Source organism: Streptomyces sp. NPDC002088 (assembly GCF_040296605.1).
In the GTDB taxonomy this organism is placed as follows: domain Bacteria; phylum Actinomycetota; class Actinomycetes; order Streptomycetales; family Streptomycetaceae; genus Streptomyces.
Genome location: NZ_JBEOXO010000004.1, coordinates 115,344 through 173,014, shown reverse-complemented (window position 1 = coordinate 173,014; position 57,671 = coordinate 115,344). Strand labels below are relative to the sequence as shown.

48 protein-coding genes and 3 pseudogenes (2 of these 51 cut by a window edge) are annotated in these 57,671 nt (G+C 70.0%); 39 read left to right on the top strand and 12 right to left on the bottom strand.

Annotated elements, in window-relative coordinates; all coding sequences use genetic code 11:
- From ABT114_RS10655 to ABT114_RS10635, 5 genes are all read left to right on the top strand, one after another.
- On the top strand, positions 1 to 1,698 hold the 3' portion of the coding sequence (locus ABT114_RS10655) for an MMPL family transporter (RefSeq protein WP_351140835.1). Its footprint begins 516 nt before the window's first position; 1,698 of the gene's 2,214 nt are visible here — the last part of the coding sequence; its start codon lies off the left edge, out of view; its stop codon occupies positions 1,696 to 1,698.
- 94 nt (positions 1,699 to 1,792) lie between these two features.
- Positions 1,793 to 2,974: a sensor histidine kinase gene (locus ABT114_RS10650; RefSeq protein ID WP_351140833.1), complete on the top strand. Its 1,182-nt coding sequence runs from the start codon at positions 1,793 to 1,795 to the stop codon at positions 2,972 to 2,974.
- Positions 2,975 to 3,014: 40 nt separating this feature from the next.
- Positions 3,015 to 3,728, top strand: coding sequence for a LuxR C-terminal-related transcriptional regulator (locus ABT114_RS10645; RefSeq protein ID WP_351140831.1), 714 nt, complete (start codon positions 3,015 to 3,017; stop codon positions 3,726 to 3,728).
- Positions 3,729 to 3,790: 62 nt separating this feature from the next.
- The gene (locus ABT114_RS10640) at positions 3,791 to 4,474 is read left to right on the top strand and encodes a response regulator (RefSeq protein ID WP_351140829.1); all 684 of its coding nucleotides are present in this window, start codon (positions 3,791 to 3,793) and stop codon (positions 4,472 to 4,474) included.
- Positions 4,475 to 4,750: 276 nt separating this feature from the next.
- On the top strand, positions 4,751 to 5,986 hold the full coding sequence (locus tag ABT114_RS10635) for a sensor histidine kinase (protein WP_351140827.1): 1,236 nt from the start codon (positions 4,751 to 4,753) through the stop codon (positions 5,984 to 5,986).
- On the opposite strand, the gene ABT114_RS10630 is transcribed toward ABT114_RS10635, so the two are convergent.
- The 3 genes from ABT114_RS10630 to ABT114_RS10620 form a co-directional block, all read right to left on the bottom strand.
- Positions 5,902 to 6,552, bottom strand: a complete 651-nt coding sequence (locus tag ABT114_RS10630; protein ID WP_351140824.1) for an acyl-CoA dehydrogenase family protein — start codon at positions 6,550 to 6,552, stop codon at positions 5,902 to 5,904. The two genes, ABT114_RS10635 and ABT114_RS10630, sit on opposite strands and share 85 nt — an antisense overlap.
- 404 nt (positions 6,553 to 6,956) lie before the next feature.
- Positions 6,957 to 8,369 (bottom strand): amidohydrolase family protein, encoded by a 1,413-nt coding sequence (locus tag ABT114_RS10625; RefSeq protein WP_351140822.1) that lies wholly within the window; start codon positions 8,367 to 8,369, stop codon positions 6,957 to 6,959.
- Positions 8,370 to 8,550: 181 nt separating this feature from the next.
- Positions 8,551 to 9,102 (bottom strand): CoA transferase, encoded by a 552-nt coding sequence (locus ABT114_RS10620; RefSeq protein ID WP_351140820.1) that lies wholly within the window; start codon positions 9,100 to 9,102, stop codon positions 8,551 to 8,553.
- 225 nt (positions 9,103 to 9,327) lie between these two features.
- Here ABT114_RS10620 and ABT114_RS10615 point away from each other — a divergent pair, with 225 nt between their 5' ends.
- The 8 genes and pseudogenes from ABT114_RS10615 (at position 9,328) to ABT114_RS10580 (ending at position 18,696) form a co-directional block, all read left to right on the top strand.
- The gene (locus ABT114_RS10615; protein ID WP_351140818.1) at positions 9,328 to 10,416 is read left to right on the top strand and encodes an enoyl-CoA hydratase/isomerase family protein; all 1,089 of its coding nucleotides are present in this window, start codon (positions 9,328 to 9,330) and stop codon (positions 10,414 to 10,416) included.
- A gap of 190 nt (positions 10,417 to 10,606) precedes the next feature.
- A complete protein-coding gene (locus ABT114_RS10610; protein ID WP_351140816.1) occupies positions 10,607 to 11,080 on the top strand; it encodes a MarR family winged helix-turn-helix transcriptional regulator in 474 nt (157 codons plus the stop codon).
- Between the two features lie 102 nt (positions 11,081 to 11,182).
- The gene (locus ABT114_RS10605; RefSeq protein ID WP_351140814.1) at positions 11,183 to 12,772 is read left to right on the top strand and encodes an MFS transporter; all 1,590 of its coding nucleotides are present in this window, start codon (positions 11,183 to 11,185) and stop codon (positions 12,770 to 12,772) included.
- 478 nt (positions 12,773 to 13,250) lie between these two features.
- On the top strand, positions 13,251 to 13,415 hold the full coding sequence (locus ABT114_RS10600; protein ID WP_351140812.1) for a lysine biosynthesis protein LysW: 165 nt from the start codon (positions 13,251 to 13,253) through the stop codon (positions 13,413 to 13,415).
- Positions 13,408 to 14,253, top strand: a complete 846-nt coding sequence (locus ABT114_RS10595; RefSeq protein WP_351140810.1) for a transketolase — start codon at positions 13,408 to 13,410, stop codon at positions 14,251 to 14,253. Before ABT114_RS10600 ends, ABT114_RS10595 begins: the two co-directional genes overlap by 8 nt.
- Positions 14,250 to 15,086 (top strand): annotated as a pseudogene (locus ABT114_RS10590) (transketolase family protein); the annotation flags it as partial. The gene ABT114_RS10595 and the pseudogene ABT114_RS10590, both read left to right, overlap by 4 nt.
- Before the next feature lie 194 nt (positions 15,087 to 15,280).
- Positions 15,281 to 16,789 carry a pyridoxal phosphate-dependent decarboxylase family protein gene (locus tag ABT114_RS10585; RefSeq protein ID WP_351140808.1) on the top strand — a complete coding sequence of 503 codons (1,509 nt, stop codon included), beginning with the start codon at positions 15,281 to 15,283 and terminating at the stop codon, positions 16,787 to 16,789.
- The gene (locus ABT114_RS10580; protein ID WP_351140806.1) at positions 16,786 to 18,696 is read left to right on the top strand and encodes a beta-galactosidase; all 1,911 of its coding nucleotides are present in this window, start codon (positions 16,786 to 16,788) and stop codon (positions 18,694 to 18,696) included. Before ABT114_RS10585 ends, ABT114_RS10580 begins: the two co-directional genes overlap by 4 nt.
- Before the next feature lie 82 nt (positions 18,697 to 18,778).
- Here the strand turns inward: ABT114_RS10580 and ABT114_RS10575 are convergent, their stop codons facing one another.
- A complete protein-coding gene (locus tag ABT114_RS10575) occupies positions 18,779 to 19,543 on the bottom strand; it encodes a sulfotransferase-like domain-containing protein (protein WP_351140804.1) in 765 nt (254 codons plus the stop codon).
- Positions 19,544 to 19,729: 186 nt separating this feature from the next.
- Between ABT114_RS10575 and ABT114_RS10570 the strand changes: the two genes are divergently transcribed.
- From ABT114_RS10570 to ABT114_RS10530, 9 genes are all read left to right on the top strand, one after another.
- Positions 19,730 to 20,320 carry a beta-sandwich domain-containing protein gene (locus tag ABT114_RS10570; protein ID WP_351140802.1) on the top strand — a complete coding sequence of 197 codons (591 nt, stop codon included), beginning with the start codon at positions 19,730 to 19,732 and terminating at the stop codon, positions 20,318 to 20,320.
- Positions 20,317 to 21,357, top strand: coding sequence for a BtrH N-terminal domain-containing protein (locus ABT114_RS10565; RefSeq protein WP_351140800.1), 1,041 nt, complete (start codon positions 20,317 to 20,319; stop codon positions 21,355 to 21,357). Before ABT114_RS10570 ends, ABT114_RS10565 begins: the two co-directional genes overlap by 4 nt.
- Positions 21,354 to 22,661: a DegT/DnrJ/EryC1/StrS family aminotransferase gene (locus ABT114_RS10560; RefSeq protein WP_351140798.1), complete on the top strand. Its 1,308-nt coding sequence runs from the start codon at positions 21,354 to 21,356 to the stop codon at positions 22,659 to 22,661. The genes ABT114_RS10565 and ABT114_RS10560 overlap by 4 nt, the downstream gene beginning before the upstream one ends.
- Positions 22,658 to 23,512: a RimK family alpha-L-glutamate ligase gene (locus tag ABT114_RS10555; protein ID WP_351140796.1), complete on the top strand. Its 855-nt coding sequence runs from the start codon at positions 22,658 to 22,660 to the stop codon at positions 23,510 to 23,512. The genes ABT114_RS10560 and ABT114_RS10555 overlap by 4 nt, the downstream gene beginning before the upstream one ends.
- Positions 23,509 to 24,534: an N-acetyl-gamma-glutamyl-phosphate reductase gene (argC, locus tag ABT114_RS10550; protein ID WP_351140794.1), complete on the top strand. Its 1,026-nt coding sequence runs from the start codon at positions 23,509 to 23,511 to the stop codon at positions 24,532 to 24,534. The genes ABT114_RS10555 and argC overlap by 4 nt, the downstream gene beginning before the upstream one ends.
- A gap of 84 nt (positions 24,535 to 24,618) precedes the next feature.
- A complete protein-coding gene (locus ABT114_RS10545; RefSeq protein WP_351140792.1) occupies positions 24,619 to 25,482 on the top strand; it encodes a [LysW]-aminoadipate kinase in 864 nt (287 codons plus the stop codon).
- Positions 25,479 to 26,522 (top strand): [LysW]-lysine hydrolase, encoded by a 1,044-nt coding sequence (locus tag ABT114_RS10540; RefSeq protein ID WP_351140790.1) that lies wholly within the window; start codon positions 25,479 to 25,481, stop codon positions 26,520 to 26,522. The genes ABT114_RS10545 and ABT114_RS10540 overlap by 4 nt, the downstream gene beginning before the upstream one ends.
- Positions 26,519 to 27,781, top strand: coding sequence for an MFS transporter (locus ABT114_RS10535; RefSeq protein ID WP_351140788.1), 1,263 nt, complete (start codon positions 26,519 to 26,521; stop codon positions 27,779 to 27,781). The genes ABT114_RS10540 and ABT114_RS10535 overlap by 4 nt, the downstream gene beginning before the upstream one ends.
- A complete protein-coding gene (locus ABT114_RS10530; protein ID WP_351140786.1) occupies positions 27,771 to 29,078 on the top strand; it encodes a GNAT family N-acetyltransferase in 1,308 nt (435 codons plus the stop codon). Before ABT114_RS10535 ends, ABT114_RS10530 begins: the two co-directional genes overlap by 11 nt.
- A gap of 10 nt (positions 29,079 to 29,088) precedes the next feature.
- Here ABT114_RS10530 and ABT114_RS10525 read toward each other — a convergent pair whose 3' ends face one another.
- Positions 29,089 to 29,925, bottom strand: a complete 837-nt coding sequence (locus ABT114_RS10525) for a hypothetical protein (protein WP_351140784.1) — start codon at positions 29,923 to 29,925, stop codon at positions 29,089 to 29,091.
- A 398-nt stretch (positions 29,926 to 30,323) separates the two neighbouring features.
- Between ABT114_RS10525 and ABT114_RS10520 the strand changes: the two genes are divergently transcribed.
- The 9 genes from ABT114_RS10520 (at position 30,324) to ABT114_RS10480 (ending at position 40,894) form a co-directional block, all read left to right on the top strand.
- Positions 30,324 to 30,983 (top strand): LuxR C-terminal-related transcriptional regulator, encoded by a 660-nt coding sequence (locus tag ABT114_RS10520; protein WP_351140782.1) that lies wholly within the window; start codon positions 30,324 to 30,326, stop codon positions 30,981 to 30,983.
- Between the two features lie 263 nt (positions 30,984 to 31,246).
- Positions 31,247 to 32,113 carry an FkbM family methyltransferase gene (locus ABT114_RS10515; RefSeq protein ID WP_351140780.1) on the top strand — a complete coding sequence of 289 codons (867 nt, stop codon included), beginning with the start codon at positions 31,247 to 31,249 and terminating at the stop codon, positions 32,111 to 32,113.
- Complete coding sequence (locus ABT114_RS10510) at positions 32,094 to 33,887, top strand: ABC transporter transmembrane domain-containing protein (protein ID WP_351140778.1); 1,794 nt, start codon at positions 32,094 to 32,096, stop codon at positions 33,885 to 33,887. Before ABT114_RS10515 ends, ABT114_RS10510 begins: the two co-directional genes overlap by 20 nt.
- Positions 33,884 to 35,653 (top strand): ABC transporter ATP-binding protein, encoded by a 1,770-nt coding sequence (locus ABT114_RS10505; protein ID WP_351140776.1) that lies wholly within the window; start codon positions 33,884 to 33,886, stop codon positions 35,651 to 35,653. Before ABT114_RS10510 ends, ABT114_RS10505 begins: the two co-directional genes overlap by 4 nt.
- Positions 35,654 to 35,997: 344 nt before the next feature.
- Positions 35,998 to 36,630 carry a GTP cyclohydrolase II gene (gene ribA / locus ABT114_RS10500; RefSeq protein ID WP_502988298.1) on the top strand — a complete coding sequence of 211 codons (633 nt, stop codon included), beginning with the start codon at positions 35,998 to 36,000 and terminating at the stop codon, positions 36,628 to 36,630.
- A gap of 18 nt (positions 36,631 to 36,648) precedes the next feature.
- On the top strand, positions 36,649 to 37,860 hold the full coding sequence (locus ABT114_RS10495) for a glycosyltransferase family 2 protein (RefSeq protein WP_351140774.1): 1,212 nt from the start codon (positions 36,649 to 36,651) through the stop codon (positions 37,858 to 37,860).
- Positions 37,857 to 38,714: a hypothetical protein gene (locus tag ABT114_RS10490; RefSeq protein ID WP_351140772.1), complete on the top strand. Its 858-nt coding sequence runs from the start codon at positions 37,857 to 37,859 to the stop codon at positions 38,712 to 38,714. The genes ABT114_RS10495 and ABT114_RS10490 overlap by 4 nt, the downstream gene beginning before the upstream one ends.
- Before the next feature lie 49 nt (positions 38,715 to 38,763).
- The gene (locus ABT114_RS10485; RefSeq protein ID WP_351140769.1) at positions 38,764 to 40,446 is read left to right on the top strand and encodes a WD40 repeat domain-containing protein; all 1,683 of its coding nucleotides are present in this window, start codon (positions 38,764 to 38,766) and stop codon (positions 40,444 to 40,446) included.
- Positions 40,447 to 40,522: 76 nt separating this feature from the next.
- Entirely contained in the window at positions 40,523 to 40,894 is a 372-nt protein-coding gene (locus tag ABT114_RS10480; RefSeq protein WP_351140767.1) for a VOC family protein, read from the top strand.
- 11 nt (positions 40,895 to 40,905) lie between these two features.
- On the opposite strand, the gene ABT114_RS10475 is transcribed toward ABT114_RS10480, so the two are convergent.
- Both ABT114_RS10475 and ABT114_RS10470 read right to left on the bottom strand, forming a co-directional pair.
- Positions 40,906 to 41,790 (bottom strand): helix-turn-helix transcriptional regulator, encoded by an 885-nt coding sequence (locus ABT114_RS10475; protein WP_351140765.1) that lies wholly within the window; start codon positions 41,788 to 41,790, stop codon positions 40,906 to 40,908.
- 256 nt (positions 41,791 to 42,046) lie between these two features.
- Positions 42,047 to 43,078 (bottom strand): LacI family DNA-binding transcriptional regulator, encoded by a 1,032-nt coding sequence (locus ABT114_RS10470; protein WP_351140763.1) that lies wholly within the window; start codon positions 43,076 to 43,078, stop codon positions 42,047 to 42,049.
- Between the two features lie 794 nt (positions 43,079 to 43,872).
- Between ABT114_RS10470 and ABT114_RS10465 the strand changes: the two are divergent.
- Both ABT114_RS10465 and ABT114_RS10460 read left to right on the top strand, forming a co-directional pair.
- Positions 43,873 to 44,057: pseudogene (locus ABT114_RS10465) on the top strand (sugar phosphate isomerase/epimerase); the annotation flags it as partial.
- A gap of 21 nt (positions 44,058 to 44,078) precedes the next feature.
- Positions 44,079 to 44,597, top strand: coding sequence for a hypothetical protein (locus tag ABT114_RS10460; RefSeq protein WP_351140761.1), 519 nt, complete (start codon positions 44,079 to 44,081; stop codon positions 44,595 to 44,597).
- Positions 44,598 to 44,655: 58 nt separating this feature from the next.
- Here the strand turns inward: ABT114_RS10460 and ABT114_RS10455 are convergent, their stop codons facing one another.
- From ABT114_RS10455 to ABT114_RS10440, 4 genes are all read right to left on the bottom strand, one after another.
- The gene (locus ABT114_RS10455; protein ID WP_351140759.1) at positions 44,656 to 45,525 is read right to left on the bottom strand and encodes an alpha/beta fold hydrolase; all 870 of its coding nucleotides are present in this window, start codon (positions 45,523 to 45,525) and stop codon (positions 44,656 to 44,658) included.
- Positions 45,526 to 45,615: 90 nt separating this feature from the next.
- Positions 45,616 to 46,620, bottom strand: a complete 1,005-nt coding sequence (locus ABT114_RS10450; protein WP_351140757.1) for an NADP-dependent oxidoreductase — start codon at positions 46,618 to 46,620, stop codon at positions 45,616 to 45,618.
- Positions 46,621 to 46,793: 173 nt separating this feature from the next.
- A complete protein-coding gene (locus ABT114_RS10445; RefSeq protein ID WP_351140755.1) occupies positions 46,794 to 47,849 on the bottom strand; it encodes an aldo/keto reductase in 1,056 nt (351 codons plus the stop codon).
- Positions 47,850 to 47,908: 59 nt separating this feature from the next.
- On the bottom strand, positions 47,909 to 48,601 hold the full coding sequence (locus ABT114_RS10440) for an SDR family oxidoreductase (protein WP_351140753.1): 693 nt from the start codon (positions 48,599 to 48,601) through the stop codon (positions 47,909 to 47,911).
- Positions 48,602 to 48,716: 115 nt separating this feature from the next.
- On the opposite strand from ABT114_RS10440, the gene ABT114_RS10435 reads away from it, so the two are divergent.
- From ABT114_RS10435 to ABT114_RS10420, 4 genes and pseudogenes are all read left to right on the top strand, one after another.
- The gene (locus ABT114_RS10435) at positions 48,717 to 49,277 is read left to right on the top strand and encodes a TetR/AcrR family transcriptional regulator (protein ID WP_351140751.1); all 561 of its coding nucleotides are present in this window, start codon (positions 48,717 to 48,719) and stop codon (positions 49,275 to 49,277) included.
- Between the two features lie 205 nt (positions 49,278 to 49,482).
- Positions 49,483 to 49,938 carry an RpiB/LacA/LacB family sugar-phosphate isomerase gene (locus tag ABT114_RS10430; RefSeq protein WP_351140750.1) on the top strand — a complete coding sequence of 152 codons (456 nt, stop codon included), beginning with the start codon at positions 49,483 to 49,485 and terminating at the stop codon, positions 49,936 to 49,938.
- Between the two features lie 410 nt (positions 49,939 to 50,348).
- Entirely contained in the window at positions 50,349 to 51,353 is a 1,005-nt protein-coding gene (locus tag ABT114_RS10425; protein ID WP_351140748.1) for an ATP-grasp domain-containing protein, read from the top strand.
- Positions 51,354 to 51,648: 295 nt separating this feature from the next.
- A pseudogene (locus ABT114_RS10420) lies at positions 51,649 to 52,011 on the top strand (histidine kinase); the annotation flags it as partial.
- Positions 52,012 to 52,096: 85 nt separating this feature from the next.
- On the opposite strand, the gene ABT114_RS10415 reads toward ABT114_RS10420, so the two are convergent.
- Positions 52,097 to 54,052, bottom strand: a complete 1,956-nt coding sequence (locus ABT114_RS10415; protein ID WP_351140746.1) for a PAS domain S-box protein — start codon at positions 54,050 to 54,052, stop codon at positions 52,097 to 52,099.
- Positions 54,053 to 54,371: 319 nt separating this feature from the next.
- On the opposite strand from ABT114_RS10415, the gene ABT114_RS10410 reads away from it, so the two are divergent.
- Both ABT114_RS10410 and ABT114_RS10405 read left to right on the top strand, forming a co-directional pair.
- Complete coding sequence (locus ABT114_RS10410; RefSeq protein ID WP_351140744.1) at positions 54,372 to 55,247, top strand: universal stress protein; 876 nt, start codon at positions 54,372 to 54,374, stop codon at positions 55,245 to 55,247.
- Between the two features lie 152 nt (positions 55,248 to 55,399).
- Positions 55,400 to 57,671 carry the 5' portion of a glycoside hydrolase family 65 protein gene (locus ABT114_RS10405; RefSeq protein WP_351140742.1) on the top strand. Its footprint extends 122 nt past the window's final position, so 2,272 of the gene's 2,394 nt are visible here — the first part of the coding sequence; the start codon lies at positions 55,400 to 55,402; the stop codon falls past the right edge of the window.

Here is a 57,671-nt window from a genome sequence, read left to right as displayed (position 1 = left end):
GAGTCCGGCGGTCTCGGCGAGGGCGTGGGTGTCCTGGTAGCCGCGTTGGTGTTGCTGATCACATTCGGTTCGCTGGCCGCGGCAGGTCTGCCGTTGCTGACCGCGATCATCGGTGTGGGTGTGAGCATGCTCGGCATCAAGGCGCTGAGCAGCGCTCTGGGCCTCTCGTCGTCGACCGGCACGCTGGCGACCATGCTGGGCCTCGCGGTCGGTATCGACTACGCGATGTTCGTCATCGCCCGCTACCGGGAGGAGCGCGGCAAGGGGCAGGACCCGAAGGAAGCGGCCGGTCTCGCCGCCGGCACGGCCGGGTCCGCGGTCGTCTTCGCAGGACTCACCGTCATGATTGCGCTGGCCGGCCTTCTGGTGGTCGGTGTGCCGACGCTGACCAAGATGGGGCTCGCGGCCGCGGGCGCGGTGGGTGTTGGCGTGCTGATCGCGCTGACCTTGGTCCCGGCGTTCCTCGGATTCTGGCCGAACGCGGTGCTCGGGCGCCGGGCGCGCAAGGGCAAGAAGAAGCCGAAGCAGACGGGCCGGGTCGGCGCGGCCTGGGCACGCTTCGTGCTGCGTCGCCCGCTGTCGGTGCTGCTCCTGTCGGTGGTCGGCCTGGGCGTGGTCGCCGTACCGGCGATGGATCTGCAGTTGGGCATGCCGGGTGATGAATCGAAGGCGACGTCGACCACGGAGCGCCGGGCGTACGACGATTTGGCCGAGGCGTTCGGTCCTGGGTTCAACGGGCCGCTGACCGTGGTGATCGATGCGGACCAGGCCGATGACGCGAAGACCGCGGTGGCGAAGGTCTCGGACGACCTGAGCGGTACCGAGGGCGTGGTGTCCGTCTCCCCGGCCCAGTTCAACGAGGCGGGCGACACCGCGATCGTGTCCGTCACCCCGTCCACCTCGCCCACCAGCGAGGAGACCAAGGATCTGGTCAACACCATCCGAGGCGAGCGCTCCGGCATCGAGGCGGAGACCGGAGTCACGTACGAGGTCACCGGCACGACCGCTGCCAACATCGACATGGCTCAGAAGATGAGCGACGCGCTGATCCCGTACCTCATCGTGGTCGTGGGCCTGGCTGTTCTGCTGCTCATGGTGGTCTTCCGCTCGATTCTGGTGCCGCTCAAGGCGGCCGCGGGCTTCCTGCTCTCGGTGCTCGCCTCGCTCGGCGCGGTCGTGGCGGTGTTCCAGTGGGGCTGGGCCGCCGACCTGCTCGGGCTCGAGCAGACCGGCCCGATCATGAGCATGATGCCGATCTTCCTGGTGGGGATCGTGTTCGGCCTGGCGATGGACTACGAGGTCTTCCTCGTCTCGCGGATGCGTGAGTCGTACGTCCATGGAGAGCGTCCCGGTCAGGCGATCGTGTCCGGGTTCCGGGCGAGTTCGAGGATCGTGCTGGCGGCCGCTCTGATCATGACGTCGGTGTTCGCCGGGTTCGTCACCGCCGGAGAGTCCATGGTCAAGACGATCGGGTTCGGCCTGGCCATCGCCGTCCTCTTCGACGCGATCGTGGTCCGTATGGCCATTGTGCCTGCCGTGCTCGCCCTGCTCGGCGACCGCGCCTGGTGGCTGCCACGGTGGCTCGACCGGCTGCTGCCGAAGGTCGACATCGAGGGCGAAGCGCTCGCCCGGCGCTCGACTGGCGCGGTGAGTGCCGAAGTCCCCGAGACCGACGAACGCGTCCCCGAGCGCGTCTGACCCCCCGTGTCCGTGTCCGGCAGCGCACGCGTTGCCGGACACGGACACGTCCGTTCCTGCCACCGGGGCACTGCGGCCTCGACCGGAGACTTCGATGTTCTCTCGCCTTCGGCTTGACCTGCGCGACCATCCACGGTCCGCCGATGCGTCGGCCATCGCCGGTGCCTTCGCGCTGGCCGTCTATGCCAGCGTGCAGGGCACCTGGGGTACTTCGCCGGACCAACTCGCCTGGTGGCCGGGCGTGGTCCTGTCGGCACTCGCGTGCACCGTGCTGTGGTGGCGCCGCTCTTACCCCAGAGCCGTCATCCTGATCGCCGGGATGTGCTTCAGCCCGGCGGTCGCTTACGGCTACCTCGCCACACCGCTGCTGCTCGCGCCGGTCATGCTCGCGCTCTATTGGCTGGCGACCGAAGCCGACCGCTGGACCGCGCATCTCCACGGTCTGGTCATGGTCGTCCTGGTGGCAACGCCCTCCGCGTTCAGCGGCAACTTCGGCAATGCTCTTCTGGCCACTCTCAACCCGGTGTTCTTCCTGTTGTTTCCGGCGGCGTGGGGCTCGGCCCGTCAGTCACGTCGTGCGTACCTGGAGTCGCTGTACATGCGCGCCGAACTGGCCGAGCGCACCCGTGAGGAGGAAGCCCGTCGACGCGTGGGGGAGGAGCGGGTGCGGATCGCCCGGGAGTTGCACGACGTGGTCGCTCACCATCTGGCGCTGGCCAACGCCCAGGCGGGTACCGCGGCCCATCTGGTCCGGCGCAAGCCCGAGCAGGCCGAGCGTCTGATCACCGATCTGGCGGGCACGACCGCGTCGGCGTTGCGTGAACTCAAGGCGACCGTGGGCCTGTTGCGCCGTCCCGACGAGGAGGGCACCCCCACGGATCCGGCTCCAGGCCTGGGACGACTGCCGGAACTGATCGAGGAGCACGCGGCCATGGGTCTGGCCGTGACGGTGTCCACCGAAGGGGAGGAGCGTCCGTTGGCGCCGGGGGTGGACCTGACCGCGTATCGGATCATGCAGGAGGCCCTGACCAACGTGGGGAAGCACGCGGCGACGGGGACAGCGCGGGTGACGCTGTCGTACGCGGGCAATGTGCTGACCATCACGGTCTCCGACGACGGCGCAGGGCAGATCACCGCTCCGGACGGGGCAGCGCTCGGTGGCTACGGCTTGATCGGCATGCGCGAGCGCGCTCAGTCCGCAGGCGGTCACTTCACGGCGGGGCACCGGCCCGACGGCGGCTTCACCGTCACCGCCGAACTCCCGGTCAACTTCTAACACTTCACCTCTTGTGAATCCTTTGAAAGGCCACCACACCATGTCCCTTCGTGTCATCGTCGTCAGCGCCCAGGCACTGACACGGGAAGCCCTCCTCAGGGTGATCGAATCCAGCGGTGACATCACGGTGGTCGCTGCGGTCGGCGACCACAGCGCAGCGGCGGACCTTGTCCGGGCCCATCGGCCCGATGTCGTCATCGTGGACAGTCGCGGATGTGGAGGCGATGCAATAGCGGCTCTGCGGGGCAGACCTGGTGGGTCCGCCGCCCAAGTGCTCCTGCTGGACCACGATGCCAACGACAGGGATACCGCCCGAGCGCTGCGCTCCGGAGCGAGCGGCCTCCTCGGTGCGGATGTGTCAGCGGCAGGTCTGCTGTCCGCCGTTCGTGCCGTCGCCAACGGTGGGACTCCATTGTCCGCGGTTGCCACCCGGATGCTGGTTACCCACTTTCGGTCCGCACCCTCTCCTGGCCTTCAAGGAGTGCCGAGCGCGATGCTCGCGCTCACCCCAAGGGAGCAGGAAGTGACCGCTCTGGCAGCACAGGGAAGGAACAACGACGAAATCGCCGAGCATCTCAGTGTCAGCTTGTTCACCGTGCGTACTCATATACGTCACTCCCTGAGGAAACTGGGGGCCCGTAATCGGGCCCAACTGGTGGCCCTTGCATTCAAAACCGGCCTGGTCAGTACCAGATCTGCAGGTGGAGGGGGACAGCCCTACGTGTCGAGCCCGGCTGCCCGCGGTTCTGCCTGATGATCGACAGTATGTAACTGAGAATATCCCGTCTGACCTGCGCACCCGATGAAGGAACCTGAATGACCATCCGCGTTCTGCTCGCAGACGACCAGGCATTGCTGCGTACTACCTTCCGCATGCTGATCGATTCCACCGATGACATGGAGGTCGTCGCCGAGGCGTCCGACGGGGCTGAAGCGGTCCAGCTGGCGCGCACACATCGACCCGATCTCGTCCTCATGGATATCCGTATGCCCGGCACCGACGGCCTGGCTGCGACGGCCGCTATCTGTTCGGACGCGGATCTTTCCGGAACTCGCGTGCTGATCCTCACGACGTTCGAGATCGACGAGTACGTGGCACAGGCGCTGCGGGCAGGAGCGAGTGGCTTCCTGGGCAAGGACGTGGCGGCCGACGCGCTGCTCGAAGGTATCCGCACGGTGGCCGACGGGGAGTCGTTGCTGTCGCCGGCGGCCACCCGCGTTCTTGTCACTCGATTCCTTGCCACCCCCGAGCCCTCCACCGACAACGTGCTGCCTGAGCGGTTGACCGCGCTGACCGCCCGCGAACGGGAGGTCACAGTGCTGGTGGCCGAGGGCAAGTCCAATACCGAGATCGCCGAGGACCTCTTCCTCAGCCCGCTCACCGTCCGCACGCACATTCAGCGCGCCATGACCAAACTCGACGCCCGTGACCGCGCCCAACTCGTAGTCATCGCCTACCAGTCGGGGCTCGTCGAACCCGGCCCGACACCCTCATCGTGAACCCATGATCAGAAGGGCGATGTCGTCGTGTTGGTTCTGGCCGGAGAACTGGCGGGCGTCTTCGTAGAGCGACAGAGGCAGTTCATCCTGACGTTGTCAGTCTGTGTAATGGCAGAGAGATACCTGTGCGAGCGGGTGCGAGGCACTCGAACTCCTGAAGCGTGGTCAACTATTGCCCACACGATGCCATCGCTGTGGCCCGCGGCAGCCACGGCCCGCCGAGTGCCGGATTCGCGTCGTGGCGCGACGGCCCACGACACACCGGCGGTATGCCCGATGATGCGCAACGGCGTCATGGACCATGAGCATCCCCACCATCCGGAGACCGCGATGCCGAACCGTTTTCTGCGCCACCTGCACGATCACCCGAGATCTGTCGATGTCTTGACCATTGGGTGCGCGCTCGTGCTGTCTGTCTACGCCAGCTTTCAGGGCACCTGGGGGACGACGCCGAAGCAGCTCGCCTGGTGGCCCGGGGTGAGTCTTTCCGTGCTTGCTTGTGCCGCATTGTGGTGGCATCGCAGCAATCCGCAAGCCGTGGTTGTCGTCACTGGGATTTGCGCGACTGCGGCCTCCGCCTATGGGTACTTGACGACGCCGCTCTTGTTCGCGCCGGTCATGGTCGCTCTGTACTGGTTGGCCCTTGAAGGCGATCGCAAGAGCGCAAGTCTGTACGCCCTCGCGGTTGCGGTGCTGCTCATTCCGTCGGCCCTGCTGACCGGCACCTACAAGAACACGGTGCTAGTGGTCCTCAATCCTGCGTTCTTTTTGTTCTTGCCGGTGGCGTGGGGTTCGTCAGTGCAAGTGCGTCGTGCGTACGTGGAGTCGTTGTTCACGCGGGCCGAGCTGGCAGAGCGCACCCGCGAGGAGGAAGCGCGTCGGCGTGTGGGCGAGGAGAGGGTACGGATTGCACGTGAGTTGCATGACGTGGTCGCTCATCACTTGGCGCTGGCCAACGCCCAGGCGGGCACCGCCGCACATTTGGTGCGGCGCCAGCCGGAACAGGCGGAGCATTTGATCAGCGAATTGGCGGGGACAACGGCATCGGCGCTGAGGGAGTTGAAGGCGACGGTGGGGTTGCTGCGTCGCCCGGAAGAGACGGATGCGCCATTGGAGCCGGCTCCGGGATTGAGCCGGTTGCCAGAGTTGGTGGCAGCGCACACTGCTGCAGGGCTGACCGTCGAAGTGGTGATGGAGGGGACGGAGCGGCCTCTGGCGCCAGGGACGGATCTGACGGCGTATCGGATCTTGCAGGAGGCGTTGACGAATGTGAGCAAGCATGCGGCGGGGGCGGTGGTGCGGGTGACGCTGGTGTACGCGGCAGATGTATTGACGATCACTGTGTGTGATGACGGGGGCCAGGGTTCGACTGGCGTGACGGGTGATGAGGTGGGTGGGTACGGGCTGATCGGGATGCGGGAGCGTGCTCAATCCGTGGGTGGTCGATTCGCGGCAGGGGGCAATGCCGACGGCGGTTTCACGGTCACCGTCGAACTGCCGATGTACGCCTGATCCATTGCCTGGTTCATGGCGCCTGCGGCGCGCTCGTGCCCCAGGCTGGTGCGCACGAGGGGCCGGCCGCCGTTCTCCTCGCCGACCCGGTCGGCGACAGGTACGCGTACCTCGTCGAAGAAGACTTCGGCGAAGAGATGGCCGCCGGTCAGATCGCGCAACGGCCGCACCTCGATGCCCGGGGCGTGAGCGTCGACGATGAGGTGGCTGATGCCGTGCCGGCGGGATGCCGCGGTTCCGGTGCGGACGAGCGTGAAGAAGACGTCGGCTCGGGCAGCGTGACTCGTCCACACCTTCTGGCCGGTCACGATGTAGAAGTCGCCGTCCCGTCGGGCGCGTGTGCGCAGGGCCGGCAGATCGGAACCCGCGCCGGGCTCCGAGTAGCCCTGGGCCCATACCCGGTCCCCGCGCAGCATGGCGGCGAGCCATCGCTGCTCCTGTTCTTCGGTGCCGTATCGGATGATCGTCGGCGCTGCGATACCAAGGCCCGTCCCGATCGGGGCGGGGACCCGCGCCCGCGCCAACTCCTCTTGGTAGACGACCTGATGGGCGAAGGGTAGTTCCATCCCCCGTATTCCTTGGGCCAGGCCGGGCCCGCGTAGCCGTGGTCGAAGGGCGTGGCCTGCCAGGCGCGTGCCCAGGTGAACCGTTCGTCGAGACCGCGCGGGCGCGGCCCGAATGGCGAGGCATTGGCACGCCGTCTTCGTCTCGCCCGTCAGCAGCGTCGAGGTCGCCTCGGCGCTCGCCGTCCTCCGTGCGCACCCCTTCCCGTGACAAACAGGACGTGTTGATGAAGATCCGAGTACGAGTAATGCTGACGGCAGGAACCCTGGCAGCCGGCGGCATCCTGGCCGGCGTGGTCGGCAACTGGGCGAATCGCTATCTCCGCGAACGGACAGCGCAGCCGACAACACTCACGCGCCCGGGGTTTCCGTACGTACGCCCCGGCCGCCGGTCGGCTTGCTCGACGTCACTCGGCCCACACCACTTCGCCGGCGATCAAGGTCGCGGTGACGAGGTCAGCGGACGGTTGGGCCAGGGCCTCCGCTCGGGGCGCGCGCAGCAGCACCAGGTCGGCCGGCGCCCCCGGCGCGACCCGTCGCGGTGCTCCGCCCGGAGTGTCGGGAGAGCCGAGGTAGGCGTCGAGTGCCCGAGGTGCAGCGAGCCGTTCCGCTGTGCCGACGACGCGTCCGGCCCGGGTGCGTCGACGCACCGCCGCGTCGATCACCGCCCACGGGTCGACAGGCCCGTACGGTCCGTCACTTGACAGGGCGATCGCAACCGCGCCGTCGACCAGCGACTGTGCCCGGTAGAGGTCGGCCAGATCGGCGGCGGGGATGTCGCGCAGGTAGTCGTCGCCGCGGTGGGCGACGAAGCCGGGCTGGGTGACCACCGCCAGGCCGAGGGCGCGCAGCCGGGAGATCAACTCGGTGGGGATCAAGGCGGCGTGCTCGATCCGGTCGCCCGCGCGTGTGCCGGCCTGTTCCAGGGCGACCATCAGGAGGACCAGAGCCTCGCGGGTCACACAGTGCACGGCCACCGCCCGGCCCGTGTCGTGGACCGTGCGGATGCGGTCGACCAGGGCGTCGAACTCCGGGAGGCCGGAATCGGCCAGGACGATCTTGTACGGTCCGGCGGTCGGCGCGCGCGGACCGGCCGGCGGGGTCCAGTTCAGGGGTGCGCCCAGCAGGTGTACCCGCTGGGGGAGGGCGCCGGTGCGCATGGCCGCGCCGATCGCGCCGAGCGCCGTGGCGTCGAGATCCGGGGTCGCGTCGGTGACGTGCGTGATCCCCAGGCGGGCGAGGCGCGTACCGACCGCCCGCAGGTCGGGGGGCCGGGCTGCGAACGACCGGGTCCGGAGCCAGTCGTCGGCACGCCACAGCCGGCCGGTCGGATGCCCCTGGGCGTCCCGTTCGATGCCCGGATGGTCCGCACGGGCCAGATCCAGGGCCTTGGCCCCGGCGGTGTTGACGATCCACAGCGCACCGCTGCGGTGCTGGATACGCACGGGGCGGGCGGCGTACACACGGTCCAGTGTCCCGGCGTCCAGGAGACCGGCGACGTGTTCGCTGTATCCGAGTCCGCGGACCCAGCCGCGCTCGTCGGACGGGGCGTGCGCGAGCGCCGCGGCCAGCGACTGCGGGTCGTGCACCGTCGGCGGGCCGCATGCGACGGAGCGATCCGCCGCGGCCATGGCGTGCAGATGCAGATGGTGGTCACAGAGGCCGGGGAGCAGGGCGCCCCCTCGGGCGTCGAGCACGTCTTCGCCGCGCCGGGGCGTCAACTGTGCGCCGACCTCGACGACGGCGCCGTCCCTGATACGCAGGTCCGCCACCGTCCGGCCGTCGAGTTCCGCGTCGTGGAGAAGGACGCCCCTCGTCACGGCGGGGGAATCCGCAGTTTTGCGCGGCAGTGCCTGGGCCTGGTGCCTTCCACGCGCCCTCCGTGTCCCGGGCCCGGTGCCCGATTCCGGTCCCGCACCAGGCAGTTCGGGGATTCGATCGCCGCCACGCCGACGGTACATCGCCCGCCGTGCGTTCAGGAACTCCGCAGCGAGAAGCGGTTCATGGCACCGGTATGCCCAGCCGGCGAAGCACCGTCGCCGTGTCCGCGCCTGTCGTTGCCGCTGCGGCAGCAGGCCGGCGCCGGGTCGGCGGATCCACGGCCAGAGTCGTGGCACCGGTGTCCAGGAGCCAGCGGTCGCCCTCCCGCACGACCCGCCCTTCGACCGTCGGAGCGGAAAGAGTCGTGGCCACTACGTCCGCCATGGCCACGTCCCACACGGCTCCGCCCTTCCCGGGCGGTCGGGAGAGGGCGAGTGCGGCGGCGAGGAGGCCGGTGAGGGGGTCGGCGACGGCGTCGCCGGTGAAGACGGGCTGCCCTTGGGCGTCCACGGCGAGCAGCCCGCGGGCCGCGGCCACGTCGTCCCCGAAACCGACCCGCTGCGAGGAACGGCCGAAGGCGGTGATCGAGATCCAGGTGCAGCCGCGAGCGGCCTCGGCGTGTGCGTCCAGTCCGAACCCCGCCAGGGCTCGCGGCCGTGACGCCTCGATCACCACGTCCGCCCGCCCGACCAGGGAGTGCAGGGCGGCGCGACTCGACGGGTGGGCGGGCACGCTCCGCCGGCAACCGAGCACCGTCGATGCCGGTTCGTCCGGCCGCTGCGGTGACCAGGTCCCCCAGCCGGGCGGCGAAGGTGGCTGCCCCGCCCGGTGGCAGCAAGGGAGCCTCACCGGCGTGACCGGTGAGGGGCAGTACGCCACTGCGCGCCCAGTCCCGGGCGATCTCCGCGGCCTCGGCCCGCCGCCCAGTCGACCATGGGGGGATGGTAGACCGGACCCGTGACTTCGACCGCTGTGATCACCGTCGCCGATCTCGCGGCCGGTGCCGCCGACGCCGATCTGCTGGACGCCGACGCCTGCCCGCACCGGCCGCTGATTGTCCTCGACCTGGACGCGGGCTCCACTCCCAGCGCCGCCGAGTGCGAGGTCGCGGTGCGCCGGGCGCGGGAGAGCGACCGGCTGCTGGTCGGCCGGACCTCGCGATCGGCTCCCCACTGCCCCCCGCCGCTCCTGGACGCACTGGACCTCACCCTCGTACGGGCGGCGCGCGACCACCTCTGCACGGCAGACGCGGCGAGCACCCCGACCGTGCTCGCCGCCGAGGACCCCCTCGCCGAAGCCGAAACCCTGCGCGCTCACGCCGAGGACCAGCCACACGCGGCCCTGGTGCTCCGGCAGCTCCTGCGCCTGGCGTCGCGGCTGTCCGTGGAACAGGCTCTGGACGCCGAGTCGTTCGCCTACTCCACGCTCCTCGGTGGTCCGGGCTTCGCCCGCTGGCTCGGGGCGCGCGGCGAGCGTCCGCAGCCTCCGCAGGCAGGTGACGAGCCCGTTCTGGCGAGCCGCCAGGGCAGCACGCTCCGGATCACCCTGAACCGTCCCGAGCGCCGAAACGCGCACAGCGCCCGGATGCGCGACGCCCTGACCGCCGCCGTGAGCACCGCCATCTGGGACACCGGCATCACCGAGGTCGTACTCGACGGGAACGGACCGTCGTTCTGCTCGGGCGGCGACCTCGACGAGTTCGGCACCGCACCGGACCTCGCCACCGCTCACCTGATCCGCACCCGCGCGGGCGCCGCGCGCCAACTCCACGCGATCCGCGGACGGCTGACGTCCAGACTGCACGGTCACTGCGTCGGGGCCGGCATCGAACTGCCCGCGTTCGGCGCCCGTGTGGTGGCGGCTCCGGACACCCTGATCCGGCTGCCCGAACTGGGCATGGGCCTGATTCCCGGAGCGGGCGGAACCGTCAGCATTCCCCGCAGGATCGGCCGTTGGCGCACGCTGTACCTGGTCCTCGACGGCAGGGTCCTCCAGGCCGACCGAGCTCTGGCCTGGGGACTGGTGGACCAGGTCGAGCAGTCGTGACGAGCCGGTGGTAGGCCATGGTCAGTTCGAGCATCCGCCGGCCGATCCCGACCAGCAGCGGGGAGATTGCAGGGCCGCGCGGGAGCAGGGGGCGTCGAGACCGCGGAATACCCGTGCCGCCGCCGGGCGACGAATCCAGGCGAAGATAGGTATGTTGACATAGGTAAGAGCTCATGTTTACATTGCTTGTATGCCCGCATCCAGCGCGTCCGCCCAGGACCTCAGCCGTGTCGCCTCCGCGATCACGGCTGTCCTGCCCGCGCTGAACCGGGCGCTCGACCGGCGCGTCGCCCAGGACTTCCCGCACTCCAAGCCGTCCGAAGGCCAGTTGGCGCTGCTCCGGCTCGTCGGGGACCGGGACGGCCTCACCGTGCGTGAGGCTGCTGAGACGCTGCTGATGAAGCCGAACAACGTGAGCGCTCTGGTCTCCCAGCTGGTCGGCGAGGGGCAGCTCGAGCGCCGACAGGACTCGGCCGACAAGCGAGTCGCCCACCTGCATCTGACAGGCGAGGCGCGGCGGCGCGTCGACACGGTCGATGACCTCATTGCGGGCTACGTCGTCGAGGCGCTGCGCACCCTCACCGACGGGGACCTCGACGCCATCGGGTCGGCCCTGGGCGCCCTCGACGCACTGGCGCGCCGGATCCACCCCGCCGCCCACTGAACTCCGGCGCGGACGTCAGCCACCCGTCATCTGCTCGTGGCCGGCGTCTGAGCGCCGTCGCGTTCCGCTGACATCAACTCACCGAAGAAGCAAGGCACTTTCATGCCCTCCTCCACCACCGTGGACCACTCCGCCCTGCCCGCGCAGTCCCCGCCGACCGCCGTTCGCGGTCGCCGGGCCAACCCCTGGCTGACGCTCACAGCTGTCGCTTTCGGCCTCTTCATGGTCGGACTCGACGGCAGTGTCGTCTCGATCGCCAACCCGGAGATCGGCCGGGATCTGCACGCGTCCACCGCGGATCTGCAGTGGGTCACCAACGCCTACCTCCTCGCCCTGGCCGCCGCGCTGATCCTGGGCGGCAAGCTGGGCGACCGCCTCGGCAGGCGCACGTTCTACATGATCGGGGTGGCCGGGTTCACCGCCGCCTCCGTGGCCATCGGTTTGTCGGGCTCGATCGGAGGTGTCATCGCCTTCCGCGCCGTGCAGGGCTTCTTCGGCGCGCTGCTGATGCCCAACACGCTCGGAATGCTGCGCGCGGCCTTCCCCCCGAAGAAGTTCGGTATGGCGGTGGGTATCTGGGCGATGGTCTCCTCCGTGTCCACCGCGCTCGGTCCCATCGTCGGCGGCCTGCTCGTCGAGCACGTCAGCTGGGAGTCGGTCTTCTACATCAACGCGCCCGTCGGCGTCATCGCGCTCGTCGTCAGCGCGCTCGTCCTGCCGCAGAGCAAGAACTCCACCGGCCACCACCGCTTCGACGTCCCCGGCGTCGTGCTCCTGGCGCTCGGCATGCTGGTCGTCGTCTTCGGCGTCGTCAAGGGCGAGACGTGGGGCTGGAGTTCGGGTTCGACCCTGGGCACGCTCACCACGGGCATCGTGATCCTGGTCGTCTTCGGCTGGTACGAGACCCGGATCGAGCACCCCCTGCTGCCGATGCGGCTGTTCCGCAGCCCCGCGCTGACCATCGGCACCATCATCACGGCGGTCAACTTCTTCGCACTGCTCGGCGTGATCTTCTTCGTCATGCTGTACCTGCAGAACGTCCGCGGCTTCACGCCCGTGGAGGCCGGTGTGCGCACTCTGCCGCTGAGCCTGGCGTCCGTCATCGCCTCGCCGATCGGCGCGCAACTCACCGAGAAGTACGGTGCCCGGCTGTCCATGCCGCTCGGCATGCTCCTCCAGGCCGGCGCGGCCTTCGCGATGCTCGGCTGGGGCGTGCACTCGTCGTACTCCGCGCTGTGGCCGCCGTTCATCGCGCTCGGCCTCGGCGTCGGCATGGTGATGGCCGCCTCCTCCGACGCGATCGTCGGCAACGCCCCGGTCAAGGACGCCGGTGTCGCGGGTGGTCTGCAGGCCACCTCGCTCCAGATCGGCGGCGCACTGGGTACGTCCGTGCTGATCTCCCTGATCAGCAGCAAGGTCGGCTCGACGCTGACCGGCGAACTGACCGGTGCCGGGGTACCCGCCCGCATGGTGAAGGGGCTGGGAGAGGCCAAGGACGCGGTGGCCATGGGCGTCGCACCCATCTCCGGTGACATGCCCGGACAGCTCAGGGCCGCGGTCGTCGAGGGCAGCGGCCAGGCATTCATGAACGGTGTGCACACCGCCTCGCTCGTCACCGGGGTGCTGTGTCTCCTCGGTGCCGTCGTCGCCGTTGTCGGCGTACGGCGCAACCCCGAATCCGCCCGTCACTGAGGGCGGACGGGCGGTGAAGGCCCGGCCGGTGCGGCGAGCTCACGTCGGACGGTGAGCTCGGCTCCGGCCGGGCCGTTTCCGTTGTCGTGCCGGCTATGACATCCACCGCCTGCCAGGACGGGCGGCATCCCGGCTCGGGACCCGCCGGAGAGCTCCCACGCGTATAGGCTCCAGGACATGCGGATCTCCGTCTCCGAAGCTTTCCGCTCTGACCTGCGTCGACGTGCGGTTTGGGGCGCTTCGTAAGAGCATGCGGAACCAGTACAGCCCAGGCGCGCCCACCCTGGCAGCTGTCACAATTGATGCACAGTCCGTGAGACGGCACTCGGGATTCTCCGCTCAGCCGGACTCGCGGCGGTCAGCACAGTGCGTAGGTCTTCTCAACTTTCCTGGGACGTATCGCCGTCGGGCTCCGACTAGTTTCAGAGCCGCGCATCCTCTGCACCCCTTACCCCACTCATCCGAACCAGGAGCACCCATGCCTGTTTGCCTGGAATGCGAGGCGGAACTCACGCCTCCCGCACAGCCGCGCATCAGTGAGGTGTTCGAGTGCCCGGAATGTCTCTGTGGGCTGGAAATCGTCGCTCTCGAACCGTTGTTGATCGCGCTCGCCCCGGAGATCGAGGAAGACTGGGGTGAATAGTGCCGGGCGCGCGCTGAGCGTGCGCAGGCACATCGTCGAGATGGCTGCCACGGCGGCGGGCACCCATCTCGGAGGGTCGCTGTCGGCGGCGGACATCCTCGTCGCTCTCTACTTCGACGTCATGCGGGTGGACCCCCGGCGGCCCGACCGGCCGGACCGGGACCGTTTCATCCTGAGCAAGGGACACGCGGCCGCAGCTCTGTACGCCGTACTCGCCGAGCGCGGCTTCATCGAGGTGCGGGAGCTGGCCGAGTACGGCCGGGCCGGCAGCAGACTGGGCAGCCATCCGACCAAGGGCCTGCCGGGCGTCGAGTTCCCCACCGGCTCCCTCGGCCACGGCCTCGCCCTCGGCACCGGTCTGGCCCTCGCCGCTCGCCGGGACGGCCGGGACAGTCGCACCTTCGTCCTCCTCGGCGACGGCGAGCTGCAGGAGGGCAGCGTGTGGGAGGCGGCCTCGACCGCGGGCCGGCTCGGCCTCGACGGTCTGGTCGCGATCGTCGACCACAACCGGCTGCAGATCAACGGCAGTACGGAGGAGTACGGCACCCGCGAACAGCTCTCCGACCGCTGGCGAAGCTTCGGCTGGCAGGTCCGGCACGTGCCGGGACACGATGCGGCCGAACTGTGCCGCGTTCTGTCGGCCCGCCCCGACCCCGCCTCGCAGGCCCCGACGGTCGTCATCGCCGACACCGTCAAGGGACGCGGCATAGCCTTCATGGAGCATCACGTGAACAGTCACTACGCCGTGCTCTCGCCGCGGCTGCGGAAGCGCGCGCTCGCCTCGCTGGAGCGCTCCGCACGCCGGTCCGGCGGGTCCGAGGAAGTGACAGCGAAGTGAGCGAGGTTCTGCTCGACGGCGGCACGAGCGACGCATCCGCCGCCGGGCGACCGGTCTCCGGGCGTGAGGCGTTCCGCTCCGCGCTGGTTCGGCTGGCAGCGCTGGACCGGCGCGTGTGGTGCTGCGACTCGGACATGGGCGGGCTGCTCGGCTCCTTCGGTACCGAACTTCCCGAGCAGTACGTCGACGTGGGCATCGCGGAAGCGGCCCTGATGGGCGTCGCGGCCGGCCTGGCGGCGAGCGGGAAGATCCCCTTCGTGCACACGATGGCGTCCTTCGCGATGCTGCGCGCCGGCGAGCAGGTCAAGGTGGACATCGCCTACAACCGGCTGCCCGTCCACATCGCCGCGACGCACGGGGGCCTGTCCGGCGGGCTCTTCGGTCCGACCCACCAGGCGCTCGAGGACCTCGCCGTCGCCCGTGCCCTGCCGAACATCACCGTGGTGGTGCCCAGCGACAACGTCTCGGCCGCCGCGCTGGTGCCGCTCCTTGCCGAGCTGCCCGGTCCGAGCTACAGCCGGCTGGAGCGGCGCGGCGACGGTCAACCGGCCCCTGTCACGGACGAGCCCTTCGTGCTGGGAAGGGCGCGCCGGCTGAGGGCCGGCGGGGACGTCACGATCGTGGCCTGCGGCCCGTATCCCGTCCGAGCCGCCCTCGGCGCGGCCGGCCTCCTGCACGCGTCGGGCCTCGACGCCCGTGTTCTGGAGATGGCCACGCTCAAACCGCTCGACGAGAACGCCCTGCTCGACGCCGCGGTGGAGACGGGCCGGATCGTCACCGTCGAGGAGCACAACGTCATCGGGGGACTCGGCAGTGCGGTCGCCGAGGTCCTGAGCGAACAGGTGCCCGTTCCCGTCCGGCGGATCGGCGTCCGTGACTGCTTCACCACGTACGTGGGAGACCACGCGGAACTCCTGCGCCGTCACCGGATCACCGACACAGCCGTCGCCACGGCCGCCGCCGCCCTGTGCGGCGTCGCGATCGGTGACCAGCGAGCTGTCGGCCCAAGCACGAAGACAGAGGAGACATGGGAATCGAGTCCGTACAGCAGGAGCGGCAGGAGGCGGCCCCGCCCGCTCTGGACGCCGACGAGTTCCGGCGCATCGGCCGGCTGGCCGTGGACCTGGTCGCCGGCTACCTCGCGGACATCCGTGACCAGCCGGTCGTGCAGCCGATGTCCGAGAGCGGGCGTCGGACGGTGGCCCCGGCAAAGTTCCCGGAGCACGGTGCGGCGCCGGAGGAGCTGCTCGCCCATTTCGAGCGGCACGTCCTGCCGTTCCCGATGGGCAACGGCCATCCGCGGTTCTTCGGCTGGGTCAACTCACCGCCCTCGCACATGGGCATCATCGCCGAGTTCCTGGCGGCGGCCCAGAATCCCAGCTGTGACGTCGGGGATCTGGCGTCGATCCATCTGGAGACGGCCGTCACCCGCTGGCTCGCGGACCTGGTCGGCTTCCCTGCGGACACCGGCGGCATCCTCGTCAGCGGCGGTTCCGCCGCCACCCTCACCTGTCTGGCGGCGGCCCGGCAGCATGTCGCGGAACGGGTCGGCTGGGACCTGAGGCGCGACGGCCTGCAGGATCCGTCGCGGCCGCGCCTGAGGCTGTACGCGTCGGCCGAGGTCCACTCCTCGCTGCGCAAGTCCGTGGAGTTGCTGGGGCTCGGCCACTCGGCCGTCCGCACGGTCGCCGTGGACGCCGACCGCCGGCTGGACTCCGACGACCTCGACCGCGCGGTGCGCGAGGACCTGGCCCGGGGCGACCTGCCGTTCTGTGTCGTCGCCACCGCGGGCACGGTGAACACCGGCGCCGTGGACCGGCTCGACACCCTCGCGGACGTGTGCGCGCGCCACAGCCTGTGGCTGCACGTGGACGGCGCCTACGGGGCCGCCGCCGCCGTGCTGCCCGAGCTCGGCGAGGTGTACCGGGGGCTGGAGCGAGCCGACTCGGTCAGTCTCGACCCGCACAAGTGGCTCTCCGTGCCCATCGAGACCGGATGTGCCCTGGTGCGGGACGCCGCCCTGATGCGCCGCACCTTCAGCCACGTACCGCCGTACCTGATGACCGAGCAGGACGTGGGCATCGGCGGTGCGCTCGACTACGCCGAGTACGGCTTCCAGCAGACCCGCGGATTCCGGGCGCTGAAGACCTGGATGACCTTGCAGCACATGGGCCGTGACGGTCTGCGCACCCTGGTGCGCAGACATCTCGGACTCGCCCGGCGGCTGGAGGCGATGATCGACGCCGCGGACGACCTGTGGCGGATGTCGGCCTCGCCGCTGTCGGTGGTGTGTTTCCGGTACGCGCCCCCCGGCGGCCCGCATACGGCGGAGGACCTCGACCGGATCAACCGCCGGATCGTGGCCGATGTGCAGACGGACGGACGGGTCTTCCTGACCGGCACCGTCCTGGACGGTACGTACGTGCTGCGGGCTTGCGTACTGCACCACTCCACCGAGGAGGACGACGTGGCGGCCCTCGTCTCCGTCGTACGTGAGATCGGCCGCGAGATCGCGGGAAAGGCAGGACACGCGTGACATCCGTCGAGTGGAAGACCAACCGGGTGCTGTTCGGCGGCGACTACAACCCCGAGCAGTGGTCGAAGGACGTCTGGCGGGAGGACGTCCGGCTGATGGGGGAGACGGGTGTCAACCTCGTCATCGTCGGCATCTTCTCCTGGGCCTGGCTCGAACCGCGCCCGGGAGCACGGGAGTTCGGCTGGCTCGACGAGCTTCTCGACCTGCTGCACGAAGGCGGCGTCGGGGTCTCGCTCGCCACCCCGACCGCTTCACCGCCGCCGTGGATGGGCGACCGCTGGCCGCAGACCCTCCCCTGCTACGAGGACGGCGTCCGGCTCGGCAACACCTCCCGCAACCACTACTGCATGTCCTCGCCGGTCTACCGGGAGTTCGCCGCCGGGATCGTCACCGATCTCGCCGAGCGGTACGCCACGCATCCCGCGCTCCGGTTCTGGCACGTGAACAACGAGTACGGAACGACGTGCTTCTGCTCCGAGTGCGGCAACCGGTTCCGCATCTGGCTGCAGGACAGATACGGCTCGATCGAGGGCCTCAACGAGGCCTGGGGGACGGCGTTCTGGTCGCAGCGCTACGACGCCTGGACGGAGATCAACCCGCCCCGGCAGGCCGTCTACCACTCGAACCCGACCCAGCTGCTCGACTACAAGAGGTTCTGCTCGGACGCGCTGCTCGACTGCTTCCGCAAGGAACGGGACATCATCCGCCGCCACTCGGACCTCCCGGTGACCACCAACTTCCAGGACTGGGAGCGGCGGGTCGACGGCTGGCGCTGGGGCGCGGAGATGGACGTCGTCGGGATCGATCTGTACCCGGATCCCGGCGACCCCAATGGCCTGGTGGAAGCGGCCCTGTACGGCGCGATGGTGATGGACCTGACCCGCTCGGAGGGCTCGGGCAAGCCCTGGCTGCTGATGGAGCAGGCGCCCTCGGCACCGGGCTGGGCACCGGTAGCCTCGCCCAAGGCGCCGGGACTGTTCCGGCTCTGGTCCTACCAGGCGCTCGCCCGCGGCTCCGACTCACTGCTGCAGTTCCAGTGGCGCACCTCCCGGCAGGGCACCGAGAAGTTCCACATCGGCATGATCCCGCACGCCGGCACCGAGACCCGGGTGTACCGGGAGATGCGGGAGCTGGGCCATGAACTTCGGGACCTCGACGGGGTGGTGGGCACTCCCGTGCACACCGAGGTGGCCATCCTGCATTCGTGGGACAGCTGGTGGGCGGCGGAGTCCGACGAGGTGCCGTCCGAGCGGCTGAAGGTGATGGATCAGATCCACGCCTGGTACAGGCCGTTGTGGCAGCGCTCGGTAACCGTCGACTTCGCCCCGCCCGGCCGCGATCTGACCCGGTACAAGATGGTGCTCGCACCCAACCTGTATCTCGTCTCCGACGACGAGGCACGCCGGCTGGCCGAGTACGTGGCGGCCGGCGGCACCCTCGTGGTGGGGCCGTTCTCAGGTGTCGTCGACCCCGACGACCGGGTGCGGCCGGACGGTTATCCGGGGTGCTGGCGCGAACTGCTCGGGGTGCGGGGCGAGGAGTTCTGGCCACTGCGTGAGCACCAGAGCGTGGCGTGCGAGTCGAAGGCGTTCGGTAACTTCACCGGCCGGATCTGGGCGGAGTGGCTGACGGCCGACGGCGCGGAGGTGATGGCCTCGATCCACGGCGGGCCGCTGGACGGACGCCCTGCGGTGACCCGCAACCAGTACGGGGCGGGCATCGCCTGGTACGTGTCGACCTGTCCCGACCCGGACGCGCTGGCGCTGATCCTGCGGACCGCGTCGGACGAGGCGGGCGTCGAACCCGTCCTGCCGGACCTCCCGTTCGACGTGGAGGCAGTGCGCCGGGGCGACAAAATCTTCCTCCTCGACCACAGCAACCGGACGGTGACGATCCGCGAGGCCTGAGGGGTACGGCGTCCCTCTCGCCCCAGTGACCGGATCCTCGGCAGCCCTGCCGCGGACTGCCGAGGATCACCGGCTCAGGACCCTAGCCGTGGGCGGGCGCCGGGTCCTCGTCCGGCACGGCGAGGCGGGCGGCGTGCAACTCCTCGTAGAACGGCAGGTGGTGACGGAGATAGCCGGCGAGGACCGGGTGGTTGTGCACGGTCGCGGCGTACTCGCTGCGGGTGGAGACGAAACCGCCCGTCCGACTGGTGTTCTCGTGCCAGCGCCGGGTCGACGTCCAGTCCTCGCGCATGCCCGGCCGCCAGGCCAGCGCCTGCGTCAGGAACGGGATGCCCACGGCCGCGCAGTACGCCCGGACCGTCTGCTCCGGCCGTCGCACCAGGTCCTGTGCGTCGACGACGACCGGGCGGCGGCCGGTGGCCACGGTCACCGCCTGGTGGATCTCGTGGAGCCGCTCGATGCCGACCTCCTCGCACCGCAGGTCCGGGTTGAGGGCGAAGTGGGAGGCGATCACCTCGGCGGGGTCGCGGACGATGAACGTGTGGGTCGCCTCGGCGAGGAAGCGCCGGTCGGCCAGCAGTCCCGGGTAGGCGAAGTCCGTCGTGTCCTTGAAGAACACGGCACAGCCGCGAGCCATGGCGGTCAGCGCCTCGATGAGTTCGGCCTCGGTGCGCACCACCCGGCCGTCGATCTCCTTCTCCTGGAAGTCCGCGACGTGCGAGAACGGTTCGTGGACGACGGTGAAGTCGCCGCGCTCGGCCATCATGCGCAGGAACGCGGTGGACCGGGACCGCGGCGCACTCCACAGCCCGAGAAGGCCTGGGGACTGCTGCTCGGAAACGGTCATCGATTGCCTCCCAGGACGGTTCGGTGGGCCGAACTCTAAAAGCCGTCTCCCCTCATGTCCTCCGCGCACCGTGGAGCCCCGCCCCGTGCTCCTCGTCAGAATCCGTCACCGCCGGTCATACCTGGTGGGACGCGTGGGGTTCCTGCCGCGCCTAGTGTCCCCGGCGGAGAGGAAGGAGGCGGACACATGGACGCCAGCACACCGGCGGTCGCCCGGCACCGCCTGCTCGACCTCGCGGAGCACTGGAACAACCACGCGATGTCCACCGAGGACGACACCTCGGCAGGGGCGTTCAACGTGTGGGGCAACTCGTTCGCCCGGGAGTTCCTGCCGGCCCCTTCGGAGCGGGTGACCGTCGGAGGTGTCCCGTTCGTCTTCCCAGCTGGTGCGGAGCGGGGTGACAACATCCGCTGCGCCGGCCAGTACCTGGGTGTGCCGCACGGTGAGTACGACTGGATCCATCTGCTGGCGGCGGGCGAGCGCAGGGTGGAGGACGAGGTCGCCCTGCATTTCGCCGACGGGCAGGTGGACTTCGAGGCGGTGCGTGTGTCGGACTTCTGGGCGGCGCCCGCGGTGTTCGGGGAGCGGGAGGCCTTCCGGACCCCGGTCATGCACTACCCACACCATGTGCAGCAGGGAGTTCCCGCCCTGCTGTGGGCACAGCGGATCCCGGTGACCCGGCGCGCCCCGCTGACCGCGGTGCGGCTTCCCGACCACGTGGCCCTGCATGTGTTCGCCGTGACCCTGGAGCAGATCGGCAGAGGAGAGCCCCGATGACACCCGTGCGCACCGGTGAGCCGGTGTCCCTGTGGTACCGCGACCCGATCAGCTGTCTGCAGGCCACGCTGGGCTCGGTGGTCCTGGGCCGGGGCGGTGACCCCCTCGAAGTCCTCGGCGCCCACTGGGAGTTCCGTTATCGTCCGGGGGACGTACGGCCGGAGGAGTTCTACTTCCCGTGCGCCTTCGACGGCGATCCGGCACGCAGCATCGCCCCGTACCACGGACTGCGGTCAGGGTGGCACACCGCGGCCGACGGCGACCGTCCGCTGGCGTCCCTCGCTGCCGAGTTCGCCGAGGGCCGACTGGTGCTGGCCGGCGTGGACAACTACCACCTGCCGTTCCGCCCGGCCTACCACGATGTGCACGCCGCGCATCTCCTCGTCGTGTACGGCGTGGACGAGGAGGCGGGAACCGTCTGGGTGTCCGACGCCATGCCCCCGGCGTTCCAAGGTCCCCTTCCGGTGGAAGACTTCCTACGGGCGTGGACGTCGGCGAATCCCGACGACGAGCAGGACGCGTTCTTCAGCGACGCGCCCATCGCCACCCGGTATCTGACGGTGACCGTCGACGCCCCGCTGCCCGAGCTCGACGCGGCCACGCTGGCCCGCGTGATCGGGAACAGCGTGGAGGGCTTCACCGGCGGCGTGCATCCGGTCACGGGCGGGCTCGCGGGCTGGACCGGTCTCGCGGGACTGTCCCGCTGGCTGGAGTGGACCGCCGAAGGCGCCGGGCGCGGTGACGGCTCGGCCGTGCGCGACATCTATCCCCTCGGCTGGGCCATGCAGGCCCAGGCCGCCCTGCACGGCGAGTTCCTGCGCACCTGGGGGCAGCGGCATGGCCTGCCCGCCCTGCGCGAGGCGGGCCGGCGCGTCGAGCAGGTGGCGCACGCCTGGACCGGCCTGCGGATGAGCGCCGCGCACGGTCACGGCGACGCCCGGACGGCGATGCCCGCACTGCTCCGGCACGGACGACGGCTCGAACGCGCCTACGCGACCGCAGTGGAGACCCTCGACCATGCAAGGAAGGTGCTGTGACGTCGGCGAAGAGCAACACCCTGGCCGCGTTCGGCGGTCGGCCCACGGTGCCGAAGCAGCTGCGCAACCCGGACTGGCCGGTGATCACCGAGGAGGACCGGGCGGCCGTCCTGGACGTCCTCGGTACGGGACCGCTGGTCTCCAACGTGGACGGCAGGAGCGCGGTCCGCGACCTGGAGGACGCGTGGGCCGAGCGCTGCGGCGCCCGCTGGTGCGTGGCCACGTCGAACGGGACCACCGCGCTGACGGCGGCTCTGGCCGCCATGGACATCGGCCCCGGTGACGAGGTGATCGTTCCCGCGCTGAGCTTCATCGCGAGCGCGCTGGCGCCGGTGCACCAGATGGCGGTGCCCGTCTTCGCCGACGTGGACCCGGTGACGTTCACCCTGGACCCGGACGCGGTACGGAGCCTGATCGGACCGCGTACCGCGGCGATCCTTCCGGTCCATCTGCACGGTCACCCCGCGGACATGGACGCGCTCGGCGAACTGGCCGGCCAGCACCGGCTCGCCGTCCTCGAGGACGCCGCCCAGGCGCATGGTGCCGTCCAGCACGGCCGGAAGGTCGGCACCATCGGAACCGCGGGCGCGTTCAGCCTGCAGGTGACCAAGAACCTGCCGACCTGTGGCGAGGGCGGCTTGCTGCTCACCCAGGACGCCGACGTGGCGCGCAAGGCACGTATGGCACGCGAGTTCGGCGAGGTCATCGAGCCGGGCGCCGAACGCGACTACGTGTCGTACCTGCTGGGCTGGAACCACAAGATGAACCCGGTGCAGGCGGCGTTCACGCTGTCCCAGCTGCGCCGCTTCGACGCCTACGAGGAGGCGCGCCGACGGAACGTGACGCGTCTGCTGGAGCGGCTCGGTGCGCTGCCGGGGCTGGTCGTGCCGACGGTGGCGGCGGGCAGCAGGCACGCCTGGCACATCCTGCGGTTCCGTCTCGACCCGGTCCGGGCCGGTCTGGACGGTGTCGCCCCGGCCGCGTTCCGCAAAGCCGTGCATCGGCTGCTGCGTGCTGAAGGGGTGCCCGTCTCCCGCTACCAGGTGCTTCCCCTGCCGCTGCAGCCGGTGTTCGTGGATCGCACCGGCTTCGGGCGCGGCCACCCCTGGACGGCGGCTCCACGGCGCCCCGTCGCGCAGGCGGGCGACTTCCCGGTGACGGAGGCCGTCATCGAGGACTCGCTCACGCTGCAGAAGCGGCATCTCAACCCCGACGCCGGAGAAGCCCTGGAGCGGTTCGCCGACGGGTTCGAGAAGGTGTGGCAGCACCTGGACACGGTGGCCCGTATGGCGCGTGCCCGGTGAGCGCGGACATAGCGGTCGTGCACTCCCGGGTGCGCACCGAGGAGAAGGCGCTCTTCGAGGCTCTGGAACGGCGGAACCTGCCGTACACCGCCGTGGACACCCGGCGCCTGCACGGATTCGCGGACGCGGCACCTGTGAACTGGCGGGTGGGCCTGAACCGCGAGCTGTCGCTGTCGCGGGCGGTCTACGCTGCGCGCACCCTGGAGGCGTACGGCCTGCACATGGTCAACTCCGCGTGCGCCACCGAGGTGTGCGGTGACAAGTGGCGGACCACCCTCGCCCTGGTACGGGCCGGGGTGCCGACCCCGCGCAGCGCGCTCGCCCTCACACCGACTGCCGCCCTGCAGGTGTTGGACGAGCTGGACTACCCGGCGGTCTTCAAGCCGTTGACGGGTTCCTGGGGCCGGCGCGTGTCCCGGATCAACGACCGGGAGGCGGCCGTGGCCGTCCTGGAGCACATCGAGGCACTGCCCGCTCCGGGTGACCACCTCGTCTACGTCCAGGAGCTGATCCGCACGCCCGGCCGGGACATCCGCGTCGTCGTCGTGGACGGCACCCCGCTCGGTGCCGTCCACCGCACTTCACGGGAGTGGCGCACCAACGTGGCGCGGGGTGCCGAGGTGCGGCCCTGTCCGCTGACCGAGGAGCTGGCCCGGCTCGCGACCGCCGCCGCCGGTGCGGTGGGCGCCGATCTGGCCGGCGTCGACCTCGTCGAGACCGAGGACGGACGCCTGCTGGTCCTCGAGGTCAACGCCGGCCTCGAGTTCACCGGCTTCCAGCGGGCGATGGGCGGCGCCGTGAACGTGGCCGATCGCATCGTCGACGTACTGGAACGGAGGGCCGGGTCGTGATCCGAGCGGCAGTCGTCGGAGGGGCCGGCTACATCGGGGGCGAGCTGCTGCGCCTCCTGCTCTGCCATCCGCACGTCGATCTCGTCGCGGCCACCTCCCGCAGCCTGGCCGGCCGCCGGATCGACGGCGTCCACCCCAACCTTCGGGGACTGACCTCGCTCACCTTCACCCGGGTCGGGGAACTCCCGGAGTGCGACGTGGTGTTCACCGCACTCCCGCACCGGGAGGCCATGCACACCGTGCCCGGCCTCTGCGCACACGCCGAGGTCCTCATCGACCTCTCCGGCGACTTTCGGCTCACCGACCCGGAGGTGTACGCCGCCCACTACGGCGTCCCGCACGCCCGTCCGGAGCTGCTGTCCGGTTTCGTCACCGGGCTACCGGAGCTGTTCCGCGCGGAGCTGCGGACGGCGAACCGGATCAGCGTGCCCGGATGCATGGCCACCGCCGGCATTCTCGCCCTGCACGCTCCCGCCTCCGACGGGCTCCTGACGGACGACGTGGACGTCGACGCCCGCACGGGTTCCAGCGGTTCGGGCGTCATGGCCGGCCCGGAGAACACCCACGCGGAACGCAGCGGCGTCCTACGCCTGTTCGCCCCTACGGGACACCGGCACGAGGCCGAGCTCACCCAGGCCGTGGGCCTACCGGCCCGGATGACGGCCACGGCCGTCGAGGCGGTGCGCGGCGTGCAGGTGCTGTGCCGGGTGCGCCTGGCCGACGGCATCGACGAGGCGGCCCTGCGCTCCAGCCTGCGCCGCCACTATGCCGACGAGCCCTTCGTACGCCTGGTGGCGCAGCGGCGGGGCGGCTACCGCTACCCCGAGCCCAAGATCCTCTCCGGCTCCAACTACTGCGACGTCGGCTGGGCCGTGCGGCCCGGCACCGGATCGGCGCTTTTGGTCGCGGCGCTCGACAACCTGATGAAGGGCGGCAGCGGCAACGCGGTGCAGGCCATGAACGTGCGCTTCGGCCTGCCGGAGCGCACGGGTCTCGAGTTCCCCGGCCTGCACCCGGTCTGACGCGGTGGCAGCAGGCACCGGCGCCCCGGTCCGACGCCGCGGGCCTCACACCCGGCCCCGGACCACTCCCGATCTGAGGAAGGCATGAACCCGACACCCCTGGTGGTGAAGTGCGGCGGTCACGCGGCGGTCGACCACGAGGCCGTGTGCGCCGACGTGGCGGACCTGGTGCGCGCCGGACGGTCCGTCGTGCTCGTGCACGGCGGCTCCGCGGACATCGACCGGCTCGCCGACCGGCTCGGCGTGCCGCGCCGCCGGCTGACCGGTCCCGACGGCAGGACCGCGCGCTACACCGATCCCGCGATGCTGGACGTCGTCGTGACGGCACTCGCGGGCATCGTCAAACCCCGGTTGCTGGCCGGCCTGGCCAAGGCCGGCGTTCCGGCCGCGGGACTGACGGGACTGGACGCGGGCCTGCTGCGTGCCCGCCGTCCGGCGGCGATCCGAGCCGTCGTCGACGGGGAGGACGCCCAGCGGGTGGTGCGCGACGACCACAGCGGACGCATCGTCGAGGTCGACACACGGCTGGTCGTGCGCGTCCTCGAGATCGGTGCGGTACCGGTGATCTCCCCTCCCGCGCTCTCCCCGGAGGGCGAGTGCGTGAACGTGGACGCCGACCGTGCCGCCGCGGCCCTGGCCGGTGCGCTCGGCGCCGAGACGCTGCTTCTGCTCACCGGTGCCCCCGGGGTTCTGTCCCGTCCCGGGGACGAGGCCTCCCTTCTCCGCGAGTGCCGGCTGCCGGCCACCGGACTCCCGCCCTTCGCCGAGGGAGGGATGCGCAGCAAGCTGACGGCCGCCCGGGATGCCCTGCGCTCGGGTGTGGAGACCGTGCTGGTGGCGGACGGCCGCGGGACGGGACCGGTGCGCGCCGCGCTGGCCGGTGCCGCGACCCGCGTACTGCTTCAGCGGACCGCTCCACACGCGGCCGGACAGGGAGTACCGCGATGAACCGGGAAGAGGCGAACGCCCTGCTGCGGACGATGGTGGAGATTCCCTCGCCGTCCGGCGAGGAGGCTCGGCTCGCGACGTATCTGGCCGACGTCATGAGCCGGTGCGGCATGACCTCCCATGTCGACGAGGCGGGCAACGCGATCGGGGAGATCGACCGCGGCGACGGTCCGCTGGTGCTGCTGCTCGGCCACATGGACACCGTGCCCGGTGACCTGCCTGTCCGGCTCGAGGGTGGTCGCCTGTACGGGCGGGGCACCGTCGACGCCAAGGGCCCGCTGGCCGCCATGATCTGCGCGGCCACGCTGGCGACGGGGTTCCGTGGCCGAATCGTCGTCGCCGGGGCGGTGGAGGAGGAGACTCCGGGCTCGCGTGGCGCGATGGCGATCCGTGCCACCCGGCCGGAGCCGGACCTCGTGATCGTCGGGGAGCCCAGCGGCTGGGACTGTGTCGTCCTCGGATACAAGGGCCGCCTCGACCTGGACTACCGGGTCGAGCGCCCCCCGACCCATCCCAGCAACCCCGAGCCCAAGGCGTCCGAGCTCGTCGTCGCGGGCTGGACGGCGCTCGCCCGGGAGCTGGGCGCCGATGCCTCGCACGCGTCGTTCGACCGTCCCGGGGCGACGCTGACCTCGTTCGGCGGGGACATCGCCACCGCCGAGGCCCGCTTCACCATCCGCACGCCGCCCGGTTTCGACGACGCGGACCTGGTACGGCGGCTGCGGGCGCGGCTGTCCGAGGGCGACCTCACCGTCGTCAACTCCGTCCCCGCCTGCCGGGCCGACCGGAACAACCTCGCGGTGCGCGCCCTGACCCGGGCCATCCGCGCCGAGGGCGCACGCCCCCGGCTCAAGCTGAAGACGGGAACCTCCGACATGAACACCCTGTGCGAGACCTGGGCCGCGCCGATGGCGACGTACGGTCCCGGCGACAGCCGGCTCGACCACGCGACGGACGAACACATCGTCCTCGACGACTACCTCAGGGGCGTCTCGGTGCTCACCCACGCCCTGAACTCCCTGGCGGAGACGGGGCGATGAGAGACCTGCCCGCGAACACCAGACACACCCTGCGCCTGCTGCCCCTGTGGGCCGTCCCCGGCAACGCCGCCCTGTACTACCTGGCGCTGTACATGAAGGGCAACGGCCTGGGCACCCTGTCCATCGGCGTCGTGCTGTCGGCGAACCTGTATCTCGCGCTGGTCTTCCAGCTCGTGGCCGGCGGGGTCATCAACCGGCTCGGGCGGAAGCAGACGACCGTCGTCTTCTACTTCACCTCGTGGATCTTCCCGATGTTCATCTGGTCGGTGGCCCACGACTTCTGGCTGTTCCTCGTCGCGTATCTGCTCAACGCCTCGTCGAAGATCATCGACATCTCCTTCAGCCTGTTGGCCATCGACGACGCCACGGAGCAGCAACGCCCCAGGATCTACGCGGCGATGAAGCTCATCATCACGGCCGCCGGGCTGCTCACCCCGCTCGTGGGCGTGAGCATGGAGCACTTCGGCTCGGTGAGCGCGCTCCGCGTCGTCTACTTCGTCGGCGGGGTCAGCATGCTCGTCCACGTGCTGTGGTACCGCCGGGTCACCACGGAGACCGGGGCGGGACGTACGGCCATGGAGGCGCACGACGGCACGGGGGTGCTGCGCAGCATCGGACCCAACTTGCGGCTGTTCGCGCGGGCCTGCCGGTCGCCCCTGCTGCTCCCCCTGATCGGGCTGTACATCCTCACCAGCGTGGGCTGGCAGCTCAATGTGTTCCAGGCCGTGTACCTGTCCGAGACCCTGGACTTCAGCGACCGTGTCATCTCGCTGTTCCCGGCGTTCGGCGCCGCCGTGTCCCTGCTCTGTTACTTCCTCGTCATGCCGAGGCTGCGGAGCACGTCCTCGGAGCGGTACATGGTGGCCGCGCTGCTGCTCAACGTGCTGGGCTGGTCGGTCTTCCTGACCGTGTCCCGGGGGACGCTCACCCTGCTGCTGGTCAGCGCGGCGCTGACCGCCGCCGGACACTTCCTGACCGAGGCCTACCGGGACGCCATCCTGGTCGGCCGGGTGGCGGCCGAGGACCGGGCGGGCATGTTCTCGGTGGTGCAGGGATCCGCCGCGGTGGCGGCCATCCCCTGCGGTTACGTCGCGGCCGTGCTGTACGAGACGCGGCCGCTGCTCCTCTTCGTGGTCATTCTCGCCACGTACGTCGGGGGCTCCGTGTGCGCGCTGCTGCTGCTGCGCACGGGCCGTTCCGGTGCGGTCGCCGAAGCCGCGGCCACATGCGACCCCAAGGAGGCGGCCGGTGCCGAGTGACGGGGTGCGTGGCGGGGCGACGGCTGCGTCCGTCCGACGGCCGGGCGCGGAAGGTGCGCTGGGCGGCGACGCCGTCGTGCGGCGCGTGGACGAGGAGGAGTTCTCCGCGTGGTGGGACACCGCGCAGATCGGCTTTCTCACGCCTGAGCACCGCGGTGCCGGCCCTCGGTGGCGCCGGCATGTGGACCTCGCCCGCTGCTGGGGCGCGTTCGACGGGCCGCGACCGGTCGGCGTGCTGCGCAGCAAGCCGCTGGATCTCACCGTGCCCGGGGGCGGGACCGTGGCGGTCTCCGGCCTTTGTTCCGCCGCGGTCCTGCCCTCCCACCGGCGGCAGGGGCTGCTCAGGGCGCTGATGTCGGCAGAGTTGGCGGCGGCGGAGGAGCGGGGCGAGCCGGCCTGTGCGCTGATCGCCGCGGAGTGGCCGGTGTACGGCCGGTTCGGCTTCGGGGCGGCCGCGGAGGGAGCCAACGTCACCGTGGACGCGGGATCGGCCAGGCTGCGGTCGGACCTGACGGTGCCTGACACCGTGCGCCTGGTCGACCCAGGGGTGTTCCGAACCGAGGCGCCGGCCGTCCACGAACGCGTGCGGGCCCGTGTCGCGGGGGCGGTGTCGCGCACGGCAGAGGAGTGGCACCACTGCGCGCGCCTTGCCCTCGACCCGGCGGACTCCCCGCCCGCCGACGTGCTGTACGCCCTGGCGTACGACCCCGACGACCGGGTCACCGGGTACGCGGTGTACGCCCCCGCAAGCAGACCGTGGACATCGGAGCGCCCCGATCACCGCATCGATCTCCTGGAGTTGGCCGGCGAGGGGCCGAGGCCGGAGGCGGCGCTCTGGCGCTTCCTGTGGGAGCACGACTGGGTGACGAGGGTGGACGCCTGGAACCGTCCGGTGGACGAGCCGCTGCCCTGGATGCTGCGGGACGCCCGCTCGGTGCGCCAGATCATGCGGTCGGACACCCTGTGGCTGCGGATCCTGTCCGTCCCGGACCTGCTCTCGGCACGCCGCTACGAGGCCTCCGGGAGCCTGGTAATGCGGATCCGCGATCCCCGCGGGCCGGCGGAGGGAACGTATCTGCTGGAGGGCGGCCCGACGGATGCCGGGTGTGCCCGCAGCCCCCGCGAGGCCGATGTCACCCTTCCCGTGGCCACGCTCGCCTCGCTCTACCTGGGAGGTCTCTCCGCGGTCCGGGCCGCCCAGGCCGGGCTGTTGGTCGAGGAGCGTACCGGGGCGGTCGCGCTCCTCGACCGCATGTTCCGCACCGCCGTGGCGCCGTGGGCGGTCACCAAGTTCTGACCGGCGCGACTCAGTACACCTCGGGCAGGGGCGAGTTCTCGAAGAACTGCCGGATGTCGTCGGCGATGGCCTTGCTGTCCTCGCGCCAGTTCTCCGGCAGGGTGCCGAGGTGCGCGGGCCGGAACTTCAGGCGCGGGTCAGCGATGTCGACCCGTCCGCCGCGCTCCTCGATGTGGGCCAGCAGGGTTGCCGCCTCGGTCCGGATGGCCGGCGAGTTCTCCCGCCAGGCACCGCTGCCGTGCTCGCTGACGCGCCGGGCGAGGTCGGCCTGGATGCCGTCGCGCCACTTGAAGTGGTTGACCGGGACCAGGGGGTCGTTGACCGGGTCGTGGTCGGGACTTCGGTGGCTGCCCAGGGCGAGCCGGACCGAGGAGTGGGCCATGACGATCTTGCAGGGATTGGCGTCGAGCAGGGTGTACGTCAGGAAGCCGCCGAGTGGGAAGGAGGCGTCCAGTCCCTTCTGCGGGTGCCAGCCGGCGATGCTTCCGTCCGCCGCCACGCGGTCCAGCATCACCCCGCCGACCACGGGACTGCGCACGGCCTCGGCCGCGGCGATCAGTTCCTCGGGCGGTGCCGGATAGTCGTGGAACTCATCGATGTCGGCGATGATGTGCCAGCCCTCGCCCGCCCGTACCCGCAAGTGTTCCCGCAGCTCGCTGTGGACGGTCTCGTGCCAGGGGCCCTGGCTGATGAGCACCGGCGGACCCACCAACTCCTCGCACATGGACACCAGTTCCTCGCGGCGCTGCTTCGGCGCGTGCTCGGTGAAGTGGAAGGCGAAGAGGAACTCCCGCACGCCGTGCCCTCGGTAGTGCTGCACGAACGCGCGCAGCAGGTCGGGTTCCACTGGACCTATCACAGAGATCAGAGGGGGCATGGGACGCGACTCGTCCTTCCGGTCGGCGGGAACGCACAGAGCGAACCCCGGGGTTGGCTCGGTCGTGACGCTAGCCGCGGCGCCGGCCCGTGTCGTCAACATACGAATGGACTTGGCGCCCGCCGCCTCCCATGAGGACGTATGCGCCATCGTGAATCGCGTCTCTGTGAGCGCTCACAGGTGTCGACTAAGATCGCCTAGCGGACCGACCGTTCATTTTCCAGTCTGTGATGAGCGATGTGGAGTTGCCTACACTCCTGCACGGTGGGAACGCTCCCACCTTCGAGTCGCGATGAGGACGTGCAGTGGGTGCCACGGGGGTCTGTGTGTCCCGGCCGCCCCGCCGACACGAGCCAGACGAGGTGGTCATGCCCATCAATGTTGTCGTATGCGAAGAGACTCCCGTCGTCCGCGCAGGTCTGTGCGGACTGTTGGAGTCGGACGCTGAGACCCAGCTGGTCGACTCGACGGACAGCGGTGTCCACGCCATGATGCTCGTCCGCTCCCACAGACCGGATGTGCTGATCACCGGGCTCTCCCTGCGCGGGTTCTCGGGCTTGGACCTGATAGAGCGCCTGAACCGCGAGTCCACCGTCCCGCAGCCGCGCGTCATCGTGTTCGCCACCGACGGCAGCGACGAGACCGTGACCAAGGTGCTGGCCTCGGATGTGCACGGCATTCTCGTGTGGGAGACGACCAAGGAGGAGGTGTCGCTGGCCGTGCGGGCCGCCGCGGCCGGTCACACCTACATCACCCCCCGGGTCGCCGGCCGACTGGTGGACTGGGTACGCAACCGGTCGTCCTTGGCGTCGGAGATGGACCGGCTCCGGCTGGCCGGTCTGACCCCGCGCGAGATGGAGGTCCTGGTCCTGCTGGCCCGGGGGCTGTCCGCGGACGAGATGGCCGGCAAACTGTCCATCGGGACCACCACCGTCCGCACCCACCTCTACCGGCTGCAACGCAAGCTCGAACTCCGCGACCGTGCCCAGCTGGTGTCCTTCGCATTCCAGGCGGGCCTCATGGAATGACCCGCACGAGCCCCCGGGAACCGTGGCCCGGGGGCTGATCCCGTCCTTCGCGCGTAGCTCGTAGGGGAGACGGCGACCATGATCGCGGATCGAACCGCGGCTGAGGACCCACGGGGTGTCGTAGGCGACGGGCTGCCGGCGCTCGGCGAGAAGCGAAGATCCAGGTCTCCATCCTGCACGAGCCGCGCGGAACATCCCGCATGTTTGCGCATCACATGATCATGAGGGGTCTCAGGCCAATTTCCGGACTGCATCCTGAGGCCATGAACCTGGTCTTTGACATCGGCATGAAGGACGGCGAGGATTCGGCGCTCTACCTGGCCAAGGGATTTCACGTCGTCGCATTCGAAGCCGATCCCGTACTGATCCAGCAGGCTCACCGGCGATTCGAGAAAGAGATCAGAAGCGGGCGGCTGCATCTCGTCGAGGGTGCGATCGTGCCGGAATCATGGCCGGCCGCTCCGGACGGAAAGGTCCGGTTCTACCGGAATCCGGGAAATTCCGACTGGGGAACCGTCCTCGAGGAATGGACCCTCCGAAATCAGGTGCTCGGCTTCAGCCGGATCGAGGAGGTGGAGGTCGACGCGGTCGATCTGGCCGCACAGATCCGCAAGTTCGGGGTGCCGCACTACATGAAGATCGACATCGAGGGTGTCGACCTGGACTGTCTGAACACCCTGGCGCAGTTCGACCAGCGCCCCGAATATGTCTCGATCGAGTCGGAGAAACGGTCGTTCGCGGCGTTGGAGGAGGAGCTGGAAGCACTTTCCAAGCTCGGCTACCAGTCTTTCAAGGCAGTACAGCAGGGCAGTGTCCACCGGCAGCACGAGCCTCTTCCCGCACGCGAGGGCGAGTACAGCGGTTACACGATCCGGCTTGGGTCGTCCGGTCTCTTCGGAAGAGATCTGCCGGGTACCTGGAAGACCCGGGACGAGGTGCTCCGGCAATACCGCCGGATATTCTGGAGATACCGTCTGCTGGGCGACTATTCGTTCCTGGGAAGCCGCGACTCCGGGCGCTGGCTCCTGAGGAACGCGAGCGCGCTTCTCGAGCGCCTCGGCCTCGACGTCCCGAGGCCCGTCCCCGGCTGGTTCGACACCCACGCCCGGCATGTCGACGCAGCAGCCTAGGGCCTGCCCCGGCCGCGGTCCGCTCAGCGACCTCCCGTACGCCGACCCCGGCACCCCCGACACCCGGTCGGCCCTCCGCTTCCTGCTCTGGCTGCAGCGCAGTCAACGCCGAGGGCAACTCGTCGCCGCGGCCTGGGGGTTCGCCGCGATGTCGTCGAGCGGGGGACTCGCCGTGGCCTCCGGCCGTGCTGTGCAGGCGCTCGTCGACCGGTCCCGGGACGACCTCGCGACGGCGGTCACCTGGGTGGCGCTCCTCGGTGCGCTCACCGTGCTGAGCGACGTCATGTTCAGCCGTGCGGCCGTCACCAACTGGATCACCGCCGCCGGCCGTCTGCAGCAGCTGCTGTCCCGTAAGGTCGCCGAGTTGGGCTCCCGGCTGGAGCGGCAGCTGGCCTCGGGCGAAGTGGTCGCCATCGGAACCAGCGATGTCGAGAAGATCGGCTGGTTCGTCGAGGCCACGGCCCGGTTCGGGGCGGCTTGCGCGGCCTGTGCGGCGGTGGCGGCGTTGCTGTTCGCGACCGAACCCGTGCTGGGGCTGGTGGTGACGGCGGGGGTTCCGCTGCTCGCCGCCTCCTCGCTGCCGCTCCTGCCGGCCGCCACCCGGCGGGCCGTCGAGCAGCGGGTCAGGGGCGGCCGGGCCGTCCAGCTGGCTTCGGACATCGTGGCGGGACTGCGCGTGCTTCGGGGCATCGGCGGCGAGGACCTCTATCTGGCGAAGTACCGCGGGGCGTCGCAGGCGGTCCGCCGGGCCGCGGTGCGCAGCGCCCGTCTGTCGTCCGTGATCGTGGGTCAGCAGGTGTTGTTGCGGGGGATGTTCACGGCGACGGTGCTCTGGTGCGGCACGTCCCTGCTCCAGGGACACCGCATGTCGGTGGGTGACCTCGTCATGTCCTACAGCCTGGTCTCCTTCCTGATGACACCGCTCGCGCAGTTCGAGGAGATGGCGACCGCATGGTCCGTCTCCCGCCCAGCCGCACAGCGCGCGGCCCATCTCCTCTCGCTGCGCCGCGAGGAGCGGGAGTGCGTGCCGGACGACGGCCGGGCGAGGGGTGATCTCCACGATCCGGCGACAGGGCTGCTGGCATCGGCCGGGCGTCTCACCGCTGTCGTGTGCGACGACCCGGACACGGCCACGCGGCTCGTCGAACGACTCGGCGGACACAGCTCGTCGGGCGAGGACGACGACGCTCCCTCCGCACTGCTGGGCGCAGTCCCTCTCGACTCGCTGCCGCTGGCCGCGGTGCGCGAGAAGGTGCTGGTGCAGGCGAAGGACCCGGTGCTGCTGTCGGGGACGGTCCGCGAACTTCTCGACGTTCCCCGTTCGGGAACCGTGTCGGCCGCCGAGGCGCTGGCAGCCGCCCAGTGCGACGACGTCCTGAACTCCCTTGCTCATACGTCAAAACCGCCTTCGGAGAACCCCCTGGCCGTCCACATCGTCGAACGCGGCAGATCCGTCTCCGGGGGACAGCGACAGCGACTGGCGCTCGCCCGCTCGCTCGTCGCGGATCCAGACGTATTGATCCTGGACGAGCCGACCAGCGCCGTGGACGCCTACACCGAGGCGCGCATCGCGGAGTCCCTGGCGAAGATCAGGGCAGGACGCACCACCGTCGTCCTTACGTTCAGTCCGCTCCTTCTCGACCGCGCGGACCGTGTGCTGTTCCTGGCGGGGAGCCGGGTGAAGGCGAGCGGTCCGCATCGTGAACTCGTCCTCACCGAACCGGACTACGCGGCGCTGGTCGTCCGCGGCGCACAGAGCGGACTGCCGTCATGACTGCGACCGGACCCTCCAGAAGCGGGTTGCCGATCGCCTCGGCGACGGCCACCCGTGCCTTCTTCCGCGAGCTGCTCGGCCGGCACCGCCGCATCTTCGCACGGTTGATCCTGATGAACGCCGTGGCGGTCTGCGCTTCGCTGGCGGGGCCGTTCCTGCTCGGCGACGTCGTGGGGGACCTGTCGTCGGACGGTTCCGGTACGCCGTTGACACCGGTCGTCACGGCGTTCCTCGTCGCGGTGGGTGTGCAGACGCTGTGTACCTGGCAGGTACGGGCAGACGCGGCGGTGCTCGGCGAACAGATGCTGGCACAGCTGCGCGAGGACTTTCTCCACCGGAGCGTGAGGCTGCCGCCGGCCGTGCTGGAGGGTGGTGGAACCGGCGAGTTGCTGTCCCGTATCACCACGGACATCGACCGGCTCTCCAACGCCATCCGGGAAGCCGTCCCCCAACTGGTCATCTCGGTGGTGTGGATCGGCACCCTGGTGGGCGGCCTGGCCTGGACGGCGCCGCTGCTCGCTCTTCCCGTGCTGGTCGTGCTCCCGCCGCTGCTGCTGACCTGCCGGTGGTACGCCCGTTCGGCACCGTCCGCCTACCGTGCGGAGTCCGCCTCGTACGCGGCGATCTGCTCGGCCCTCGCCGAGTCGATCGACGCGGCACGGACGGTCGAGGCCCACCGGCTCGGCCCCCGGCGCGTCGCGCGGTCGGACGACCGCATCCGCACCTGGGTGGACCGGCAGCGGTTCACCATGCGGCTGCGCACCGTGTTGTATGTGGTGGTCAACAGCGCCCACGTACTGCTGCTGGTCCTGGTCCTGGTGACCGGGGGGATTCTGGTTCTGTCGGGCCGGCTGGACGTGGGGACGGTGACCACCGGGGTCCTGCTCACCCAGATGCTGGTGCAGCCGCTCAGCCAGATCCTTCGCTGGTACACCGACCTCCAGGTCTCGCAGACCGCCCTGTCCCGGCTCCTCGGGGTGCGGAACATTCCTCCGGAGCGGGTGCGGGACGGCTCCTGCCCCGACGGCCGGCTCTTGCACGCCGACGGCGTCCGCTTCGGCTACCAGGACGGCAGCGACGTGCTGCACGACATCGCCCTGCGAGTGCCGCCCGGCACCCGGCTGGCGCTGGTGGGGCCGTCCGGCGCGGGCAAGTCGACCCTGGGCCGGCTGCTGGCCGGAATCTACGCGCCCAGCGCGGGACGGATCACGCTGGGCGGGACGGATCTGACGCACCTTCAGACCAGGCGGCTGCGGAAGCACATCTCCCTGGTCAACCAGGAGCACCACGTTTTCTCCGGCACCCTGCGGGACAACCTGCTGCTGGCCCGCACCACGGCCGAGGACAGCGAACTGTTCGCGGCGCTGGAACAGATCCAGGCGGCCGCGTGGATACGAGGGCTGGCCCGGGGCCTGGACACCGAGGTCGGTCAGGGCGGCCTGCCGCTCACCCCGGCCCAGGCCCAGCAGATCGCGCTGGCCCGGCTGATTCTGGCGGACCCGCACATCCTGGTGCTGGACGAGGCGACGTCCCTTCTGGATCCGTGCGCCGCACGCCATCTGGAACAGTCACTCGCCCGCGTGCTCGAGGGCAGAACCGTCATCTCCATCGCGCATCGACTGCACACCGCCTACGACGCCGATCTGATCGCCGTGATCGAGGACGGCCGCATCACCGAACTGGGCGACCACCATCGACTGACGGCCGCGAACGGTTCCTACGCGGCGCTCTGGCGCTCCTGGCACGGTGCGGGAGGCGACCGGTGAGCGATCGGGCAGGGGTCCGGCTGCGGGACCGTCGCGAACGCGGCCGACCGGAGGTGGCCGGCCGCGGCCGGCACGGAACTCGCCGCGGTCACTCACGGGAGGGTGGTGATCCGCTGGTGCATGCCCGAGGAGGCCCGCGCGAACCTGCACCTGGGCATCTGGTGATTCATCAATTCCCCTCCCGATAAACCCTCGCATGAATGTGCACTGCACGATGATGAGGGATCTCGGCGAGGCTTTCTTCCTGCATGGTCAATACCAGATTTCAGGTCAACGCGAAGTCTGCAGAAGTGAAATAGGGGCGACATATGGAAAATCCGGGAAACGAGGGATTCGACGGAGACGTGGGCCGCACCGTCGTACGGCGGCGCATCGTCCTTCCGCGGCACGATGTACCGGGCCCGCGTACGGCCGAACTGGTCACGTTCGACGGTCTGCGGGACGGCCGGGAGCATATCGCCCTCGTATGGAAGTCCGAGGCGGCGACGCCACTGGTACGGATCCATTCCGAGTGCCTGACAGGTGACGTTTTCCAGTCGGCGCGCTGCGACTGCGGAAATCAGCTCGCTGAAACTATGGCGCTGATGTCGGAGAATGGTGGAATTCTTCTCTACCTGCGTCAGGAAGGACGTGGAATCGGGCTCTACAACAAGATCGACGCGTATTCCCTGCAGGACGCCGGCGCCGACACCGTCGACGCCAACACACGCCTCGGATTTCCCGCCGACGCCCGCCGGTACGACGTGGCGGCGGACATGCTGGCCGCACTCGGACACCGGGACATCAGACTGCTGACCAACAATCCGGAGAAGGTTTCCGGGCTGATGCTCGCCGGGATCAGGGTCGAGGACCGGGTGGGCACCAGTGTCTTCGTCTCCCCCGACAACCTCGGCTACCTCCAGACGAAGCGCTTCCGGATGGGCCATGCCCTTTCCTTGGGCGATGCGGAACCGGAGAGGGTCTCTGCGACCGGCTGACAGAGAAAGGACTCCTCGATGACGAAGGAATCGGGACCGAGTCACCCCGATGTCGCCCGCCGCACTGCCGACTGTGTCGTGATCTCGGCGGATCCGACGGCGGCTGACGCAAACCCGTTCTACATGCATCGCGCCCGGCCGCTGCTGACGGCCGTGCTGGACATCCTTGCCGAAACCGATGACAAGCGGCTGAGCGAGGCGGTCGCGGACTTGCGCCGCTCACCTGCGGACCCGTCACGGTACGGGACGCTGGTGTCAGCCGTGGCCGAGCTCCTCGGGAAGAGCCCCGAGCTCTCGGACCGTCTGGCGCGGGCTCTCGACCTGGTCAACGCGAAGTCACGCATCGGCTACCACCGAGGCGACTATGCCGGCCGGGAATTCCCGCCCGTACGAACCGATTCCGTCGAGCCGGCGGAAGAAGAACTCCCCGGCATCGCACCGATCGCGCAGGTGGTTATTCCCTTCCGGGACTCCAGTGCGTCGGGCGAACGCCTGGAGAATCTGCTGAGTTGCCTGCGGGCCTTGCGAGATCAGTCGATTCCGGGTGCGCGCTACATCGTGACGGTCGTCGAATGCGACGTCGAGCCACGGTGGCGCGGCCAGGTGGAGCAGTTCGCCGACGAGTACGTCCACGCCTACAAGAGCGGCGACTTCAACCGGTCATGGGGACTCAACGTGGGAGTCGTCAACTGCCGTTCCCGTACTCCCTATGTGTGCGTCCTCGACGCCGACGCACTGGTCGACCGGGATTTCGTCAAACGGAACGTCGAAAGATTCCTGGCACCCGCGGTGGGCGCCTTCCTGCCCTTCACGGACCTGCTGTACCTGGACCGGGAATCGAGCCGGCGGGCGGTGGCCCGGCGCACGGTCGAGCGGGCTCCGGACATCGACCTGGCCTATGTCCGGGGATTCCTCGTGCACCGTGCGTCTGGCATGTGCGCCTGGCTGCGGCGCGACGTCTACGAGGAGATCCACGGTTTCGACGAGAGGTACGAGGGATGGGGCGGCGAGGACCTGGACTTCGTACTCCGACTGCAACTGGCCGCGGCCTTCCGCTACTTCGACGACCCGCTGCTCCACATCCACCATCCGGTCGCGTCCGGCATAGTCCGTGACGACGGCCGGCCGGCGGCTGTACTGCCGCAACTGCTCACCTGGAAACCGGACGGACCGATCGGCAGGACCGAGAGGTTCGTACCCGTGGGTGCATCCCGAGAGGAGAGGACATGAGCGTTCCACTGATCGCGGTCATCGGGGCCGTGGAAGACGAATTGCTCTCCGAGTTCGTCCGCCATTACCGGTTGGCCGGCATCACCGAATTCTTCACCGCGTTCCATTTTCCCGACCATGTGCCCGGCGAGGAGCGTGAACGGACGCTCGGGACCTGGCGCGAGCTGGTCGGCGAGCCCACCATCGTCAGCACCGGCCCGTGGCACGAGTACCTGCACGGTGAACTGCGCGACAGACTGAGGGCTGCCGCCGGCGAGGGCTGGCACGCCGTCGCGGACTCGGACGAGTTCCACGCCTACCCCCTGCCGATCGAGGACCTCATCGCCGAGGCCGAGGCCTCGGGACACCCCTACGTCCGGGGCGTGCTGCTCGACCGGGTCGCCGCCGACGGCGGACTCGAGGGGCAGGGTGATCTGACCGACCTCGACGCCCGCTATCCGTTGGGCGGCTTCATCACGGCCAACCTCACCCAGGGCAACCCTCGGAAGATCATTCTGGTGCGGTCGGACGTGGAACTCGCCCTGGGCAGCCACTACTCGCCCTCGACGAGGATCCCCTTCCCCGAGGGCCGGATCGTCCCCGTCCATCACTTCAAGTGGCGTCCGCCGGTCCTCGCCGACCTGCGGCGCCGGGTCGAGATGCACAGCAGCGGCGCTTGGGCGGACGTGACGTCCTCGCTCGCCGAGGAGGCGTCCAGGTACCTCGACCACGTGCTCGCCCGCGAAGGCCGTATCGACTCCGACGCGCTCGGGATCGAGCTGCGCCCGGTGACGCTCCGGACCCAACCCGAATGGTGGGCGGCCGAAGCCAGGGTCGTCCTGTGCGAGTGGAACGTGCCCCAGACGACGAGCTGATCCCTCGCCCCTCCCCAGTTCGGCCCACCTCATCTGAAAGAGGAACCCAGTGATACGACACCGTGGACCCATCAGCGGCGTCGCCGCCTTCGGCGGCCGTTATGTCGCCACCGCCGGATACGACAACCGCGTGATTCTGTGGGACGCGGCCCGGCACACGCCGCTCGCCCAGTCCGTCCACGACCACCTTGCCAACCAGGTGGCCTTCAGCCCCGACGGGCAGCACCTGGTCACGTCGTCGAGCGACTACACGGCCCGCCTGTGGTCGATACCGGACCTCAAGCTCCTCACCGTCCTGTCGGACCACAAGGACGACGTGGAGATGTCGGTCTTCCACCCGGAGCGGCCCCTGATCGCGACCGCCTCCCGTGACCATGTGGTGCGGGTCTTCGACTTCTCCGGCGAGCTGGTGCAGCGCTTCGAGGGGCATACCGCGGACGTGATCTCCGTCGAGTGGTTGCCGCAGAGCGGGGAGGTGGTCTCCTCCAGCGACGACGGCACGATCAAGCGCTGGTCGCTCAAGTCGGGCAGCCTGGTCGAGAACATCGACCTCGAGGGCGTGGAGACCGACACCATCGCCATCACGGGCAGCGGTGTGGTCTTCGCCGGCAACGACGACGGCGCCATCATCCGGATCGAGGGCGAGAGCCGGGAGTTCACGCCCGCCCACGACGCCGGCATCAAGCGCCTGGTGTACAACGCCGCCACGGAGAGTCTCGTCAGCCTGAGCTACGACCGCTCCCTGCGTGTCTGGAGCACAGCGGGCGGCCTGAACCTGCTGCACACCGCCGAGTTCCCGGCGGAGATCTGGGCCAGGTCCTGCGCGTTCGTCGACGAACACACCCTGGCCTTCGCCACGTTCGGTTCGACCTATGCGACGTACGACATCGAGTCGGCCCGCTGGGACGTCAGCGGCGTGCGGGAGACACCGTGTGTCAACGCGGTCGCCACCGTTGCGGGCGGCAGGTCGTACACGGTGGGCGACTCGGGCGTGGTGTCGGTCGACGGCGAGGCCTCCGCGCGCATGGGCAGCCTGTGCAACTTCCTCGTCGAGGTCGGAGGCCGGGTGCTGACAGGGGGCCAGCTCGGCCGGATCTTCGACGCGGACACCGGTGAGATGCTCCACCAGCACCGGTCGCCGCTGAACTGTGCCGCGGTCTTCTCCCGCGATGGTGTACCTCACGTCGTCTTCGGCGCGTACACCGGCGAGGGCCTGGTCTTCGCCGTGCGCGAGGGCGGGATCTTCGACCACGTGGCCACGCTCGAACTGCATGCCAACGCGGTCAAGGGCGTCAGCGTATCGGGCGGTGTGATTTTCGCAGTCTGCGCGGATGCCGCGGCCAGCTGGTTCGACACGCAGACGCTGCGGGAGACGGCCCGGCTCGAGGAGGCACACGGCCGCATCGCCAACGGCTGTGCCGCCCTGCCCGGCGCACGGTTCGTCAGCATCAGCCGCGACCTCCAACTGCGCCTGTGGCAGGGCGCGGAGGCCACCGTGATCCCGACCCCGCACGACCACTCGATCAAGTGCGTCGCGGCCTCACCAGACGGAACCCTGGTGGCCACGGGCTCCTACGCGGGCATGGTCGCCGTGTACAACACCGAGTCGGGCGAGTGGACACACGTGGACCGGCCCACCACCGCCGGCATCTCGTCCATGCACTACGACACCCATGGTGAGCGCTTCCTGGCGTCCTCCTACGATGGTTCGGTCTACGCCGTACCGGCGTAGCTTCCACCGCACACTCAAGGCGGCTCGCACGATTCCTTCCGGATCTGCGGGCCGCCCGTGAAGAAGGACGTCCTTCGTGCCGACAGCGCTTCGTATCGAGTTGTTCGTCGACGACCTCGATCGCTTCGTCTACTTCTACTCCCGGGTACTCGGCTTCACCGTCACCGACGACCGCCGGACCACCGACTGGCCCTACGTGGCCGTGGCCCGGGACGGCGTCCGTATCGGCGCGGCACGACCGTGGGAGGCCGTCGACCGGGGCGCCCGCACGGTACCCACCGGGGTCGAGATCGTGCTGGAGGTCGACGATGTCCTCGCCGAGTACGCCAGGGTCATGGAAGCGGGCTGGCCCCTTGCCGATGCGCTGCAGGAACGGCCCTGGGGACTCACGGACTTCCGCGTCCATGACCCCGACGGGTACTTCATCAGAATCACCGGCCGGAACTGACCACCGTCACATCATGCGGAGAGAACCGCCCCTGTCCCTCTGGCGGCGTGCGCCATGGGACCGTCGTCATGCTCCCGCTTGGCCAGCAGATATCCCATCTCGGTGCGGTTCTTGGCGCCGAGTTCCGACTTGAGACGGGCCACGTGTTCCGCGGTGCTCCGCAACGACAGTCCCAGTCTCTTGGCTATCTGCTTGTCGGGGTGTCCGTTGACCAGCATTCTGACGAGCGCCTCCCGCAGCGCAAGGCCCACTTCGCCGACGGCCCGTGCGGCATGGGTCGGCTGGAAGGGGTGGTCGACCGCCCGCGTCCAGTGGCGCTCGTACAGGTCCACCAGGAACGCGACCACGACAGGGTCTTGGATCACCGCGCCCTTCGCACCCGGATCCAGCATGGAGACGAACGCCACGGTCCGGTCCACCACGACGAGTTGCTTGAAGAACTCCTCAAGTGTTCTGACCTGTCCGCCCGCAGCGCCGACTTCCCGCACGAAGTGCTTCACCGGTTCGTTGAACCGGGTCGGATGCTGGCAGATGATCTCCACACCGGCGTTCCGCCCCAGCGCCGCACGGATCACCCCGGTGAGGTTCTGCAGGACCTCCCGCGGAAAGTAGGAGCCGGGCAGGGCGATCAGTACTTCTCTGCGCGCGTGGGCGATGGCGTTGCTGACGGTAGAGGGGGTGCCCCACTCGTCGTGCACGGTGCCCCGGGGTGTGGAAGCCCGTCCCTGCGGGGCTGTTTCGGGGAACTCGGGCCGTGATCGGACCGCCGACAGAAGTTCGACGATGCGGCCTTCGAGTTCCTGGCCCAGCGCTCCCGCGACCGCGTGGTAGGCGATCCGGTCGAGGGCCGGGACGACTCCCCTCGACGTCCTGTGGAGCAGCCCCAGAGAGGTCATCTGCTCGACCGATGCCTGGTCGCACTGCGGAGCCACTCGCCCTTGGAACAGTGCATCGCTGAGAACACTCCACATGGCTGAGTGATTTTGATCGATATTCACTGATTTTTTCCTTTCTGTGGCACCTGGCTCGGTTGCATGGGCAGAAAGTCAGACATGAGCGTCCTCGGGCGGGGACGGCTTTCGCGCACGGCGGCCGGGCCGTCGGCCCGGCGAACGGCGTGTCAGTACGGCGGGAGTCGGTCGCGCCGCGCGCTCACGGAGCGGATAACCGGTCCACGAGCCGACAGGGCAGCAGCGCCGACGAGGGTGCCTGCCCGGCCATCATGGCGAGCAGGAGGCGCGCCATCTCCTCGCCGATGTGGTTCCAGGGTGGCTGGGCGACCACGAGCGGGCAGTGTGCGAGCGGGCCGAGGTCCTCGAACGCGCCGACGGCCACCTCACGGGAACCGGAACCGTCCCTCGCGCACAGGGCCTCGACGACGCCCACGGCCATACGGCCGGACGTCACGAGGACGGCGTCCACCGCCGCATCGCGCGCCAACAGTTTTCGCAGGGCCTCCCGCCCTCCGGGTCCGGAGTCCGCGGCACGCTCGACCAGACAGCCCTCGACGGGGATGCCCAGTTCGGTCAGGGCCGCTCGGTGGCCCTCCAGGCGCTCCCGCTCGTCGGGGGCATCCGGTGAGCCGGTGATCACGGCGATGCGCCGACGACCGGACTGGTGCAGCCGACGGGTCACCGCGTGGGCGCCCTCGCGGCCGTCGGCTCTCACGTGCGCGACCCCGTGGCCCGTGGGCGAGGGCCTGCCGTACACGGCCGTCGGCAGACCGACACGATCGACCAGCCGAGCCGGGACCGCGCCGGAGCAGTGCGGAATCAGCAGCAGCCCCCGGCCCCGGCTCTCCCCGAGGTGACGGTCCAGCCGGTGCCGTTCCGCCTCCTGTTTCCCCGCGTCGACGAAGAGCATCTCCATCGACATGCCGTGACGGGTCAGCACACGAGCGCAGCCACGGAGGATCTGGAGGGGGTCGGGTCTTCTCGGGCGGGGAACGCACGACTCGACGATCACAGCCGTGACGGCATCGGTCTGCCGCATGGCCAGACCGCGCGCCTGCCGGTTCAGCACATATCCCGTGGCGCGAATCGCATCCTCCACGGCACGTCGAGCCGCGGGGCTGACATGTCGTGCGCCGTTGAGTACCCGGGAGACGGTGGTGTGCGAGACGCCCGCCGCGCGACCCACGTCGTGGATCGTCGGCGCCTGTTCTCCGGGATTTGTGCTGGTCACGGCCGCCTTCTTGCTGCTTAGTGATCTAGAAGTCTGTGCACGTTCACATGGACGGCAGGAGCGCGGCAAGAGGTGGCCGGGCAAGGGCAGCGATTTTCGGTCACGGTGACAGCTACTTTCTGTTCACGTTCACAGAATCTCCAGGCGGTAAGCGATTGCGCTCGGCACAGGCTTTCCCGACCGGCCTCCCCACGGCCGCGCTCCGTACGGCGGGCGACGAGTCCGCTGCGCCCGGCTCAGGCGTCAACTCTCAGCGCACGAACCGACCGGAGAGGTTGGCTCATTCGGTTGGCGGGGCGGGCAGGGGGCGGCCACCCGGTATAGCGAGCGGTGAGTTCCCCCACGTGTCGCTGCACTTCGCGCTCCAGGACGGCGGACAGGACCCGGCCGTGCAGGGGGTAAGCGGGAAGTCCGCAGAGGACTACCGTACGGTACGCGCCGCCGGCAGCGACCAGCCGGGGCGCTCGCGATCCGAGGGTGGGAACCCACTGGCGACAGACGTATGGGCTCATGCTGGTGGAAGCGTTTGCGCTTGGCGGTCCGGTCGGCCGGCTGCGGGCTGACCGCGCGGATCCCTGACAGCGCAGATGAGTTCGGATAGCGCGGGAGGAGTACGCCTAATGGGCACGTGGGTTGGCCGTTTGGGTCGCAGGGTCTCTTGCATGATCGAGATCTGTCCGGAAACGGGCATGTAACACGCCCCACGCCCACCCCACAGAGCCACTGCCTCGGCTTGTCACCCGCTGTCCGGCCGATGCGGCGACGGCTTGAGCTTGTAAGGCGAAGGTCGTCAGCTCACCGGACGCGGCCAGGTCGACGACGCGCGGTCGACATACGGCAGCGGAAGGGAGAGGTGGAGGCGGCCAGCTACACCGTCCCCATCGAAGTGGCGCTGTTCAACGAGGAGTTGCGGGCACGGCACGGACGGGAGGTATTGGCGGAGACAGCGCAACAGTTCGTAGAACGCGTGATTCAATGACCGCATGGTGGAGGACGGTACATGGTAGGACCGTTGGAACTGGCCAGCGGCCATTGGGGAGTCGGGGACGCCACGCGACCGGACACCCACTGGGTGGAGTTCCGCCCGGACGGGCTCTACCAGCGCGAGCCAGACTCCGAGGAACGGTTGATCCCGTGGTCCAGGATCGTGACTGGCATCTGGATCACCTGGGGCAAGCACTCCTGGAACACAAATAGCAGGGGCATGTACACGCCGAAGGGAATGGTCGCCGGGCGCGACGGCGGCTGGATGCACATGACTCTGCGCCACCCGTACGAGGACTACCAGCTGCGCTTCGACCAGCACGCGCGCCCGTACCGGGCGGTGGACGCCCTCCGGCTGGAGTATCTACTGCGCCAGCTCATCGACGAGGGAAAGCCACATCTCCTCGGCGACCCGGAGTGGGTGGGCCGTGCCGTGGCGTACCTGGCCGACGGGAAAAACAGCTGGATTACGTACCGTGCGCTGTGGCGGGTGGCGGCGGAGGCCGTGGCAGCGGCCGGCCCCGGCAGCCCCTGACGTCCCGCCCATCGGCGCCTCGGAACAGGTCAGCAAGGCCCTGCTGCACACCGGCTGGCTACGGTTCCAGGAATTCAAGCGCCCGTGGGACGAATACGTCGTGGTGCTGGAAGATCCCGCCGTGTCCGGCGTCGGGGTAGAGGGGTTCGAGTTCCCCCTGGGGCAGCCGAGCCGCCAGGTCGAGTGTGTTGACACTCGGGACCATCCGGTCGCTCTCGCCGTTGGTCACCAGGACCGGTTGGTGGATGCGCGACAGGTCGGCCGGTGCCTGGAGGCCCCAGCGGTGGATGGCCTTCAGCTGGGCGCGGAACGACGAGAGGGAGATGGGCTTGTCGCGGTAGCCCGTGCGCTCCTTCAGCCGGTCGAGGAAGGCGTGGGCCGCCCGCCGGCCACCTGCGGTGTCGGTGAAGAAGAGGTACTGCTTCGGGTCCTTGCGGGTCAGGACGGCCTTGAGGATGTCCTTGATGGTGAGGCTTGTGACCTTGTCGATGCCGGGGCCTCCGGCGGGGCCCGTGCCCGCGAGGATGAGCTTGCGTACGAGGTCCGGTTCCTGGACTGCGATGACCTGGGCGATGAAGCCGCCCATCGACAGGCCGAGCAGGTCGACCCGGTCGTACCCGAGGGCCCGGATGAACAGCACGGTGTCGCGGGCCATCGCCTCGATGGTGTCGGGCGTGGAGCCGCCGGACGCGCCGACGCCGCGGTTGTCGTAGGTGATCACTCGGCGTCGAGCGGCGAGTCCGTCGACGACGCGTGGATCCCAGTTGTCCAGGACCGCGGACAGGTGGTTGAGGAGGATCAGCGGTACGCCGTCGTCCGGACCGAGCTGACGGTAGACGAAGTCCACGCCGCGCACGGACACGGAACGGGTCGGCGTGTTCTTGTACGACGTCGGGGCGGGGGTGGGGGAACTGGACGGTGCGTTCATGGCCGGGTCCTGGGGTGGTGTGTGTGGAATGGGGTGTGCAGGACCTTCTCGTTGTGAGAGGTGGCTGGTGCCCGGGGCTCGTGCCCGCCCTCACGTCATCGCGACGACGACCTTGCCGGCCTTCGCACGGCCCTTCTCGACGTATTCCATGGCCTGAAGGGTTTCGTCGAACGGGAAGACGCGGTCGACGACGGGGCGGATCTTCCCGGCGTCGATGAGCGGGGTGAGTTCGCGCAGTTGGTCGCCACTGGCCTTCATGAACAGGAACGAGTACGTCACGCCGTGGCGCTTGGCGCTGCGCCGGGTCTTGAAGCTCAGCGCGCTCATGGCCAGGCGGAGGATCGGGTTCGCGCCGAGTTCGCGGGCGAAGGCCGGGTCGGGCGGGCCCGCGACGCTGATGGCCTTTCCGCCGGGCTTGAGTACGCGCAGGGATTTGGCGAGGTTCTCGCCGCCGAGGCTGTCCAGGACGACGTCGTAGGCGTCGAGGACGGTGGCGAAGTCCTGCGTGCGGTAGTCGATGACGACGTCGGCGCCGAGTTCCTTGACCAGCTCGACGTTGGCGGTGCTCGCGGTGGTGGCCACGTGCGCGCCCAGTGCCTTTGCCAGCTGGACGGCGATGGAGCCGAGGCCGCCGGCGCCCGCGTGAATGAGGACCCTCTGGCCCGGCTGCACGTGTGCCCGCTCGACCAGTGCCTGCCAGGCGGTCAGGGCGACCAGGGGGAGGGAGGCGGCCTCGGCCATGGTGAGGGTGGCCGGTTTGGGTGCCAGGTCGTCCTGGTGGACGGCGAGGAGTTCGGCGAAGGTGCCGATGCGGTCCTTGTCGGGCCGGGCGTAGACCTCGTCCCCCACCGCGAACCGGGTGACGGACGAACCGACCTCGACGACCGTCCCGGCGAGGTCGTTGCCCAGAACGAGCGGGAGACGGTAGGGCATGAACGCCTTGAAGGCCCCGTCGCGGATCCTGAGGTCCAGCGGGTTGACGCCCGCCGCGTGGATCTTGACCAGGACGTCGTCGGCGCCCACCTGTGGGTCGGGTATCTCGGCGGCGCGCATCCCGGCTTGGTCGCCGTACTTCTCGACCATGAAGGCCCTCATCGTCGTCTCCGTTCCGTTTCCCGTCCGCGAGGGGGCGGGATCTCCGTTCGTACCGGGTTCCTCACAGTACGAGATAGTTTGTGTCGCTTTCTTGGCTGTCGCGGCCCCCCGCCGGCGCGTCAGGCGGCTGTCAGCGGCGCGGGGCGCACTGTGTCCTCAGCCGCGTTCGCCCTTCAGGCCACCGGCACGGCCCGGGCGATGACGCGGCTGGCGGCGCCTCCCTGGAGGCGGTCCAGGGAGGCGGCGATCCCCTCGTGGGGAACGCCGAGCGGCACCGCGCTGACCGCGGTCAGGCGGGTGTACTGCTCGTCGGTCAGCTGGACGTCGAGGGCGCCGAGGTAGCTGTCGAGCTGGGAGAGGTTGCGCGGGCCGATGATCGGGACGAGCGTGGCCACGGAACGGGCGGCGCGCTCGCGCACCCACGCCACCGCCACCTGGGCGGGCGTCACGCCGGTCTCCTCTGCGATGGCCAGGACACTGTCGACGACGGCGGTCTTCTGGCCGGTGCTCTCGGTGTGGATGACCATGCCCAGGTCGCTCAGGCGCCCCTCGGCGGAGCTGCGGTACTTGCCGGTGAGCAGTCCGCCGCCGAGCGGGGACCACAGGGCGGCGCCGAGTCCGAGGCTCTCGGCCATCGGCAGCAGTTCGCGGTCGGCGGTGCGCTCGACGAGGCTGTACTCGTGCTGAATGCCCACGATCGGGGCCCAGTTCTTCAGGTCCGCGAGGGTCACCGCGAGCGAGACGCGCCAGGCGGGGAAGTTGGACAGCGCGGCATGGTGGATCTTGCCGGCGCTCACCAGGTCGTCGAGTCCGCGTAGGAGCTCCTCCATCGGAGTGAGCTCGTCGGGGAAGTGCACCCACAGCAGGTCGATGTAGTCGGTGCTTAGGCGCTTCAGGCTGGCCTCCACCGAAGCGACCATGTTCTTGCGGCTGTTGCCCGTCTTGGAGATGTCCGGCTGCGGCGCGGCGCCGAGGGCGAACTTGGTGGCCAGTACGAAGTGCTCGCGGTCGGCGGAGATCAGCTTTCCGGTCAGTTCCTCCGACTCGCCGAACTGGTAGCCGTCCGCGCTGTCGAGGAAGGTGCCGCCCGCCTCGGCGAACCGGTCGAAGATCCGGCGTGCCTCGTCCGGCTCGGCTCCGGCACCCCAACCGGTGCCGAAGTTCGCGGTGCCGAGCGCGTACTCGGACACACGCAGTCCGGTCCGGTGTCCGAAGGTCGTGTAACGCATCAGGTGTCCTTACTAAGGGGATCAGGAAGGGGATGTGCTGCGGCGGAGGTGGGAGAGCCTCAGGCCGCGTTCGGCTGCGGCGCGGCGGCCAGGCTCTGCTTGACCTGCTGGGTGAACTCGTCGGCGACGATCTCGGGCTGGCCCGTCTCGATGCCGTACAGGGCCTGGGCTGCGACGTCGGCTGCGGCGGTCTTCTGGTCGGCGGGGACGCCGGCCGCCATGTCGGTGTCCATGTAGCCGACGTGCAGCGCCGAGACGGCGATGCCGCGAGGCGCCAGCTCGTCGCGGGTCGCACCGGTCAGTGCCCAGGCGGCGGCCTTGGAGGCGGCGTAGGAGCCGAGCCCGGCCGGGTGCACCCAGGACAGGACGGACAACACGTTGAGCACGGCGCCGCCGCCGTTGCCCTCGATGACGGGGGCGAAGGCCCGGGTCGCGGCGAGCGGGCCGAAGAAGTTGGTCTCCATCTCCCGGCGCACCGCGTCCAGGTCACCCCCGATCAGCGGTGCGCCGGTGGAGATACCCGCGTTGTTGATCAGCAGCGTCGCGTCCGACGCGACGCGGGCGGCCTCCCGTATCGACGCCTCGTCCATGACGTCCAGCCGCAGCGGGGTAACGCCCGGCAGGTCGACCGTCTCGGGGCGGCGGGCCGCCGCGTACACCTTCGCGCCGTGCTCGACGAGCTGGGCGGCCAGGTGCCGCCCAAGGCCCCGGTTGGCGCCGGTGACCACTGCGACCGCGTTCTTCAGTTCCATGCCTGCTCCTGGTCGTGGCGGGTGCTGTCGGGCCACCCGCACGAATTAGATTATGCAATCAATCTAAACACGGGTCTACGATAGATGCCAGTCGACATCCAAATGGGAGGTGGCCATGGGCCGCGTATCGCAGGCGCAGGCGGAGGAAAATCGCAGGCGGGTGGTGGACACCGCCTCCCGGCTGTTCCGGGAGCAGGGCACTCAGGTCAGCGTCGCCGACCTGATGAAGGCGGCCGGTCTGACTCACGGCGCCTTCTACAAACAGTTCGCCTCCAAGGAGGCGCTCGTCGACGAGGCCACCGCCCACGCCTTCGACGAGCTCGCCCGGGGTCACGCCGCCGGGCTCGAGCGGTACGACGGGCAGCGCGACGCCGCCCAGCAGGCGCTGATTGACGCTTACCTCTCCGTCGAGCACCGTGACGACCCGGCGGACGGCTGCCCGGTCGCCGCGCTCGCCGCCGACATTGCGCGCGAGGGCGGGGGGCGAGAGGCTCATCGCGTCTACACCGAGGGGGTGGCCGACTTCGCCGACTTCCTCGCCGGCGACGACCAGGACGGCATCGTTCGCCTCTGCACCCTGTTCGGTGCGTTGGTCCTGTCCCGGGCCACCAAGGGCTCCCCGCTCTCCGAGGAGATCCTCGCCGCCGCGCACGCAGCCTTGACGGAAACCGGCTGATCAGGGGCGCGGCGTGGGTGCACGTCGGTCGCAGCCGTGGGTCACGCTGACACCACTTTGTCGGTCTACGCTCATGCCGCCCTGCAGGCTCAACGCGAGGCACTGGACAGGGTCGGCGCGCTGTTGGGAGCCGACGAAAAGGATGTCACCAATTGATGTCAGCCCGGCGAGTTTAGCCTCTGAACAGGGGAGAAGGGAGATAACTATGAAGATCTCCGTCTCCTCGGACATGGACGAACCCGTGGCCCGCACTCTCGTCGCCGAGTTGCGCCGGCGTGGCCACGACGTGGTGACGCACGGGGCGCTGAGCCCCGGAGGCAACCCCCGTTGGGCGGTGTGCTCGGAGGCGGCGGCCAGGGAGGTCGCCGCCGGGACGGCGGACCAGGCCGTGGTGTGCTGCTGGACCGGAACGGGCGCGTCGATCGCCGCGAACAAGGTGCCGGGAGTGCGGGCCGCCCTGTGCACGGACGCGTACACGGCGGACGGCGCGCGCCGCTGGAACGACGCCAATGTGCTGGCACTGAGCCTGCGGCTGACGTCCGAACCGTTGCTGAAGGAGATCCTCGACGCCTGGTTCGCGGCCGAGGCCGGGGGCGACCCCGAGGACCGGGCGAACGTGGCCCACATCGGACGGCTGGACCTCGGCCGAGCCGTCCCCTAGCTCCCGTAAGAGCCCCGGAACCTCGGGAGGCGACCCACCCGGGGCGGCAACTTCCCTTCTGAAGACTGTGGTTCGGCAGGGCGCACGAGCGGGTGCGGACGGCGCAGAGGCAGGAGCAGGGGGCGGTAACCTCGTGCGCCCTGGTAGAGGCTCTCGCCGGGCGCCTACAGTGTGGCGCCACGGCCCTGCGACAGGGATGCGGCAGGGCTGAGCCCCACCACGCGGTCACCGGCCGTCCGTCCCACCGCGGCCGCCGACCGCACCGGGCGCGGTCCCGTACACCGGCGCGGCTTCCGGAGCGACGGGTGCCGGCGACCCCCGCGCGACAGGCACCACCCCGTGAACCCGCTCGGGCCGCGCCGCCGAGTCTCCGCGGTACGAGCCCGCGTCGAGAGCCTCTGGAGGCCGCTGTGTCCCGACCGTGCATCACCCTGATCGCCGACCCCACGTCCACCGAAGGCTGCCGGGAGTACCTGGCCCAGGCCGTGGAACTGCTCACCGGCGCACCGCCGGTCCGGATCGACGCCCGGCACTTCGGGGCCGGCGGAACGGGCCGCGGTGTCCTCGACGGAGGCCGCTTACGGCTGCACGTCCCGGAGGAGGAGACGGACGTGCTTCCCGACATGATCGTGCTCTACGAGATCCAGCCCCACCGCCGCCACGAACTCGCCGCGTTCCAGGAGCTGCTGGAGGCCCATGACGTGGTGACCCTCGGCACCGGCCCGGCTGCCTGGCGGACGGCGACGGAGAAGAACCTCACCGTCGAACGCTTCGCCCGGGACGGCGTAGCCCAGATGGAGACCGTCGTCCTGTCGCGGCCCGGGCGGCACGAGGCGGCGACCGCGTTCGCCGGGCTCGGCGGCGACACCTGGGCCCGGCCCGTCGTCGGCACGGGCGGCAATGACACCTTCCACATCACCACCGGGGCCCAACTGGAGAGCGCCGCCGACTTCTACGCACGGCGCGGCTCCGACTGGCTCCTCTCCCGCGATGCGGGGAACCTCACCACCGACGGCATGCGGCACCAGTTCCGGGTGTTCGTCCTCGGTGGCCGGATCGTGCACGCCCGCGAGCACCTCCAGCCCGAACCCGACACGCCCTGCAACACCTGCCAGGGCGCCACCGCCGTCCACATGACTCCGCAGGAGCTGCCTCCGCGCCTCGCGGAGCTCGCTGTCGCCGCCACCGAGTCGGTCGGGCTGCCCTTCGCGGGCGTCGACCTGGCCGTTGAGAACGGCGGAGTCGTCTTCGAGGTCAACGTGCACCCCGCCTTCGTGGACGGCGAACTGGAGACCGTGGCCGTCCCGTACATCCAGGCGCACCTCGACGCCCTCGCCGTCGCCCGCGGAGACCGCCAGGTCCTTGCGCACCCGACACGACCGGACCTCGACCGGGGGAGCCAGCTGTCCGCGTGAACGCGCCGGGCCGACCGGCGTCATCCCGGCGCCCTCCGGTCCCCCTGCCTCGCCGCAGAGCCACGCCGCCGCCGACCGGGCCGCCCGTGAATCCCTGTCGCCGGGGGGCTTCCGCATGTCGTGCACGTCGGCGAGCAGCACGGCGGAGGTGCTCGCGGCATTCCGGTGACAAGGGCCGGGCGGGCGCGTCAAGCTGCCCTGATCCCGTATCGCCCCTGGCCTGGACCGTTACTGCGGCACATGTCCGGACAGGTCGGCTGTCCGGCAGGGCGAGAGGGCATCTGGAGGACCACGAATGGGAAGCTCCGGGGGCGCCGGGGAGGCCCGGGTACGGCTGCCGCAGCTGCGGCTGGACGAGCTGCTGGAGGAGCTGCAGGCCAGGCTGGACGCGGCTCGCGGCACCCGCGACCGGGTGCACAGCCTGCTGGAAGCGGTGCTCTCGGTCGGCCGCGAGCTGGACCTGGAGCAGGTGCTGCGCAGCATCGTCGAGGCGGCGGCGGTGGTCGACGCCGAGTACGCGGCACTCGGCGTGATCGGCCCCGACGGCAGGCGCCTCTCGGCCTTCCACACCATCGGAGTCAGCGACGAGGACATCGCCCGTATCGGGCCCTGTCCGGAGGGCCACGGCATCCTGGGGGAGCTCATCCGCCATCCGGAGGGAGCGGTAAGGGATCGGCGTCGGCGGGTCGGGCCGTACGTGCGGGGAACGTGCCCGCCGTGGACGCCGGTTGACCGGCATCCCCTCACAGCTTCAGCGTGAACCAGGTCGTCTTGCCCTCGTCGGTCGGCCGGACTCCCCAGTTGTCCGCGAGGGTGCGGACGAGGATCAGGCCCCGGCCGGACTCCTCGTCCTCGGCGGCGAGGCGGGGCTGGGGGAGCTGGGGGCTGCAGTCGCTGACCTCCACGGTGAGGTCGGTGGCCGTGCGGTGCAGATGCAGCCCGAGGGGGCCTTCCGCGTGCTGGACGGCGTTGGTCAGGGTTTCCGACAGCAGCAGGAGGGCGTCGTCGGAGTTCGCCGTGCAGTTCCACGAGGTGAGCGCCTTGTGGAGGAACGCGCGGCCGTCGGGCACCGAGGCCGGTACGGCCGGGAGATCGGTGGCGAGGGTCGCCAGAGGCGCGGCCGGCAATTGCGCCAGCAGCAGGGTGACGTCGTCGTTGTGGCTTTCGGCGTCCGGCAGCAGGCTTGCGAGCACGTGGTCCGCGGCGGTTTCCAGGCACGGCGTCCCGGTAAAGAACTCGTCGAGCACGACGGTGAGTTCACCGACCCGGACCTCGATGTCGCTGCCCGGCGTCTCGATCAGGCCGTCCGTGTAGAGCACGAGAGTGGCGCCGGGCGGTATCTCGCTGCTGGACTGCTCGTAGAGGATGCCGCCCACACCGAGGGGCGCGTTGACCGGCGAGGGCAGGTCACGGATCCCGTCCCCCGCTCCGGCGACGAGGACCGGCAGATGGCCGGCCGAGCAGACGGTCACGGTGCCCGCGTCCGGGGCGATGACGAGGTAGCAGCAGGTGACCAGTTGGTCGGGGACGTCCAGGTCGGCCACGCAGGTGTCCAGAGCCTGCATGAGCTGACGGGGCTGCATACCGGTCTTGGCCAGCGCGTGCGCCGCCGAGCGCAGCTGGCCCATGACCGCGGCGGCTTCCAGACCGCGGCCCATGACGTCGCCGATCAGCACGCCGACCCGGTCGGCGCCCAGCGGGATCAGGTCGAACCAGTCGCCGCCCACACCGGCGCCCTGGGTGGCGGGCCGGTAGCGGCTCGCCGTGGCCAGCCCATGGAGGGCGGGCGGGGTGCCCATGAGGCTGCGTTGCAGGGTGAGCGCGATGTGCCGCTGCTGCTCGTACAGGGCGGTGAGTTCGGCCTCGGCGCGCTTGCGGTCGCTGATGTCCCGCACGATGGCGCAGGCGCCGACCACCGTGCCGCGTGTGTCTCGGGTCGGCCAGAGCGTGACGTCGACGTCCAGCAGCCCACCGGTCCTGGTGACCCGCAGGGTCTCGAAGTGCTCGACCTTCTCGCCGTGCCGCAGCCGCTCCAGCAGTGCGCTGATGTCGTCCTCCAGCTCGGGCGGGGCCAGCAGCGACACGTGCCTGCCGATCGCCTCCTCGGCGGTGTATCCGTACAGTCGCTGAGCGGCCGCGTTCCAGTAGGTGATGTACCCGTCGAGGGTCTTGGCGAGGATCGCGTCCTGGGAGGACTCGACGAGCGCGGCGAGTTCGTTGATGCGGGCCTCGGCGGCCTTGCGGTCGCTGACGTCACGCACGGCCGCGGACACGAGCAGCCCGTCCGCGGTCTCCAGCGGGCTCAGACTGATCTCGACGGGGAACTCGGTGCCGTCCTTGCGCAGCCCGTGCAGTTCGAGCCCGGCGCCCATCGGACGTACCTGCCGGTTGGCGGCGTAGCCGCCGCGGTGCCGGGTGTGCTGGGCGTGGAAGCGGTGCGGGATCAGCAACTCGACCGGGTGACCGAGCAGCTCATCGCGGTGGTAGCCGAACAGGGCCTCGGTCTGGGCGTTGACGAGCCTGATGATTCCGGTGTCGTCGACGATCACCATGGCGTCCGGCGCGGCCTCCAGCAGCCCCCGGAACCGCTCCTCGGCCCCACCGGGCCCGCCCTCGTGCGACGGCGCGCCACACCGGCACCGTTTCCGCTCCGCCCCGCCCGCCGACCATGTCGGCTCCGCCTTCACCAAGTCGGCCATGTCCCACCCCATCCTGCGCAACGGTTCAGGACATCTCAGCGCTTTATGGCCGCCCCGGTCCGCGATGTCGCTTACTGTCCGTCCACTGCTCGAACCTGTCCGTCGTCGACATGCCGGACGAGTACATCCGGGCTTGCCCATCGGCACATCGGCCTGTACGCCGTCCGCTGCAGGCGAGGTCCGGGTGCTCCGGCGCGGCATGGGCCGAATGTCCCCGGTGGGGACCGAACCGCCCCTCCGGGGGCGCACCGAGGGTGCGACGCTGAGGAGGAGCACCGTTTCGCACGCCCGTGTGGCCCGACGAAAGGCGGTGGGGTCGATGGAACTGCCCCTGGTCGTGGGAGTCGACGGATCGGATGCGAGTCTCGCGGCGGTCGACTGGGCCGTGGACGAGGCGGCCCGGCACGGCCTGCCGCTGCGACTGGTGTACGCCTCCCTGTGGGAGCGCTACGAAGGCGCCGTACCGTCCACCGGCGTCGCCCGGCCGTCGGAGCAGATGATGGCGGACGACATCGTCGCGACCGCCGCCGAGCGTGCCCGTCGGCGCAAGCCCGAGGTGAAGGTCTCCGCGGAGGTGATTCCCGAGGAGGCGTCGAACGCGCTCCTGCACGAGGGCCACCGCGCCTCTGCCCTGGTGGTGGGTTCGCGGGGACGTGGCGAGATCAAGGGCCTGCTCCTCGGCTCGGTCGGGCTGGCCGTGGCGGCCCGCGCCCAGTGCCCGGTGATCGTCGTCCGCGGTGACAAGGCCGGCCTGGAGGGCACCCACAACAGGATCGTGCTCGGCGCGGGCGAGTCGACGACCGGCGGCGAGGCGGTGCGGTTCGCCTTCCGGGAGGCCGAAGCACGCCGGTGCACCCTGGAAGCCGTACGCGCCTGGCGCAGCCCCGCGTACCAACTCGTCGGCCGTCCCCGGCCGGCCCCGGAACCCGCCCGTGGGCACGAGGAGCGGGCATCCGCCCATCTCGACGCTCTGCTGAAGGAAGCGGCGGCGGACCATCCCGGTGTCCGCCTGCGGCTCAGCACGGTGGAGGGTTCGGCGCGCAGGGTTCTGCTGCACCGGTCGGCCGCCGCCGACCTCGTGGTCGTCGGAGCCCGGCGCCGGTCCGGCCACTTCGGCCTCGACCTGGGCCGAGTGGGCCACACGCTGCTGCACCACGCGGACTGTCCGGTGGCGATCGTGCCGGAGCCGACGTGACCGTGCGCGGCATCGAGCCGCGCCGGTGAACTCACCAGGGCTCTCCGCCGCGCCGCCACCGCGAGCCGGGACCCGGCGGCGAGACTGCTGCGGCACGACGCCGACGACGTCGTACGGGGACCCGGGGAACCGCCGGTGTGAGGAGTCTCGACGTGACGGGCTGGACCTGGGGATACGAGGGCTACGAACCCGCGGACGAGCGGCTGCGGGAGTCCCTGTGCACGCTGGGCAACGGCTGCTTCGCCACCCGGGGGGCGCTGCCGGAGTGCGCCGCGGACGAGGTGCACTACCCCGGTACGTACGTGGCGGGCTGCTACAACCGGCTCACCTCCGACGTGGCCGGCCGGCAGGTCGAGAACGAGGACATGGTCAACATGCCGAACTGGTTGCCCCTGCGCTTCCGCGTCCCCGACGGACCATGGCTCACCCCCGACACCGCGACGGTGCTCGAACACCGGATGGACCTGCATCTGGGTTCGGGGCTGCTGGACCGCCGGACGCGCTACGGCCTCGGCGCCGAAAGGGTGTTGATGGTGCGTCAGCAGCGTCTTGTCCACATGGGCGACCCCCATCTGAGCGCCCTGCGCACCGAGTTCACGACTGAGGGCTTCTCCGGTGAACTCGATGTCGAAGCGGCCCTCGACGGAGGTGTCACCAACGACGGCGTGGTGCGCTACCGCGACCTGGACGGCCGCCACCTGACCCATGTGCACACCGGCACCGCAGTCCCGGACACCGTGTGGCTGCGCTGCCGCACCAGCACCTCGGACATCCGGACAGGCCTGGCCGCCCGGCTGACCGCCCACGCGCCCGTCACCACCCGGCACGAGAAAGCACGCGTCACCCAGACCGTCCGGCTGGCGCTGACGGCGGGCCGCACCGAAACGGTCGACAAGACCGTCGCCCTGCACACCTCGCGCGACCCCGCCATCAGCGACCCGCTGCACGCGGCGATCGACCGGGCCGGCCGGGCACCCGGCTTCGACGACCTGCTCGAGTCGCACCTCGCCGCCTGGGCCCAGCTCTGGCGCCGAGCCGACCTCGACGTACCCGGCGAGGCGGGCCGGATCCTGCGGCTGCACCTTTTCCACGTGCTGCAGACGCTCTCGCCGCACACCGCCGGCCTCGACGTCGGTGTGCCGGCCCGGGGACTGCACGGGGAGGCGTACCGAGGCCACGTCTTCTGGGACGAGCTGTTCGTCCTGCCCTACCTCGACCTGCACTTCCCCGAGGTCTCCCGAGCCCTGCTCGGCTATCGCCACCGGCGCCTGGAACGGGCCTGCACCGCAGCCCGGGAAGCGGGCCGCAGGGGCGCGATGTACCCATGGCAGAGCGGCAGCGACGGGCGCGAGGAGACCCAGCGGCTCCACCTCAACCCGCGCTCGGGCCGCTGGCTGCCCGACCACTCCCGGCTCCAGCACCACGTCGGGTCGGCGATCGCGTACAACGTGTGGCAGTACTGCCAGGCGAGCGGCGACACGGAGTTCCTGCACACCAAGGGCGCCGAGATGCTGCTGCAGATCGCACGTTTCTGGGCCGACTCGGCCACCTTCGACGACAATCTCGGACGGCACCGCATCACCGGAGTGGTCGGCCCCGACGAGTACCACGACGCCTACCCCGACGCGCAGCGGCCCGGCCTCGACGACAACGCGTACACCAATGTCACGGCCGCCTGGGTCCTGACCCGGGCACTGGAGCTGTTGCGCACTCTCCCCGAGCCCCGCCGACGCGAACTCGCCGAACGCACGGGACTCGACGACGGCGAACTCGACCGGTGGGAGGACGTCTCGCGCACGCTCCATGTGCCCTTCCACCGTGGAGTCATCAGCCAGTTCGCGGGCTACGGCGAACTCGCCGAACTCGACTGGGACGGCTACCGCGACCGCTACGGTGACATCCGCCGCCTGGACCGGATCCTGGAGGCGGAGGGTGACACCGTCAACCGCTACCAGGCCTCCAAGCAGGCCGATGTGCTGATGCTCGGGTACCTCTTCTCGCCGGCCGAACTTCGGGGCCTCTTTCGCCGGTTGGGTCTGCGGCTGGACGAGGAGACGTGGCGGCGCACCGTCGACCACTATCTGCGCCGCACCAGCCACGGCTCCACCCTCAGCGGCCTGGTCCACGGCTGGGTCCTGGCCCGGGCCCGACGGGCCGAGGCCTGGACGTTCTGCCAGGAGGCCCTGCGGGGTGACATCGCCGACGTGCAGGGCGGCACCACCGGCGAGGGCATCCACCTCGGTGCCATGGCCGGCACGCTCGACCTCGTCCAGCGCGGGCTCACCGGTCTCGAGACCCGTGACGGAGCGCTGTGGCTGGATCCGGTGCCGCTCCCGGAGGTGTCGTCGTACCGATTCACCCTGCGCTACCAGGGCCACTGGGGTGTCCAAGTATGCCTGGAACGGGGATGGTTGGAGATCGCCG

Coding starts and splice junctions, on each gene's coding strand:
- ABT114_RS10605 (WP_351140814.1), top strand. CDS start 11,183: ATGCCCTCCTCCACCACCGTGGACCACTCCGCCCTGCCCGCGCAGTCC.
- ABT114_RS10545 (WP_351140792.1), top strand. CDS start 24,619: ATGAACCCGACACCCCTGGTGGTGAAGTGCGGCGGTCACGCGGCGGTC.
- ABT114_RS10650 (WP_351140833.1), top strand. CDS start 1,793: ATGTTCTCTCGCCTTCGGCTTGACCTGCGCGACCATCCACGGTCCGCC.
- ABT114_RS10645 (WP_351140831.1), top strand. CDS start 3,015: ATGTCCCTTCGTGTCATCGTCGTCAGCGCCCAGGCACTGACACGGGAA.
- ABT114_RS10490 (WP_351140772.1), top strand. CDS start 37,857: ATGAGCGTTCCACTGATCGCGGTCATCGGGGCCGTGGAAGACGAATTG.
- ABT114_RS10455 (WP_351140759.1), bottom strand. CDS start 45,525: ATGAACGCACCGTCCAGTTCCCCCACCCCCGCCCCGACGTCGTACAAG.
- ABT114_RS10460 (WP_351140761.1), top strand. CDS start 44,079: ATGGTAGGACCGTTGGAACTGGCCAGCGGCCATTGGGGAGTCGGGGAC.
- ABT114_RS10600 (WP_351140812.1), top strand. CDS start 13,251: ATGCCTGTTTGCCTGGAATGCGAGGCGGAACTCACGCCTCCCGCACAG.
- ABT114_RS10445 (WP_351140755.1), bottom strand. CDS start 47,849: ATGCGTTACACGACCTTCGGACACCGGACCGGACTGCGTGTGTCCGAG.
- ABT114_RS10540 (WP_351140790.1), top strand. CDS start 25,479: ATGAACCGGGAAGAGGCGAACGCCCTGCTGCGGACGATGGTGGAGATT.
- ABT114_RS10565 (WP_351140800.1), top strand. CDS start 20,317: ATGACACCCGTGCGCACCGGTGAGCCGGTGTCCCTGTGGTACCGCGAC.
- ABT114_RS10430 (WP_351140750.1), top strand. CDS start 49,483: ATGAAGATCTCCGTCTCCTCGGACATGGACGAACCCGTGGCCCGCACT.
- ABT114_RS10535 (WP_351140788.1), top strand. CDS start 26,519: ATGAGAGACCTGCCCGCGAACACCAGACACACCCTGCGCCTGCTGCCC.
- ABT114_RS10410 (WP_351140744.1), top strand. CDS start 54,372: ATGGAACTGCCCCTGGTCGTGGGAGTCGACGGATCGGATGCGAGTCTC.
- ABT114_RS10450 (WP_351140757.1), bottom strand. CDS start 46,620: ATGAGGGCCTTCATGGTCGAGAAGTACGGCGACCAAGCCGGGATGCGC.
- ABT114_RS10475 (WP_351140765.1), bottom strand. CDS start 41,790: ATGACCTCTCTGGGGCTGCTCCACAGGACGTCGAGGGGAGTCGTCCCG.
- ABT114_RS10495 (WP_351140774.1), top strand. CDS start 36,649: ATGACGAAGGAATCGGGACCGAGTCACCCCGATGTCGCCCGCCGCACT.
- ABT114_RS10505 (WP_351140776.1), top strand. CDS start 33,884: ATGACTGCGACCGGACCCTCCAGAAGCGGGTTGCCGATCGCCTCGGCG.
- ABT114_RS10515 (WP_351140780.1), top strand. CDS start 31,247: ATGAACCTGGTCTTTGACATCGGCATGAAGGACGGCGAGGATTCGGCG.
- ABT114_RS10630 (WP_351140824.1), bottom strand. CDS start 6,552: ATGGAACTACCCTTCGCCCATCAGGTCGTCTACCAAGAGGAGTTGGCG.
- ABT114_RS10440 (WP_351140753.1), bottom strand. CDS start 48,601: ATGGAACTGAAGAACGCGGTCGCAGTGGTCACCGGCGCCAACCGGGGC.
- ABT114_RS10510 (WP_351140778.1), top strand. CDS start 32,094: ATGTCGACGCAGCAGCCTAGGGCCTGCCCCGGCCGCGGTCCGCTCAGC.
- ABT114_RS10435 (WP_351140751.1), top strand. CDS start 48,717: ATGGGCCGCGTATCGCAGGCGCAGGCGGAGGAAAATCGCAGGCGGGTG.
- ABT114_RS10635 (WP_351140827.1), top strand. CDS start 4,751: ATGATGCGCAACGGCGTCATGGACCATGAGCATCCCCACCATCCGGAG.
- ABT114_RS10575 (WP_351140804.1), bottom strand. CDS start 19,543: ATGACCGTTTCCGAGCAGCAGTCCCCAGGCCTTCTCGGGCTGTGGAGT.
- ABT114_RS10585 (WP_351140808.1), top strand. CDS start 15,281: ATGGGAATCGAGTCCGTACAGCAGGAGCGGCAGGAGGCGGCCCCGCCC.
- ABT114_RS10640 (WP_351140829.1), top strand. CDS start 3,791: ATGACCATCCGCGTTCTGCTCGCAGACGACCAGGCATTGCTGCGTACT.
- ABT114_RS10520 (WP_351140782.1), top strand. CDS start 30,324: ATGCCCATCAATGTTGTCGTATGCGAAGAGACTCCCGTCGTCCGCGCA.
- ABT114_RS10415 (WP_351140746.1), bottom strand. CDS start 54,052: ATGGCCGACTTGGTGAAGGCGGAGCCGACATGGTCGGCGGGCGGGGCG.
- ABT114_RS10610 (WP_351140816.1), top strand. CDS start 10,607: ATGCCCGCATCCAGCGCGTCCGCCCAGGACCTCAGCCGTGTCGCCTCC.
- ABT114_RS10570 (WP_351140802.1), top strand. CDS start 19,730: ATGGACGCCAGCACACCGGCGGTCGCCCGGCACCGCCTGCTCGACCTC.